This is a genomic window from Nocardia sienata NBRC 100364, from assembly GCF_001613205.1.
Classification (GTDB): domain Bacteria; phylum Actinomycetota; class Actinomycetes; order Mycobacteriales; family Mycobacteriaceae; genus Nocardia; species Nocardia sienata.
Window position 1 is genome coordinate 113,480 of sequence record NZ_BDBX01000024.1, and the last position, 55,054, is coordinate 168,533.

Genomic DNA, 55,054 nt, shown 5'->3' on the forward strand with positions numbered 1-55,054 from the left:
ATCAGGCGATTGATGGTGGAGGGCGGCGGCCGCATCCACACCGCGTTCCTGTCCGCCGGATTGGCCGACGAACTGCTGCTCGCGATCGGACCCACGCTGGTCGGTGACCCCGCCGCCCCGCGGTTCCTGCATCCCGCGCGGTTCCCCGGAGGCTCCACCCATCGGATGCGCTTGGTCGAGGTGGAGCGGCTCGGAGATGTGGCAGTGTTGCGATATCGACCTCAGGAGGCCCCGTGCCCGAACCCGACCACCACCACTGGATGAACCGGGCGATCGATCTCTCGCGGCGGAGCCCGCGGGCACCCGGTGCTTTCTCGGTGGGCGCCGTGATCGTCGCCGACGGCATCGAAATAGCCACCGGCTATTCCCGGGAAACCGATCCGAAGGTGCACGCCGAGGAGTCCGCCCTGGAAAAGTTGGATCCACACGATCCGCGGCTGGGGCGGTCCACCCTCTACAGCACTCTGGAGCCCTGTTCGGAGCGGGCGACCAAAACGCGGCTGCCCTGTACCGATCGCGTGCTCGCCGCCGGTATACCTGTCGTGGTGATCGCGTGGCGTGAACCGTCCACGTTCGTCGAGAACTGTGTGGGAGTGGAGAAGTTGCGCGAGCACGGGGTGCGGGTAGTCGAACTCCCGGAACTCGCCGAGGCCGCCATGGCGGTGAACCGCCATCTCGATCTGTCCTGATCGTCAGCGCAGGCAAGCCGGTCCGAACAGCGCTTTCAGCTCTCCCATCAGCGCGGACGAAGGGGTGATCCGGAAACGGGGGTCGAGGGCGAGCAGCCGGGGACCTCGCGCGCCGATCAGGTCGATTCGCAGGTCGGTGGGGCCGGGATGCCGCTGCAGGGTCTCGCGCAGGGCGCGGACGGTATGCGGGGTGCAGGCCGCCACGGGGAGGGTGAGGGTGACCGGCCGCCCGGCGGTATCGGCGGTGAGATCCGGTGCGGTCACCTGATCGCCCAGTAGCGACCGGCGTCCGTCGCGGACGCTGACCGTCGCCGTGATCACCACTACCGCGTCCTCGGTGAGGTATCCGGCGGCGGTGGCGTAGGCGGCGGGGAAGAACAGGATTTCGGCGCCGGCCTCCAGGTCCTCCAGACGCACGACCGCCCAGGGCTCGCCCTTGCGGGTGACGCGCCGATCGACGGCGGCGATGATGCCGGCCGCCCGCACCCGGCGCCCGTGCGGTACGCGACCGTCGTGCAGAGCGGCGAGCGGGGTGTCACCGGCGGCGCCGAGCGCGGCGGCGATATCGTCGAGCGGATGCCCGGAGACATAGAGCCCGAGCATCTCCCGCTCGTAGCTCAACCGCTCGCGGGTATCCCATTCCTCGTCGGGGACGGGCACTTCGAAAATGGAGGTGTGTGCCGCGGCGTCGGCGGTATCACCGGAGAAGAGGTCGAACTGTCCACGCGCCGCGGCTTTCTTGGTGACTGTCACCGCATCGATGGCTTCGCTGTGGATCGTGTGCAGACCTTTGCGGGGATGGCCGAGGGAATCGAAAGCGCCTGCTTTGACCAGTGATTCGACCACCTTCTTGGTACAGGCGACACCGTCGGTTTTCGTCAGATAGTCGGAGAAACCGGTGAACGCGCCGGCCGACTCCCGCGCCCGGATCACCGCCCGCACCACCGGCTCACCGACATTGCGGACTGCGCCCAGGCCGAAGCGGATATCGGGTCCGGCGCTGGTGAACGTGTCCGCCGACTGGTTCACATCCGGCGGCAGCACCCGGATACCCCGCTTGCGGCAGTCGGCCAGATAGATCGCCGATTTGTCCTTGTCATCACCGACGGAGGTGAGCAGGGCGGCCATGAACTCCGCCGGGTAGTTGGCCTTGAGGTAGGCGGTCCAGTACATCACCAGGCTGTAGCCGGCGGCGTGCGATTTGTTGTAGGCGTACCCGGCGAACGGCAGCACCGCCTCCCACAGCGCGGTCACCGCCGCGTCGCTGTAGCCGTTGCCGCGCATACCGCCCCGGAAGTTCTCGAACTCCATGGCCAGTACTTCCGGTTTTTTCTTACCCATCGCCCGGCGCAGCAGATCGGCCTGGCCCAGGGAATATCCGGCGACCTGTTGCGCGATCTGCATGATCTGCTCCTGGTAGACGATCAGCGCGTAGGTCTCGGCGAGAATCGCGCGCAGCGGTTCGTCGAGTTCGGGATGGATCGGGGTCACCGCTTCCCGCCCGTTCTTGCGATCGGCGTAGGACCAGTGCGCCCCCACGCCCATCGGCCCCGGCCGGTAGAGAGCGTTGGAGGCCACCAGATCGTTGAACTCGGTGGGGGCCATCCGCAGCAGCAGTTCGCGCATACCGGCCGAGTCCATCTGGAACACGCCGAGATTGTCACCGCCCGCCAGCATGGCGTAGGTGGGTGCGTCGTCGAGGGCGAGGGTGTCCAGGTCGATCTCGATACCGCTGTTGCCGCGGATATTGTCGAGGCAGTCACCGATCACGGTGAGGGTGCGCAGACCCAGGAAATCCATTTTCAGCAGACCGACGGCCTCACACGACGGGTAGTCCCAGCCGGTGATGATCGCCCCGTCCTGCGGACGCTTCCACAGCGGCACGATATCGAGCAGCGGTTCGCTGGACAGGATCACCGCGCAGGCGTGGACTCCGGCGCCGCGGACCATTCCCTCGAGTCCGACCGCGGTGTCGTAGATGCGGCGCATATCCGGTTCGGCTTCGATGAGTGCCCGTACCTCCGCGGCCTCGCCGTAGCGTTCGTGGCCGGGATCGGTGATCCCCGACACCGGGATGTCCTTGGCGCCCACCGCGGGCGGCAGCGCCTTGGTGATCCGGTCGGCGAGGGCGAAGCCGGGCTGACCGAACTGGACGCGGGCGGCGTCCTTGATGGCCGCCTTGGTCTTGATGGTGCCGAAGGTGATGACCTGGGCGACCTTGTCCGAGCCCCAGCGCTCGGTGGCGTAACGGATCATCTCGCCGCGACGGCGGTCGTCGAAATCGATATCGATATCGGGTGCCGACGGGCGCTCGGGATTGAGGAACCGTTCGAACAGCAGTCCGTGCTCGATGGGGTCGATATTGGTGATCGCCAGTGCGTAGGCCACCAGCGACCCCGCCGCCGAACCACGGCCGGGACCGACCCGGATACCGACCCGGCGGGCATGCGCCACCAGATCGCCGACCACCAGGAAGTAGGCGGGAAAGCCCTTGTCGCGGATGATGTCCAGCTCGAACTGCGCGCGATCGCGGTAACTGTCGGGTACCCCCGCGGGGAAACGCCAGCGCAGGCCCGCCTCCACCTCGCGGCGCAGCCAGCTGTCCTCGGTATGACCTTCCGGGACCGGGAACACCGGCATCCGGTCGCGGAATTCCCAGACCTCGTCGTAGGGTTCGATGCGTTCGGCCACCGCGAGGGTGGTATCGCAGGCCCCGGGCACTTCCTCGTCCCACAGGGTGCGCATCTCCGCCGCGGACCTGAGATAGAAACTGTCGCCGTCGAACCGGAACCGTGCCGGATCCGACAGCGTCTTTCCCGTCTGTACACACAGCATCGCCTCGTGCGCCGCGGCCTGCTGCCGCAGCACATAGTGGCAGTCGTTGGTGGCAAGTGCGGTGAGTCCGGCCTTGCGGCCGACCGCGATCAGGTCGTCGCGGACTCGGCGTTCGATCGCCAGGCCGTGGTCCATCACTTCGAGGAAGAAGTTGTCCGGGCCGAATATATCGCGCCAGCGGCCCGCAGCCGCGTAGGCGGCGTCGAACTGCCCCAGCCGCAGGCGGGTCTGGACCTCGCCGGACGGACAACCCGTGGTCGCGAGTACACCCTCGGCGTATTCGGCGACGAGTTCGGCGTCCATCCGCGGCCATTTCCCCAACTGCCCCTCGAAGGAGGCGCGGGAGGACAGCCGGAACAGATTGCGCAGACCCACCGCGTTCCGGGCGAACAGTGTCATGTGCAGATACGCGCCCGACCCCGACACATCGTCGGATTTCTGCCCGGGTTCGCCCCAGAACACCCGTTTGCCGGAGAACCTGGATTCCGGCGCGATATACGCCTCGATACCGATGATCGGTTTCACCGGTGAATCCCGGGACTGCCGGAAGAACTCCGCCGCCCCGTACATATTGCCGTGATCGGTCATCCCGACCGCCGGCATCCCCAGGCGCTCGGCTTCGGCGAACAGCGGGCCCACCTTGGCCATGCCGTCGAGCATCGAGTACTCGGTGTGGTTGTGCAGATGCACGAAAGACGCGCCCGTCATCGATCACCCCGTGCCGTAGAACCGGGCCCGTAGCCGGTTCGGTTGTCGGACCGGCGGGCCGATAAGGTTGTTTCGGCTACATATGACCAGCTCAAGAGTGATGAGTCGAACAATCGACACGACCACGGAGACAACTGATGGATGTATCAGGAGGTGGGGTGCCCGAGCTCGATCTGGCGACGGTGCGGGCCTTCGTCGCCGTCGCCGACGAAGGCCGATTCGGTGCGGCCGCGGCGCTGCTCGGGATCAGCCAGCAAGCGGTGTCCAAACGTATCGCCCGGCTGGAGAACCAACTCGGCCTCGACCTTTTCGACCGGGCACCCACCGGCGCGGCCCTCACCGCGTCCGCCGCCCGGTTCCTGCCGCACGCGCGCTCGCTGCTCGCCGTCGCCGACGAAGCCGTGGCCACGGTGATGCGCCGACCGCGGCCGCTGCGGGTGGCGGTGCTGGGCGAGCGGGCGACCGAAATGCGGGCCATGCGGTACTACCTCGGCCGTCACCCCGACCGCGATACCGAGATCGTGCTGACCAACGCCTTCGTCACCTCCCGCGACGCCCTGGTCGCGGGCCGGGTGGACGCGGCCGTCGCCCGCGCCGCGGGCGGGCCCCGGCCGCTGCCGGCGCGCATCGCGGCCATGCCGTTCCTGCTGGACCCGCTGCATCTGCTGGTCGGCAAGGACCATCCGCTCGCCGGACGTGCGGCGGTTTCGCTCGCCGAACTGGCCGGGGTGACGGTGTGGGTGCCGGGGACCTCGGTGGAATCGGAGTGGACCGACTACTACCGCGAGCTGAGCCGGTACAGCGGAGTCGTGATCGACAGCAGTCGCCGGTCCGAACTGTTCCCCGAGGTCGCCACCGGTCGCGGACCGGCGCCGATCGCGATGGTGATCGAGCACATCGCCGGCTCCGACACCCTCGCGACCTTCAGCGCGGAAGGTTTCGAATCCCCGTGGCATCCGCATATCCGCCGGGTGCCGATTGTCGACCCGACCCCCGCCTATCCACACGCGCTGTTGTGGGACAGGACCGACACGCATCCGGGTATCGCGGATCTGGCCGCGTATTTCCACGACAACTACAACCGCGATATCGCCCGCGACTGCTGGATCCCGGAGATCGATCGGCCCCTGTTCGTATCCGCGTAGCGGGGTGGGCGCACGTCCCGTCCTTCGCGCCGTCCGCAGCCCCGGGTGGGTCGGCGGCGGCGACCAGCGCGCTCGCATATCGGTGGTGAATCGGCGCCTCGAGTTGAGAGGAGCGCATTACCGGAGGATCGGCCGGGAGAGCGCATCGGAGGGGGCCGACGCTCCCCGGCGTATGGCGCGTCGTCGCCCGGCCGGCATCGGGCGCTCCCTGCGGCGATGCTCCTCAGCGGTGATGGACCAACAGAGCAGTCGGGTTGAGTATGACCCACTGTTTGTCCGAGAAGGCGCTGGATCCGTCGATGGCGTCCCAGCCGCACAGGGCACCGAATTGGCCGATATCGGCGAACGTCAGCTGCTTGTCCTGCAGCGCGATGCGGCGAGTCGTCTCCTCGTCCGTGGGGTCCGCTGTGGTGCGCAGGACCCGTAGTTCATCGTCGATTCGGGTCAGGGCGTGATCACGCTGGGTGATGAGTGCGTCGAGAGTGATCACCCGGGCCTCCGGGCGTAGTGCCATCAGCACCACGCGGGCCTGCCGGGCGGCGAGTTCCTGAGTGCGGGTGGGATCGGTGTAGTCGAAGGCGACGCTCTCCAGCGGCGTGACATACGTCCCGGATCCGGAGGGGCCGCCGCCCGGTCGTACGGGGCCTTCGATGAAGTCGTCGATATAGCGGTCCTCCTCGAACCCGCGGAACAGCGGTGGCCTGCCCGGCGTGATCACCGCATCGACCTCGGGTCTTGTCACGGTGGTGACGGGGCCGCAGAATCCCTGTAGCCGTTGGATCTCCTCGAAGGCCGAGGAGTTTCCCGAGGACCCGGGTCTTCTCGTCCACCGCAGTTCGCTGTAATCCACCTCGTCGACCAGGTCCCGGCCGCGTACGTAGGCGGAAGACCGTGCCATGGGGATGAGCCTGTCACCGGATGTGACGGTCTGATCCGGTGTTCCCGCGGCAGAGGCTTTCTCGAACCTTTCGGCGGCCTGGGTGACGTGACCGCTGGCTTGCTTCGGGAACGCGGCGATCGCAGGACCGCCGTCCTTGGCGGTCGCCCCGAGCATCTCGCGCACACTTCGCCACACCTCGTCGAGACCGCGGTCCACAATGTCACTGTGCCCTATCGCGCTCGCCGTGCTGAACCGAGCCGGCCGCCCACAGCTGCTTCTCGCCCGGCGGCATCCGGCACGGTCGCGCGACCGGCAGGGTGCAGGACGCGCCCGGGCGGTCAGCGACCGTCCACACCGGCGCCCGTCGGGCGGCGACGCGGGGACCCGAGCGGTCAGGCCGAACTGATCCGATAGATTCGCAGATCCTCCGGTACCCCGCTCAGGGGTGCGGCGAAGAAACTGCGGCGGTAGGGGCGGGCGGTCTGCCCCAGTTCGGCCAGAGTCTCCGGGTTCAGCGCGGTCAGCGTGGTGTGGGAGATCATCATCTTGCCATTGCCGCCGGCCTCCATCACCCGCGCGGCGATGGTGACGTCCACACCCAGCCAGTCGCCGCCGATCTCCCGCGGTGAGCCGGTGTGCAGGCCGATCCGCATCCGGGGCCGGTAGTCGCCCGCGGCGACCTCGGCCAGATTGCGTTTCGCGGCGATCGCGGCCTGGACGGCCCGATCCGCGGAGGGGAACACCGCCATGACGCCGTCGCCCATCCGTTTCACCACCTGGCCACCGCGTTCGGCGATCGGAGGTTCGATGGCCTTGGCCACCTTGCGCAGCAGATCCAGGGTGGCTTCGTCGCCCGCGGTGAGCGACCAGGAGGAGAAAGACACCAGATCGGTGAACATCACCGTCATCTCCTGGGTGCCCTTACCGCGTCCCAGGCGTTCGAGCATCGCCTGCCAGACCTGCAGCGCACCGAACCCGATCTCGCGGGCGGCGCTGGGATTGTCGCCGACCAGCCGGTCCGCGGCCCGCGCCACGGCCCGGGCGCCGCCGGGGCCGGTGACCGAGAGCGGGTCACCGAAGGCGGGGTCGCCGGGGAGTTGGTGACGGGCCCGCCGCAGGACCTCGATCACATCCGGTCGCTGGTTGGCCACGTTCATCAGGGCCGACAGCGGATGGACACGGCGCACCGCACCGGCGGCCGCGCCGTTCTCGGCGACGGCGGCCGATCCGACCGTCGGCTCGTCGGTGGTCGCGTGATCGGCGCCCGGCGCGGCGGCGCTGCGGACCTCCGGCTCCGGTACGGCACGGCCGGAGGGCTTCTCGTTCACGCCCCGAGGGTATCTCAGGGAATCGGACGTGAGGGGAACGCTGATGATAGTCACCTGTCGCCTCTCTATCGGAGGAGTGCGGCACGCCGTTGGGTCCGCCGATGGAAAACGTTCGGTGCCTGCCCCCGATGGTAGCGACGACCGGAGGGCGGCCGGTGAACGCTTGGTTACAGATATTTGGCAACTCACGAAGAGTTCGCCCGCCGCCAACGGTGACGGGGCGAACAACCACACTGTCGCCATTACGACCACCGGCCCGGTGCATAGCGCACCGGGCCGGTGGTAAGTGCACTCCGACGACCGGGCAGTGGCCGCCGGCGTGCGGGGCGCGCGATCCTCCCGACAAGGCCGCGCTACCCACTACCCGAGCGGCGAGGGAAGCGGCTCGGGCGATTCGGTCAGGCGTCGCGCTGGTTGACCACCACCAGAGCGACACCGGTGACGAGTGCGACGAAGGCGATGAAGTAGACGAGGCTGCCCCATACACCCCAGTGCCAGTTGCCCGACGCCATCGACTCGTCCATCAGCGCGAAGCGGCTCGCATTCTGGAACGGCAGGAACGCGCTGATCTCACGTCCCACTTTACCCAGTGCCCCGACCAGCGGTTCGATGATCAGCTGCCAGAGCACGATCAACGAGATCGCCGCCGCCGACTGCCGGACCAGCACACCGATGGCGATGGCCAGCACCACGTTGAGGAAGGCCAGGACCGGTATCGAGTACAGGGCGCGCCAGTTGCCCTCCAGGATCAGGGTGGACCCGGCGTCCCCGGCGACCGCCTTGGCCACCGCGTAGGCGGCGAAGGCCAGCACCGTGGTCAACGCGGCCGCGTAGAGCCCGACCAGGCCCGCCTTGGTGCCGATCACCAGGATGCGGTTGGGTACGGCCTGGAAGGTGGTCCGGATGATGCCGAACCGGTACTCGCTGGTCACGGTGAGCGTGGCCATGATGGCCAGGACCATCACCCCGAACCCGCTGATCCCGAGGAAGGCGGTGTCCACGGTCAGCGCGGGGGCGCCCGAGGCCTGCGGGTCGTCGGCGGCGATCCGCCCGATCAGCCCGAACAGTGCGGCGAAGCCGACCGCGAGGGCCACCACGATCAGCGAGCACCACCACGGGGAGCGGGTCGAGGTGAGTTTGATGCGTTCCGCGGCGATCACACCCATTATTTGGTACCTCCGAGAACCTCGGTCCGGTCCGGGACGGCTGCCGGCGGGGCCGCCGCGACATCGCCCTGCGGGCCGACCTCACCGTGATACTGGACATCCCCGCCGGTCATCCGCATGAACGCGTCCTCCAGCGAGCCCCGCTGCGGGGCGAGTTCGTAGAGGGTGATGTTGTGCTCACCGGCCAGTGCGCCGACCGCGTCGCTGGTGACCCCGTTGACCACGAGTGCCGCGCCGTCGGCGTTGCCCTCGTTCTGTTTCACGGTCATCCCGTTCGAGGTGAGCAGACTGCGCAGTTCGTCGAGCTGCGGACTACGCACCCGCACCGACGACTCCGACGCGCGTTCGATGAACTCCGCGGTGGTGGAGTCGGAGATGAGCCGGCCGCGGCCGATGACCACCAGATGATCGGCGGTCTGCGACATCTCCGAGAGCAGATGGCTCGACACCAGGACCGTGCGGCCCTCGGCGGCCAGTCGCTGCATGAACCGCCGGATCCAGAGGATGCCCTCCGGGTCCAGGCCGTTGACCGGCTCGTCGAAGAGCAGGACTTTCGGATCGCCCAGCAGAGCGCCAGCCAGGCCGAGTCGCTGCGACATACCCAGGGAGAACCCACCGGCCGATTTACCGGCGACCTCGGACAGGCCCACCAGCCGCAGTACCTCCTCCACCCGGGATTTCGGCAGCCCGTTGGAGGCCGCCATCCATTCCAGATGGGCTCGCGCCGACCGGTTGGGATGCACCCATTTCGCGTCCAGCAGCGCGCCGACCTCGCGTAACGGGTGTTTCAGCTGCCCGTACGGTCTACCGTTGATCAGCGCGCTGCCCGCGGTCGGGCGATCCAGGCCGAGGATCATGCGCATGGTGGTGGATTTACCGGCGCCGTTCGGTCCCAGGAACCCGGTGACCTGACCGGGTTGGACGGTGAAGGTCAGGTCCTGGACCGCGACGGTCTGCCCGTAGTGCTTGGTCAAGCCCCGGACTTCGATCATGCCGACCAGCATGCCCTATTCGTGGAGCGCTCGCGTCGCCCGATGGTCGGCCTCCGTACTCATCCTGGAGGATGACCCGGCCCTGGCCCGGCACCTACTCGCAGCCGGTCCGGCCTCGGGGATCTACCTCCCGGGCGAGGACGCCTGGGCCCAGAACCGCTTGGGGATCCGGCCCGCTTCCCGCGCCCGGTAACCGGCCCGTACCGCGTCGGCCATGGCGGCGGCCATCAGTGCCGGATGTTTGGCCCGGGTCACCGCGGTGGCGAGCAGTACCGCGGAGCAGCCGAGTTCCATGGCGAGCGCGGCGTCGCTGGCTGTCCCGATACCGGCGTCCAGGATCACCGGCACCTGGGCGCGGCTCACGATCATCTCGATATTGTGCGGATTACCGATACCCAGACCGGTGCCGATCGGGGCGCCCAGCGGCATCACCGCCGCGCATCCCGCGTCCTCGAGCCGCCGCGCCAGCGCCGGATCGTCGTTGGTGTAGGGCAGCACGGTGAAACCGGCGTCCACCAGCTGTTCGGCGGCGTCGATCAGTTCGATGGGGTCGGGCAGCAGGGTCCGGTCGTCGGCGATCACCTCGAGCTTGACCCAGTTCGTATCCAGCGCCTCGGCCGCCAATCGGGCGGTGAGTACCGCCTCGGCGGCCGTGCGGCAGCCCGCGGTATTGGGCAGCGGCGCGATATCGAGCCGTTTCAGTAGGTCGAGCACACCGGTACCGCCCGCGGCGTCGACCCGCCGCATGGCGACCGTGGTCAGTTCCGTACCCGAGGCCAGCAGGGCCTCCTCCAGCACGGTCAGGTTCTCCGCGCCGCCCGTGCCCATGATGAGCCGGGAGCCGAAGGTGCGGTCGGCGATGCGCAGTGCTTCGTCAGCCACCCTGAACCGCCGTGAGCACATCGATCTCCCAGCCGCGGCCCACCGGTTCGTCCCAGCGGGAGCGCGGGAACACGGCGCCGCCGACCGCCAGCGCCACGCCCTGGCAAGGCAGTTCGAGGCGTTCCAGCAGTTGGCGCACCGTGAGCTGTTCGGTGAACTCGTGCTCGATCCCGTTCACCGTGACCCCGATCGGCACGGACGATCCGTGCGCGGGTGAGCCCTGTGTGGACGACTGTGTCATCGACTACCTCCTGAGGATGTGGATGCCGTGAACCGGTTCGGATCGGCCGCCGCGACCTCGGCCAGCGGTTGCCCGTTCAGCTCGGCCACCACCGCCTCGGCGGTGAGCGCGCTGGTCAGCATGCCGTTGCGGCCGTGCCCGGTGGCCGCGATCACGCGGTCGGACAACCGCCCGACGAGGGGGAGATTGTCCGGGCTGCCGGGTCGCGACCCGGCGGCGGCTTCGAGCAGTTCGTATTCGCCGATCCCGGGCAACACGGTCTCGGCGTCACCGATGAGGTCGCGGACCCCGGCGACCGTGACCGCGGTATCGAAACCGGCCTCGTACTGCGTGGCGCCGAGCACCAGGCCGTCGGCGCGGGGCACGAAGTACACGGGCCGCCCGTGCACGCGCGCCCGCACGACCCGGGTGGGCGGTGGTTGGGCGCCGGGGCGGTGGCGTAGCCGCAGGATCTCGCCCTTCACCGGCCGGACCGGCAGGCCGGGCCACAATTCGGCCGAGGCGGCGCCCGCGGCCAGCACCACCTGCCGCTGGTCGAGATCGGTGAGGTCGCGGACGCGGTCCGCGTGCACGGTCACCCCCGCTTCGGCCACGGCCTTGCGCAGCGCGGTCAGCAGCCGGCGGTTGTCGAGGGCCGGTTCGGTGGGCGCCAGCAGCCCGGCCCGCACCGTGCGGGCCAGCGCCGGTTCCAGCTCCCGGACCCCGGCTCGTTCCAGTACCCGGAGCTCATGGCCGCGCTCGCCGACCCATTCGGCGACCGTGCGCAGGTCGGCGGCATCGGCGGCGTCCTGGGCGATCGTCAGGGTCTCGGTGGCGACGAAGACGTCCACACCGGTGACGGCCTCGAGTCGCGCCGCGAAATCCGGCCAGCGGGCCAGTGCCGCGGCCCCGAACTCCAGTACCGCGTCCTCACCGGGCCAGCCCTCCGACAGCGGCGCGAGCATCCCGCCGGCCACCCAGGAGGCACCGCTGCCCACCGCCGGATCGAACAGGGTGACCGTCCAGCCCGCCTCGGCGGCCCGCCAGGCCACGGCCAGCCCGATCACCCCGCCGCCGACGACGGCGAGGGTCGGATCGGTGGCCTGGCCGCTCACCTGCGCCACCTCCTCCGGAAAACACGGTGGCCGGCGTCGGCGGTACGGCCGGATCGATGGATCGGCGCCGGGCTACATCGCGCCGGTCGGGTCCGGCTCGCCGCCCGCGCCGCGCGCGCGGATGTTCGCACTACGTTCCACCTCCTGCAACTTCTCCACGTTAGCGCGGTTACGGTGGCAGCTGTGCAACCGTCCTCCGCTCGCCGACCGCTGCCCCCGCGAGACCGCCTCGCCACCGCCCGGCTCTACCTGTGCACCGACGCCCGCCGGGAGAAGGGGGACCTCGCCGAGTTCGCGGAAGCGGCCCTCGCCGGTGGAGTGGACATCATCCAGCTCCGGGACAAGGGTTCGCCCGGGGAGCGGCAGTTCGGTCCCCTCGAGGCCAAGGGCGAGCTCGCGGCGCTCGCCGAACTGAAGGCCGCGACCCGCCGCCACGGTGCGCTTCTCGCGGTCAACGACCGCGCCGATATCGCACTGGCTGCAGGCGCCGATGTGCTGCACCTGGGTCAGCAGGACCTGCCGCCCTGGTACGCCCGCAAGATCCTCGGCCCGGATGTGGTGATCGGGCGGTCCACCCACGACCGGGATCAGGCCCGGCTGGCCGCGGGCGACGAGAACCTCGACTATTTCTGCACGGGCCCGGTATGGGCGACCCCGACCAAACCTGGGCGCACACCGGCCGGGCCGGAGCTGGTACGCGAAACCGCCGAAGCGGCGCCGACCCGGCCGTGGTTCGCCATCGGCGGTATCGACGCCGCGACCCTTCCCGAAGTTCTGGCGGTGGGCGCCGAACGGGTGGTCGTGGTGCGCGCGATCACCGCGGCAGCGAACCCACAAGCTGCGGCGCGTGAGCTGAAGGCCGCCCTGCTGGAAGCCGACTGACAGAGAGGATGTAGGTGAGCGCCTCCGGCCCGGGTTTGCCCCACCGACTGACTGACTCAGGGTCCTCAACCGGATTTGTCGGCCCGGGCCGGAGGCGCTCACGTGCACTCCGCCAGGTGCGGCGTTGTGACTTCATAGGAGCCTGGCCAGAGGCCCCATCTCTGTCTTGTCCGCGTGCCCGGCTGGTGCGTGCCGCCCTGCCCACGGTCGCGAGCAACAGGACGACGATGCCCTCCATTACACACGAACATGCCATGTCCAGCGAGGTCGCCGGCGGCGTCGATACCCACCGGGACACCCACACCAGCTCATCACTACCGACAACCCCAAACCTGCTCCTTGACATCCATAGGAGCATCCAGCTCGTTCCTTCGGTCGAACAGCTGAGGGTGAGTGTTCAAGAGCGGCGCGCCGGTCCTACTACATGCTTTGCGCCTGCTCGGCGATTTTCCGCAGTTCTGCGAGATGTCCGTCGAGTGCGGCGCGGCCCGCCTTCGTCAGCCCGATCCAGGTCTGGGGCCGGGCGTTGCGAGTCTTCTTGTCGACCCGCACGTAGCCGGCCTCCTTCAAGATCTTGACCTGTTTGCTGAGCACCGAGTCGCTGATGCCGAGTACTTCTCGCGCGACGGCGAATTCGACGAGTTCGGCCGCGGCCAGCGCGGCACACAGGCGCAAGCGATTGGGCGGGTGGATGATTTCGTCGAAGGCGGGCTCAACGGAGGTCGTCGACACTGTTCCTCCCGGCGCGCAGATCCTCGAGCATCGCCGCGGTGACGCGTGGTGAGTAGACCAATGTGAGCCCGAAAACGGCCACCCCGGCCGCGGCCATGGCCCAAGGCAGATCGAAACCCCACTGCAGTACCGTGCCGACGATCACCGCCGGCACGAAGGCGCCTGCCCACTTCCATCCGGGAACGACCGCACTCGGGGTGGTGCGGTAGAGGTCGAGTCCGACGCCGGTCTTCCTGCCCACCAGCCAGCTCAGCGCGAACGGCACCACCAGGATTCCCCCCGGCACCAGCCAGGAAGGATAGCCGTCTCCCAGGCTGAACGACGAGATCGCGATGCCGAAGCTCAACGCCATGCCGACGTGGTACCACCACGGAATCGCTGCCCGCTCGACCAGTCGCGCCCGAGTCGCCGACACCGCATCCAAAGCCTGCCGCGCCTGTTCGGGTGTATACGTCGCAGGCTGCTCCATACTTTCCATAATGGAAAAAGTACCGGATACTTTCCATCATGGAAAGTGGGGAACTCGGTGCCTGGACGCTGTCCCCCCCGGGCATCATCCGGTTCGACCTGCGCTCGGCCGATATCGAAGCACTCGAAGACTTCCGGACCATCAACATGCCCGAGGCCACCCTGGAACAGACGCTCGCCGTACTCAACTTCGGCATGCAGCACGAGGACGGCGCTCTCACCCAGTTCGCCGACGCCCGGGTGGACGCCGGGACGTGGGGTCGGGTGCCCCGCAGCTACATCCGCCTGTCCCGGGACAACGTGCTTTCCCCTGCCCTGGTCACGAAGATGATCGAGGACGCCGACCGCCTCACTCCGGACAACCGATTCGATATCCACACGCTGGACGCCGGCCATGCCGGCGTCATTCTCAAAGTGCGCGAACTGGCCGCCATCCTCGATCGCCTCCCCTGAGCGCACACCCCACCCAAGACGAAGAAGCGCGAACCCGGTGGTGTTCAGCAAAGATGAATCTTCCGACACCTAGGTGTCGGAATTGATCGCTGACCCAGCGATGATTCAGCCTCATGTGGCCAAGATCCCATCGTTTTATGAACGCTGGTCCCACGGTTGCGGTGTCCATTCGGGGCAGCGACCTGGTGGCCGTCCGGTCAGGAACCGCCGGTCCGGGTAAGGGTGGAGTGGAGCAGGATCCAAGGTGGTGTGCGGTGTCAGTTCAGTCTTAGTAGGCCGGCGTCGGTGGTCCGGAATCCGCAGGTGTCGCGATAGAAGCTTTCGAGGTGTGGTTCGTAGTCGACGTGGAGCCATTCGATACCCAGTTCGCGTAGGTCGCTGCTGAGTGTCGTGACCAGGCCGGCTCCGATGCGCTGATGCCGGAAGTCGGGGGCGACCACGGTGTCGAGGAGGAACGCATGCCGACCTCCATCCCAGACCGCGTGCACGAACCCCACAAGCCGATCGCCGACGAACGCGCCGACCCACGATCTGCTGTGCCGCTCCAGGCGCGCCGTCCAAGAACTCGGCACGTGGTCACCGCCGAATGCGTCGGCGTGGAGCCGCGAGAGCATCTCGTCGTCGACAGCGAAACGTATACGAAGATCCGCGACCATGCGGTGTCCTCTCAGCGCAGTTGTCATGACGAATGAAGTCACGTCATCGTGGCATCACGTCGATGCCGGGGCCAGTGGTTATGCGGCATCTCCGCCGCCGTCGGCGTCATCGCCAACCTCGGCTTCTACTTCACCCTCCACACCCGAATGCGGACGCGGCCGGTCCGTTGATCCACCCACCGGTCCTACATCCGGGTTGTGACGCCCGAGCGCTCAGACCGCAACCGAGTCGTACGCGATGTGCGCACGCTGCGCCATCGCGACGCCGATTTTGTATCCCTGCGCGATCAGTCGCTCGTGGACTGCGGAGTCCTTGGACTCGGTGTCGTAGAGAAACTCGATGGATGAGTCGCCGATCTGCGAATAGTCGGCGATGCCGTGCATCGTCTGAGTCGTCAACGCCGTCTTGTATCCGTGCCGGGCAAACGTACCTTCTCCGAGACCAGCACTCGCGACGAGATGTAGTTGCTTCACCACGCTCGGTTCACCGTGCGAAACATCGTCGTAGGCCCCGAATACCCGGTCGAACCAGCCTTTGGCGAGTGCCGGCATGGACCACCAGTAGACCGGAAAGAGGACGACGGTCACATCGGCCGATTCGAGCAGTTCCTGCTCACGCCTGACGTCGGCAGGAAGTTCCGAAAGCCCTCGGTGGTGCGCCAGATCTGCCTTTCGGTAGACCGGATCGAAACCGGATGCCACCAAGTCATGGGTTATCGCGGTGGTATTTCCATCGGACTCGATGCCCTGCTCGATGGCCCGGGCAATGGCCCAGGTCGCCGAGTCGTGGTCCGGATGCGCGACTACGAGCATCACCTTCGGTCGACTGCTTTCGTTCATCATGCCGGCCAAGCTAAAGTATGACACTTACGTCAATGTCAAGGGGAGGACGGCTGGATGCGGATACGCGAATTGAGCCGGGCCACCGGGGCGAGCCCGCGAATGCTCCGGCACTACGAGGGTGCCGGGATTCTCTCGCCCGAACGCGACTCCAACGGTTACCGGAACTACCGCCCCGACGATGTTCAGATCGTGGACCACATACGCTGCTTGCTGGCCTCCGGCCTGTCGCTGTCGGAGGCATCCGCGATACTGCAGGTCGCATGCATCGATCCCGCCGGCGCCTCCGATGCCGACCGGAAAGCCGCGTTGACGCAACTCGACGAGCGGGCAGGCCGATTGGGCGCTGGGATCGCCCGCCTCAGGGCCCAGGAAGCCGAGCTTCTCCGACTCCGCGCGAGCATCGAGGCCGAGGCCGGTCCCGCATCGGATTGATTCGGTAGACGCACGGCCGGCCCCACACCGCGACCGGCCCCACCGGACTCCGGCACTGCAGGGGAATCCTGGTCGGTTCGTGCCTGGATAGTGTGCCCGGGTGGGTGTTTACCGTGAGTATCGGCCGCCGACCGGGTTGGAGGCGGTGGCGGCCTGTGTATGGGATAGTGACGCTCTGGTCGGCGGCACGCAGCGTGTGGTTCCGGATGGGTGCGTCGACCTGGTCTGGCTCGGCACCCGACTTCTTGTGGTCGGCGCCGATACGAAACCGCTGGTGTGGGCGGCGACCGGCGAGTCCGCGGGCGGTATCCGGCTCCGGCCGGGAATGGCCGGAGCCGTCCTGGGCATCCCGGCCGATGAAGTACGCGACCAGCAGATCCCGCTGTCTCTGCTGTGGCCGGCGGTCGCGGACTGGACCGATGACCTCGCGGCCGCGGACCCATCGACGCGTCTCCGGTTGCTGACCGAGGCCCTGCTGCACAGGAAGGCCGGACCGGACCCGCTCGTCGACGCCGCCATCTCCCGGTTGAGCAACAGTGGTGCGCGTGTCGCGGCTGTCGCCGATGACCTGGGTGTCAGCGAGCGTCATCTCCACCGCCGAGTCACCGCGGCGGTCGGTTACGGCCCCAAGTTCTTGGCTCGGGTGATCCGGTTGCGCAAACTCGTTGCCCTGCAGCAAGGTTCGCTGGCCGACCGCGCTCATGTGGCAGGTTATGCCGGCCAGGCGCATATGACGGCGGAAGTGCGGCGCCTCACCGGCCTCACGCCTGTCCGTTTCTTGAAAGACGCCACGCTCACCGCCGCCTAGCCTGCGGTGCATGAGTATCGACCTGGAAGCTGCCCGGCAGTTCATCGAATCCAACGCCCGTGTCCTGGAACGCCACCAGCTCGCCGTCCTCCTCGACAACGGACCGGTCGAGCCCGTACTTACCGCACTCGCGGCGTATCAGAACCATGACGGCGGATTCGGACATGCGTTGGAGCCCGACGTGCGGTGCCCCGACAGCCAGCCGGCCGCGGCACTGGCGGCCCTCGACGTCCTCACCGACATCAACGCCACCCGAGCCCCCATGGTCACCGAGGTCAGCGACTGGATCGCTACCATCGCCCATCCCGACGGCGGTATCCCCACCGTGCTTCCCTCGGCAGACGGCCACCCCCACGCACCCTGGATGACACCGAGCCCGGAAGCGGGCTTCCTCACCTACGCCCTCGCGGCCCGGCTGTGGCAACTCGGCGCCCGGCATTCGTGGCTCGACACCGCGACGACGTGGTGCTGGAACCAGATCGAGGCGATCGACAAACCGGTCGGCTACACCGTTGAATTCGCCCTACAGTTCCTCGACGCAGTCCCCGACCCTGCCCGCGCCGCCGCGGCCATCGAGTTGCTGCGTCCGGCGATCCGCACCGACGGCACGGTGCCCGTCGAGGGAGGAATCGAGAACGAACACATCAAACCCCTCGACCTTTCCCCGCGACCCACCGCACCGAGCCGGGCCCTGTTCGACGACTCCACGATCACCGCCGAACTGGAGCGACTCGAACACGAACAACTGGCCGACGGCGGCTGGGACTTCCACTTCCTGCACTACTCTCCCGGCCAGATCGTGGAATGGCGCGGCCTGACCACACTGGCCGCCCTCCGAACCCTGCGCGAACACCGACGGATCTGACCCGCACCGGTGTCCGTCGGCCGCACGGTCCAGGTCGATGTGCGCGGCTTCGTTGTTCGCGACGGTTCTCCATGCGCGGGAAGGCGCTAGAACTGAGGGCACCAATAGATTTCGCGGCGGGCAGGAGTTTCGAAGATGGTTCCGGCAGGAAAACTGGCGGTCGTAGTCGTGGCCACCGCCCTCTCCGTTTCAGCACCCGCCTGCGTCGCGCAGAATGAACCGGGATCGGCGGTGAACCGCCACGAGGGTGTGGCCGGCTGCATCCGGTGGTGGTGGACCGACAGCGAGGCCTCGGCAGCCACCACAACCATCCATTGGCACAATAATTGCCCCGGCGAGGTGAAGCTGGTGGTTTCGTGGCGGAACCATCGGACGAACATGAATCCGGATGACGTGCTCTACGGAATCCCGGGGGGTGGTGAAGGCTCCGACACCTGGGCGGGCATCCCCATTTCTTTCAGGCAATTGTGAGACACATCCAACGCCGCCCATTGTCCGGTCCGGCCGTCGTCGGCGGCCGCCACCGAAAGCTGTTCGTGGGCGCCGGCCGGCCGTAGCCGGTGCAGCGCGCGGTCGGTATCGGCCGACCCGAAACCACGCTCGTCGCCGGCTCCCGGAACGGCCCTCACTGCTACTGAGTGGACCTCCGGCGGCGTCCCGGTTCTGCGGCGCAGCCCGGTGCGCACCATCGGGCGCACCGTGGCCGGGGTTTCCCGAGAACGCTCAGCCCTCGCCGTCGGGTGTCAGCACGACCAGCGGCATGGGCCGGTCGATCTTGGACTGGAAGTCCGCCAGCAGGGGGTTGTTGGCCAGCACCCAGGCCGCGAACTCGTCGTAGTCCGCACCTTCGAGCACCTTGCCGGTCGCGGGGTAGGTTCTGTCCCGGAGCTCGATGGTGACCTGCGGATTCGCCTTGATGTTGTACCACCAGGCCGGGTACTTGTCCTCGATGAACGAGCTCACGTACATGGTGTCGTCCCGGTACAGGGGGCCCAGCGGAGTCGTGTGCCGCTTGCCGCTCTTGGCTCCCGTGGTGGTGAGCAGGATGAGGTCCCCGCCCGCGTAGGCACCGCCCACCTTGCCCGAGTTCTCCCGGAACTCCTTGATCACATCATCGTTCCAGTTGGCGATGCTGTCCTGCTCGTCCCAAGCCTGGTTCCACGGCGCGTTCGGATCGTTGTAGTCGGTGATATCGGTCTGTCCCGGTTGTCCCGCAGTCGATTGGGTTTCGCTCATGCTTGGAGTGTGTCGCGGATATAGGACAGTTACCGTCCTGATTCGACGATGAACCGTGCCGTTGCCGCACGCGGCGTGCCCGCCGGGTACGCCTCTGCCCGGGCGTGGTCGAGGGCTCCTCCGGGCACGAACTGCCTCGCCATCACGATGCGCGCAACCGCCGACCCGTGCGGTGATGTCGGCAAATGGACGGTTGATCGGCAAGTGCTCGGAAAAATTATGGTTGACCAGCGATGATCTGGCGCATCAGTGGGCAGGGACGCATTGATTGTCGAATACTCGGCACAGCAGTCGGAGCGGCGAGCCTACGGAAGCGTCCTGTGAGAAGGTGGGCTTTCGCTCGCGCATTCGGTGCCGGCGGTGTCGAAGGAATGTGGACGAAGGAGAGGCTTTGGTGGAAGCGGCGTTCGACGTGGCCGGGCTGGTAGGGCATCGTTACCGTGCGGAGGACTACTACGAGGTGGGGCGGGAGAAGATCCGCGAGTACGCGCGAGCGGTGCAGGACTTCCACCCGGCGCACTGGAGCGAAGACGCTGCCGGCGAGTTCGGATACGCCGGTCTGATCGCGCCGACCACGTTCATTTCCACCGTCGCGATGTTGGCCAATCGCAGACTGTCGGAGACCGTCATGACCCACTACGACGTGCTCGTGCAGACCGATCAGGTTTTCGAGATGTACAAGCCGGTGCTCACCGGCGACCGGCTGGTCAGCGATGTCGAGCTGTCCTCGGTACGTCGCATCGCGGGCAAGGACCTGCTCACCATCACCAACACATTCACCGACCGGACCGGCGATATCGTGCAGATCATGCACACCACCGTCGTCGGCCTCACCAGCGAGGATGTCGACACCGACCTCGGCGACACGCTCGAGCGCGTCGTCATGAGCGGGCTCCACACGACCTCCCGAACCGCAGCCGCATCCGCCGACGGGCCGTCGGCGCCGGACCCGGATACCGAGATCGTCGCACGTCTTTCGCCGATCTCCCGCACGCGTATCCCGTGCACCGTGCCGCGATTCGAGGACATCGCCGTCGGTGACGAGCTTCCCGCACGGTCTGTGAACCTGACACGCGGCGATCTGGTGAATTACGCCGGGGTCTCGGGAGACGTGAATCCCATCCATTGGCATGAGGGGGTCGCCGCGCTCGCGGGTCTTCCGAATGTGATCGCCCACGGCATGCTCACCATGGGTCTGGGAGCGGGATTCGTCACCGGATGGCTCGGTGACCCGGGTGCATTGATCAGATACGGGGTCCGGCTGTCGAATTACACGGTCATCGAAGCCTCCTCCGCCGGAACCGTGGAGTTCACCGGGCGCATCAAGGCGGTCGATCCCGAGACGAGGACAGCTGTGGTCGTCATCGCCGCGAAGTCGGCCGGCCGCAAGATCTTCGGCCTCGCCACCGCGGATGTCCGCCTCGCATAGCCTGCGCCGTGATAGGGGGGCCGTCGGTCGGGAAAGGCCTCACTGTTCGCACGCTGTATGAGGGGCCGCGTCATCGCTGAGGCGGGATGGTCGGTCGGATCGGATGTTCGCCCGCTCCCACGCCTCTGTAATCGCGGCGGGAATTCGTCCGCGGTCGGGTAAGTCGTAGTGGTTGGCGCGAGCCCACGCACGAATGACGTGGGAATCGACGGCTTGTGCTGCACCGGAACCGAGATCAGCGGAGCCCGAATCCGTCGGCTGATGCTCGGGATCACGGGAGAAGCCGACCCCGTCATCGAGAAGCCCATCGGGGAACAGCGGCACATCGATCCGACCGCTGAAGCTCGCGGCGAGGAACGCGGTCAAACAGCCATCGAAGGCGTACCAGCGCGGCCCGCGGGCTTCGTTGACAGCTACACGCCAGCCATCGGGGTCGTCCGCGGGTTCGGTGATCCAGAAGAGATGCTCGCCGTTGTCGGTCACCCCGCAGGCCAGCAGGCTGTCCGGGGCGTGCGGCACCGGAACTGAGCCGGTATCACGGTCGTCCCGGAGTTGCCGGCGCAGGGTGGCCGGCATCGGGCCGGCGAGATCGATCCACTCGGTCGGGCCGTGCGGGTGATAGACCCTCAGGTACGCACAGAAAATGCCGGGGCCGTACACCGTGGCGAGCTGCTTGTAGTCGGCCGGCAACGTGAGACCGACCGCGTTTTCGGCGGCTCCCCAGTCCACTGAGACCGGCTCGGGGGGTGGCGCGCAGACCCGCACGAGGTCCGTGATTCCGGTCGGCACGCTGCGACCTTACGGCAAGCCGACCACAGACATGAGGCTGCCGGCGGCATGTGCCGTGGACCCGATGGGCCTGCGGTAATGGGGGAGGGCCACGCAACGGCGGCGCCGGGGCACCGAGTCGCTGATTCCGGAGCGCGCCGGCGCGTGTTCCGGCGGTGCCGGGCGAGGTGTCCGGTGTGGCCCGCTCGCATCCCCGGGCCGGTTCACCGCGACTTCCCACCTGTCGCGCAACACGCCGTGCCCGCAGTGTTGACCGCGACGGCCCATCGGAAACCTGCCCGGGCGCCGGTTCCCGTCGCGGGTGGTTGCCGGTGGTGCGATCCGGCCGGTCGAGCGGCCGGTGCCGGCACCGTATCCGGCCTCAGAGCAGCCAGAGCACCGCGCCCAGCGCCGCGAGTGCGGCGCAGACCCCCAGCGCGACCGCGAGCGGCCGGGCGGTCTTCCAGGTGGTGTAGGCGCCGCCGATGAGAAATCCGGCGAGGGTGAACAGCAGAATTACGGCGACATCGGTGGACACAGCGCCCTATTGTGCCTGGTCTCGGCGCTGCTCCCCGCCGCGGCCCGGGCTCTGGGAATTAACAAGCACGCGTGCTTGATTTTTTACCGGCGGCCTGTGATGCTGGGGCGGTACGCGGACAGCCACGGGCGCATTTCGGCGACCCCGCCCGGCGCCGCGGTAGGAGGCGAAACCGCTGATGAGTGGTCTGGCGTCCGATCCCGACCTGATCCGGATCGGCAACTGTTCGGGGTTCTACGGCGACCGCTTCGGCGCGATGCGCGAAATGCTCGAGGGCGGGCAGCTCGATGTGCTGACCGGTGACTATCTCGCCGAACTCACCATGCTGATCCTGGGCCGTGATCGGATGAAGGATGCCGGCCTCGGCTATGCCAAAACCTTCCTGCGTCAGCTCGAGGAGTGCCTCGGCCTCGCGCTGGAACGAAATGTCCAGATCGTGACCAATGCCGGTGGCCTGAATCCGGCCGCGCTGGCGGAGAAGGTGGGGGAGCTGGCGGCCCGGCTCGGCCTGGAGGTCCGGGTCGGATACGTGGACGGCGACGACCTCACCGGCCGCGCCGCCGAACTCGGCCTGGGCTCCCCGCTCACCGCCAACGCCTATCTCGGGGCCTGGGGTATCGCCGAATGCCTGGCCGCGGGCTCGGATGTGGTGGTCACCGGCCGGGTCACCGACGCCTCGGTGGTGGTGGGCCCGGCCGCCGCCCATTTCGGCTGGAAACGTACCGATTACGACCGGCTGGCCGGTGCGGTGGTGGCCGGTCATGTGATCGAATGCGGCACCCAGGCCACCGGCGGCAACTTCGCGTTCTTCCGCGAGCTCCCCGACCTCGGCCGCCCCGGATTCCCCCTCGCGGAGATCCGCGCGGACGGTAGCAGCGTCATCACCAAACACGCGGGCACCGGCGGCGCGGTCACCGTGGACACCGTCGCGGCCCAGCTCATGTACGAGATCCAGGGCGCGCGCTACGCCGGCCCTGATGTCACCGCCCGGCTCGATACGGTCGAACTCGCCGCCGACGGCCCGGACCGGGTATCGATCCGCGGCGTCGTGGGGGAACCGCCGCCGCCGACGGTGAAGGTTTCGCTGAACACTCTCGGCGGGTTCCGCAACGAGATGGAGTTCATCCTCACCGGCCTCGATATCGAAGCGAAAGCCGATCTGGCGCGGCGGCAGCTGGAGGCCTGGTTGCCCGAACGTCCGGCCGAACTCGACTGGACCCTGGCCCGGCTGGACCGTCCCGACGCCGACACCGAGGAACAGGCCAGCGCCCTGCTGCGCTGTGTGGTCCGCGACCCCGATCCGAACAAGGTGGGTCGCGCGTTCTCCGGTGTCGCCGTCGAACTCGCGCTGGCCAGCTATCCGGGCTGCAGTTTTACCGCCCCGCCCGGTAACGGTTCGCCCTACGGCGTCTACCGACCGGGATTCGTCGACGCCGCCGAGGTCGCACATACCGCCCACCGGCCGGCCGGGTGCAAGGTCGTGGTGGGGGCCCCGTCGGAGACCCGCGAACTGACCGAGGTCCCGGAACCCGAACTTCCCGCACCGCTTGCGCCCACACCCACGAAACGGGCACCGCTGGGCGAGATCGCGCTGGCCCGCAGTGGCGACAAGGGTGGTGACGCGAATATCGGCGTCTGGGTGCGCACCGAGGACCAGTGGCGCTGGCTGGTGCACACCCTCACCGTCGAGCGGCTGCGCGAACTACTGCCCGAAACCGCCCCCCTGGAGATCACCCGGCATGTGCTGCCGAATCTGCGGGCGCTCAACTTCCTCATCTCCGGTCTGCTCGGCGAAGGCGTGGCCTACCAGGCCCGGTTCGACCCGCAGGCCAAGGGACTCGGCGAATGGCTGCGGTCCCGTCATCTCGACATACCGTTGGAGCTGCTGCCTTGACTGTCTGGAACACCGCCGAGCGCCGCGAACTGCGCGCCACCGTGCGCGCTTTCGCCGAGCGCGAGATCCTGCCCTACCAGGACGACTGGGAACGCGACGGGGAGATTCCGCGGGAACTGCACAAGAAGGCAGGGGAACTCGGCCTGCTCGGGATCCAGTTCCCGGAGGCCGCGGGCGGGGCGGGCGGAAACGGTATCGACGGCGCCGTCGTCTGCGAGGAACTGCACTACGCCGGGGTCTCGGGTGGAGTGTTCGCCTCCCTGTTCACCTGCGGTATCGCGGTACCGCACCTCATCGCCGCGGGCGATCCGGCGCAGCTCGACCGCTGGGTACGGCCCACGCTGACCGGTGACAAGATCGGTTCGCTGGCGATCACCGAACCCGGCGGCGGCTCCGATGTGGGACATCTGACCACCTCGGCCCGCCGCGACGGCGATCACTACATCGTCAACGGCGCCAAGACCTACATCACCTCCGGCTGCCGCGCCGATTTCGTCGTGACCGCCGTCCGCACCGGCGGTCCGGGCGCGTCCGGGGTTTCGCTGCTGGTGGTCGAGAAGGGCACCCCCGGGTTCACGGTGGGCCGCAAACTGGACAAGATGGGCTGGCGCGCTTCCGATACCGCGGAACTGTCCTACCAGGATGTCCGGGTTCCGGTGTCGAATCTGGTAGGGCCGGAGAATTCCGGCTTCCTGCAGATCGCCGCGGCATTCGTCAGCGAACGGGTCGGACTCGCCGTGCAGGCGTATTCGAGCGCCCAGCGCTGCCTGGACCTCGCCCTGGACTGGGTGCGCAACCGGGAAACCTTCGGCCGCCCGCTCATCAGCAGGCAGGCCGTGCAGAACACCGTCACCGAGATGGCCCGCCGGGTCGATATCGCCCGCGTCTACACCCGGGACGTGGCCGCCCGCGCCGCGGCCGGGGAGACCGATCTGATCGCCGAGGTCTGCTTCGCCAAGAACACCGCCGTCGAATCCGGCGAATGGGTGGCGAATCAGGCGGTGCAACTCTTCGGCGGACTCGGCTATATGCGCGAATCCGAGGTGGAACGCCAGTACCGCGATATGCGGATCCTGAGTATCGGCGGCGGAACCACCGAAATCCTCACCGGCTTGGCCGCGAAACGATTGGGTTACCAGTCATGACGACACTGCGCAGCACCCTCGACACCACGAGCGGTGATTACACCGCGGCGGCCGCGGCCATGACAGCCAAACTCGCCGAGGTCGAGGCGGAGTTCGAGAAGGTCATCGCGGGCGGCGGCCCCGAGAAACTCGCCCGCCACCGCAAACGCGGCAAACTGACCGCTCGCGAACGTATCGAACTGCTCATCGACGAGGACTCGCCGTTCCTCGAACTGTGCCCGCTCGCCGCCTGGGGCAGTGAATTCCAGGTGGGCGCCAGCACCGTCGCCGGTATCGGCGTGGTGGAGGGGGTGGAATGCATGATCGTCGCGCCCGACCCCACCGTGCGCGGCGGCACCTCCAACCCGTGGACGCTGCGCAAGACATTGCGGGTCAACGACATCATCCGGGAGAATCGGCTCCCGGTGATCTCGCTGGTGGAATCCGGCGGCGCCGATCTGCCCACGCAGAAAGAGGTCTTCGTCCCCGGCGGCCGGATGTTCCGCGACCTCACCCAGGCGTCGGCGGCGGGTATTCCCACCATCGCCCTGGTCTTCGGCAACTCCACCGCGGGCGGCGCCTACATCCCCGGGATGTCCGATCACGTGGTGATGATCAAGGAACGCTCCAAGGTGTTCCTGGGCGGACCGCCGCTGGTGAAGATGGCCACCGGTGAGGAATCCGACGACGAATCCCTGGGTGGCGCGGATATGCACGCCCGGGTCTCCGGCCTGGCCGATTACTACGCGCTCGACGAACAGGACGCGATCCGCATCGGCCGGCGCATCGTCAAACGGCTGAACTGGAAGAAGCAGGGACCGGCAGCGCGCACCTCGGTGCTCGAACCGCTGTACGACCCGGACGAACTACTCGGGATCGTCCCGCCCGACCTGAAGATACCCTTCGATCCGCGCGAGGTGATCGCCCGGATCGTCGACGGCTCCGATTTCGACGAGTTCAAGCCGCGCTACGGGTCCAGCCTGGTCACCGGCTGGGCCGAACTGCACGGGTATCCGGTCGGCATCCTCGCCAACGCCCGCGGGGTGCTGTTCTCCGAGGAATCGCAGAAGGCCACCCAGTTCATCCAGCTGGCGAACAAGACCAACACTCCGCTGCTGTTCCTGCACAACACCACCGGCTACATGGTCGGCAAGGAGTACGAGCAGAAGGGCATCATCAAACACGGCGCCCAGATGATCAACGCGGTCTCCAATTCCAAGGTCCCGCATATCTCCGTACTCATGGGCGCCTCCTACGGCGCCGGGCACTACGGTATGTGCGGCCGCGCCTACGACCCCCGTTTCGTCTTCGCCTGGCCCAGTGCCAAATCCGCGGTCATGGGCGGTGCGCAACTGGCCGGGGTGATATCCATCGTCGGCCGCGCCGCCGCCGAGGCCCGCGGGCAGGCGTTCGACGAAGAAGCCGATGCCGGGATGCGTGCCATGGTGGAAGCGCAGATCGAGGCCGAATCGCTGGCCATGTTCATGTCCGGGCGGCTCTACGACGACGGGGTCATCGACCCGCGCGATACCCGCACAGTGCTGGGTATGGCCCTCTCGGCCATCCACACTGCACCTGTCCAGGGCGCCGAATCCTTCGGCGTCTTCCGAATGTGAGGCCGGTCGTGACGAATTCACAGCAGCCCATCACCAGCGTTCTGGTCGCCAACCGCGGTGAGATCGCCCGCCGGATCTTCGCCTCCTGCCGTCGGATGGGCGTGGGCACGGTGGCGGTCTATTCCGACGCCGACGCCGAATCCCCGCATATCGCGGAGGCCGACGCCGCGGTCCGTCTGCCCGGGAATACACCCGCGCAGACCTATCTGCGCGGCGATCTCATCATCGCGGCCGCCCGGGCCACGGGTGCCGATGCCATCCACCCCGGCTACGGGTTCCTTTCCGAGAACGCTGAGTTCGCGCGGGCGGTGGAGGCGGCCGGACTGATCTGGATCGGGCCGCCCGCAGCCGCCATCGAGGAGATGGGTTCCAAGGTCGCGTCCAAGAAGATGATGGACGCCGCCGGGGTGCCGGTGCTGGCCGAACTCGATCCGGCGGAGGTCACCGAAGCCCAGCTCCCGGTCTTGATCAAGGCTTCCGCCGGGGGCGGCGGCCGCGGTATGCGGGTGGTACGCGACCTGGCCGAACTGCCCGGGCAGTTGGAAGGCGCCCGCCGGGAGGCCGAATCGGCGTTCGGCGACCCCACCGTCTTCTGCGAGCGCTATCTGGAGACCGGCCACCATATCGAAGTCCAGGTGATGGCCGATACGCACGGCACCATCTGGGCCGTCGGCGAACGGGAGTGCTCGATCCAGCGCCGGCACCAGAAGGTCGTCGAGGAGGCGCCGTCCCCGCTGGTGGAACGTATCGATGCCGGCCGGGGACCGGATTCGGGACCAGGTATGCGGGGCCGGTTGTTCGAGGCGGCCCGCCAGGCCGCCGCCGCCATCGGCTACACCGGCGCCGGTACGGTCGAATTCCTGGCCGACGAGTCGGGCGAGTTCTTCTTCCTGGAGATGAACACCCGCCTTCAGGTGGAGCATCCGGTCACCGAATGCACCACCGGCCTCGACCTGGTCCAGTTGCAGCTCGAGGTGGCCCAGGGCGCTCGGCTCGCTCCCCAACCGCCTGCTCCGCACGGTCATTCGATCGAGGTGCGGCTCTACGCCGAGGACCCCGCGCAGGATTGGCAGCCGCAGAGCGGAACCGTTCACCGCATAGAGGTTCCCGGGGTCGCGGCGGAATTCGACCTGCTCGACCGCCCCGGTGTCCGCCTGGATTCCGGTGTGGTCGACGGTTCGGCGGTCGGGGTGCACTACGACCCCATGCTCGCCAAGGTCATCTCCTACGGTCGCACCCGGGAGGAGGCGGCCCGGCTGCTGGCCGGTGCCCTGCACCGGGCCCGGATCCACGGCTTGGTCACCAACCGTGACCTGCTCGTCCGGGTATTGCGCCATCCCGCCTTCCTGGCCGGCGATACCGATACCGCCTTCTTCACCACGCACGGTCTGGACACCTTGGCCGCGCCCCTGGCCGGTCCGGACGAGGAGGGACTGTCGATCGTCGCGGCCGCGCTCGCCGAAGCGGCCGCCAACCGGGCCCGGGCCGGTGTGGTCGCGGGTGTGCCGAGCGGCTGGCGCAATCTGCCGTCGCAGGCGCAACGCAAGTCCTACGAAAGCCGCGCCACCGGTTCGCACGATATCGACTACCGGTTCACCCGCAGCGGGGTGGAGGTCGCCGGGTGCGCCGGTCTGGAATTGATCTCCGTCGCTCCCGATCAGGTGGTGCTGGCGGTGCCCGGGGCGCACGGCCTGGTCCGGCGGCAGTTCGCCGTCGCCCGCTACGACGATCTCGTGTGCGTGGATTCCGCGCTCGGGCCGGTGTCGGTGCGCCGCCTGCCGCGGTTCACCGACCCCGCCGACCAGGTGGCCACCGGGTCGCTGCTGGCACCCATGCCGGGCAATGTGATCCGGCTGGGCGCCGAGGTCGGCAGTTCGGTGACCGCCGGCCAGCCGATCCTGTGGCTGGAGGCCATGAAGATGGAGCACACCATAGCCGCGCCCGTCGACGGTGTGCTCAGTGCCGTGAATGTCGAAGTCGGCCGGCAGGTCGACGTGGGTGCCGTTCTCGCCGTGGTGGATCCCGCCACCGAAAACCAGGAGTAGGCAATGAGCTTCATCGAATCCGACGAACGCAAAGAACTGCGCGCTGCCGTGGCCGCGCTGGCCGCCAAGTACAACTACCGCGATTACGTGCTGCCGCGGGCGCGGAAGAGCGAACCGCTGGACGAACTGTGGGCCGAGGCCGGGAAGCTGGGCTTCCTCGGGGTGAACCTGCCCGAGGAGTACGGGGGCGGCGGCGCCGGAATGTACGAACTGGCGCTGGTGATGGAGGAGCTGTCCGCGCAGGGTGCCGGTCTGCTGCTCATGGTGGTCTCGCCCGCCATCTGCGGCACCATCATCACCAAGTACGGCACCGACGAGCAGAAGGCCGAATGGCTGCCCAAGCTCTCCGACGGTTCGGCCAAGATGGTCTTCGGTATCACCGAACCCGATGCCGGTTCCAATTCACATCAGATCACCACCACCGCCCGCCGCGACGGTGACGACTGGCTGCTCACCGGCCGCAAGATCTTCATCTCCGGCGTCGACCAGGCCGAGGCGGTGCTGATCGTGGCGCGCACCGAGGACCATAAGACGGGCAAACTCAAGCCCGCCCTGTTCATCGTGCCCACCGACGCGCCCGGGTTCGAGAAGACCCCGCAGGAAATGGACATAATCGAGCCGGACCATCAGTTCACCCTGTTCCTCGACGACGTCCGGTTGCCCTCCACCGCCCTGGTCGGTAAAGAGGACGCCGCCCTCATGCAGCTGTTCGCGGGCCTGAACCCGGAGCGGATCATGGGCGCCGCCATGGCGGTCGGCGTCGGCCGCTACGCCATCGACCGGGCGGTCGAATACGCCAAGGAGCGCACGGTCTGGAAGACCCCCATCGGCGCGCACCAGGGCATCGCGCATCCGCTGGCGCAGGTGAAGATCGAACTGGAACTGGCCCGGTTGATGATGCTCAAGGCCGCCACCCTCTACGACGCCGGTGACGAGATGGGCGCCGCGGAGGCCGCCAACATGGCCAAATACGCGGCTGCCGAGGCCAGTATCAAAGCCCTCGACCAGGCTATCCAGACCCACGGCGGTTCCGGTCTGACCTCGGAATACGGTCTGGCCGCCATGCTCGGCGCGGCCCGGATCGCGCGGGTGGCCCCGGTGAGCCGGGAAATGATCCTCAATTTCGTCGCCCAGCATTCGCTGGGCCTGCCGAAGTCCTACTGAGCACCCGAGGGCCGGGGCGTATGCGCTCCGGCCCTCAGAAAGGCAGGGCCGCCGTGACCGATACCGAGACCCGGGTCGTCGACTATGCCGTCGAGGACGGGTTCGCCACCCTCACCCTCGACTCCCCGCACAACCGCAACGCCATCTCCGCGCGTCTGGTCACCGAACTCCTGGCGGGTCTCGACCGCGCGGCCGCCGACCCGGACGTGCGCGGCGTCGTCCTGACCCATACCGGCGCGACCTTCTGTGCCGGAGCCGACCTCAAGGAGGCCGTGGACGCCGACCCCGCCGCCGCCTCCGATATCCGCACCCAATGGATGGTGCGGCTGTTGCGTACCATCCTGGAACTCCCGAAACCGGTGATCGCACGGGTGGACGGGAATGTGCGCGCCGGTGGTATGGGACTGCTCGCGGCCTGCGATATCGCCGTCGCCGGCCTGTCCAGCAGTTTCGCGCTCACCGAGGCACGGCTGGGCCTGGCGCCCTTCGTCATCTCGCTCACCCTGCTGCCCCGGATGAATCCCCGCGCCGCCGACCGGTATTTCCTGACCGGTGAGACGTTCGACGCCGATACCGCCGAGCGGATCGGCCTGATCACCCTGGCGACGAACGACCCGGCCGCCCGGACCGTCGAACTACTGGACGAACTGCGCAAAGCCTCCCCACAGGGCCTCGCGGAGAGCAAACGCCTCACCACCGCGCCGATCCTGGCCGAATTCGATCGCTGTGCCGACGAATTGGCGGCCCGCTCGGGCAGTTTCTTCGGCACCGAGGAAGTGATCGAGGGGATGACCGCGTTCCTGCAACGGCGCCCGCCCCGCTGGGCCGTCCCGGCCGCCGAAACGCCCTCGGCAGAATAGGCCGCTATGGCGACACCCCACGAACCCAAACAGGACCGCAGCCGGGCCACCCGGCAGCGGCTCCTCGAGGCCACCATCGACTGCCTGGCGGAAAAGGGCTGGGCAGCGGCGACGGTGGCGGTGGTCGCCGAACGGGCCGGCGTCTCCCGGGGGGCGGCCCAGCATCATTTCCCCACCCGGGAAGACCTCATCACCGCCGCCCTCACCTACATGTTCGACACCCGCAACGCCGGGGCGGTGACGACGGCGACCACCGAACCCGGTTTCGCTCGAACCGAGGCCGTGGTCGCCGGCCTGGTCGAGTCCTACACCAGCCGGCTTTTCAAAGCGGCCCTGCAAGTGTGGACACACGCCGCCGCCGATCCCGCCCTGCGCGAACGTATTGTTCCGCTCGAGGCCCGTTTCGGGCGCGGCGCACACCATCGCGCCGTCCAAGAGCTGGGGGTCGACGACTCCGACCCCGTCACCCACCATCTGGTCCAGGCCACCCTCGACCTCGCTCGCGGCCTGGGGCTGGCCGATGTACTGACCGATGATTCGGCCCGTCGCAAACAGATCGTGCACCAGTGGGCGGTCACCCTGCACGAAGCCCTGGAAGCCAGGCAGATCTGACGTCCGGCCCGGTTACCTGCTTGTGGCCGCCCGGGCCGCAACACTTCGATCCGCTGCCCGGTACTCGGTGACACCGACATATCACTACTCGGCGAGGCCGACCGGCGATATTCGCGGCCGAGTGACCGCCCGGACCGTGACCAGCCCGTCGAGACCTTCGAAGTCGTCCGGATTGGTCGTGTACAGCGGCAGGTCTTCGGCCAGGGCGATCGAGGCGATCATCAGGTCGGCGATACGGCGCCGCGGTTTGCGACCGGCAGCGATGACGGCTGCGCATATCCGGCCGTAGGCACGAGCGGCCTCCGCGTCGAAAGGCACGGGATCGAATTCGTGTTCGGCTCGCTGTAGCGCGTCGAGACGTCGCGCTCGTTCGGCGTACTCGTCGTAGCTGCTCTGCTCGGCATTGCCACGGACCTCGTGCGGTCCGGCCGATAATTCGGCCAGTGTGACAGCCGTGATCGCCATCTCGTCCGGAAGCTCTGCGGGATCCACCCAGCGACGGAGAATCACGATGTTGGTGTCGATCAGCCCACGTGTACGGGCCGGACGGTCAACGATCATAGGGGTCGTCCAGGTACTGCTCGGCTGTGGCGTCCTGGTCGGCGCGGAAGGTGCCGGGGTCGAGACCGGGTGCGGTCTGTGACATGGCCGCGAATTCTGTCCGCGGAACGAACCTGCGGCGGCGCCGCAGGGGCACCAGTTGGCCGATCTGGTGGCCGTCGCGCGTAACTGTGAACGTCTGCCCGTCCTGGACGGCGTCCATTATCTCCTTCGATCTGTTGCGTAGGTCCCGCTGCGTGATTTCGGGCTGAGCGCTCATAGGACCAGGATAGAAGGGTGTGCTACGTGACGCCACTGGGTGCCACACCGCAACGGTGAAGTTGTAACCGCTGTTCGAGCACGGTGCGCCGTGGGGACTGACCACCGAAAGACCCACCTTCGCCCCGCCCCGGCAACGGCTGTTGCAACGGCAGATGTCGGACACGGGGTAGCGGCGCTCGCCGCAGTGATCGGTTCGGGCGCGCTGGGCGGTACACCGATCGCCGAGGCCGCCGACGGGGCGCTCGCGGCCGACGCCACCTTCGTCGCTCCCGGCGGGACAGCCTTCGTCATCTGGTCGGTGCTGTACATCGGTTTCCTCGCGCTAGCGGTCTGGCAACTCCTACCTGTGCAGCGGGGGAACCCGCGGGTACGGGATGTGTGGTGGGCGATCGCCCTGTCGCTGCTGCTCAACGCGCTGTGGATCGCCACAGTGCAGCTCGGCTGGGTCTACGTCAGCGCCGTGGTGATACTCGCACTAGCGGTCGCTGCCGCCGTGGTGGTAGCTCTGTCGGCGATCCCGCCCGACGATATGACTCGCTCAACCGTCCGACTGCGCACGTAGGTGTTCCAGTATCGCCAGCACCCTGCGGTTGTGCGCTTCACCGGCCGGCAGGTCGAGTTTGACGAATATCGCGTTGATGTGTTTTTCGACAGCGCTGCGAGTGATGAAGAGGCGTTCGCCGACCGCCGCGTTGCTCAGACCCTGGGCTATCAGTTCGAGCACTTCGCGTTCGCGGGCGGTGAGCCGTTCGATCGGAGACCCGGCGCGACTGTGCTGCAGGAGTTGCCGGACCACTTCCGGGTCGAACGCGGTGCCGCCCGCACCGACCCGCTCCACGGCGTCGAGGAAGGAATCGATGGCGGCTATCCGGTCCTTGAGCAGATAGCCCACTCCGCCGGTGCCGGTGAGGAATTCGGCCGCGTGCCGGCGTTCGACGTACTGGGAGAGAACCAGCACCGGGATTCCGGGTTGTTCGCGGCGGATCTCCAGGGCGGCGCGGATTCCCTCATCGATGTGATCGGGTGGCATCCGCACATCGGCCACCACCAGGTCCGGCGGACGCCGCCGAACGGCGTGCAGCAGTTCGACCGCGGTGCCGACCGAGTCGACGATCTCATGGCCTTCGGCCGTGAGCAGCTGGGCCAGGCTTTCCCGCAGCAGTGCCGAATCTTCGGCAAGCGTTATCCGCACGGTACCTCCGCGGTGATGGTTGTCGGCCCGCCGGCCGGGGAATCGACGGTGAACGTACCGTCGAGCGCGTGGATCCTGGCCGCGATACCGGACAGTCCGTGCCCGGCCGGGTCGGCGCCGCCGCAACCGTCGTCGTGGACGCGCAGCCATACGGTATCGCCGGTCCGACCGACCGCGATCTCGAGCGTAGCGGCGCCGGAGTGTTTGATGGCGTTGGTGATGGCTTCGCTGGCAGTGAAGTAGCAGGCCGATTCGACCGGTCGAGGCGGCCGGGCGGGTAGGTCGATATCGAGACGCGTCGGCAGCGGGGTGCGGTCGGCCAGCGCCTCCAGCGTGGCGTGCAGCCCGTCGCGAGCCAGCATCGCCGGATAGATCCGCCACGAGACGTCGCGTAGGTCGTCGAGCAGCTGACCGGTTTCGGCCTGTGCGCGCCGGTGCAGATCCGCGCGTACGCCGGTGTCGGTTTCGCGGTTCACCCGCGCCAGGATGATCGACAGGGCGACCACTCGCTGCTGGACGCCGTCGTGTAGATCGCGTTCGATACGGCGTCGTTCCTCGTCGATGACCTCGGTCACCTCGGCGCGGGTGGTGGTCAGCCGGGCGACCCGCTCGGCCAGCTCGCCCGCCCCGGGCAGGGCGAAAACCTGCCACGCCCACAGCTCGGCCCGAATGACCCCCAGTAGCCCTTGTACGGTGAGGAAAGCGAAGATCAGCCCCGGTACCAGGGCCACGACCACGGCTTTCCAGCTGATCTGGCCGGGTTCGGTGGCGTCGACCACCGGCACCGCCGCACCTGTCGAGGCGCCGTAGACCAGTGCCGCGCCGACCACCACCCCCGCCCCGAGCAGCGTCAACATCACACCGCCCAGTAGTCCGAGTGCGATCCGCAGGCTCAGATAACCCACCGCGCGCCGCCCGGTGGGTTCCCCGGCCGGAGTCTCACCGAGCAGCAGGCTCAGCCTGCGCCGTTCCAGAGCGATAACTCGCCGCGGGTGGCGTGGACCGAACAGCCCGGCCACCGCGGCGGCGAGATCCAGCACAACGGTGCCGACACCGAGCGCAGTGCCGATGAGTACGGCAGCGCAGCGGCGCGCGCCGCGCTGTGGCAACGTCCTCATCGTCACATTCTCACTTGCCGCGTCCGCCGGTAGCGGGCCCACCCTCGGACGCAATACACCGCCACCGCTACCAGTACGACCAGGATCACGAGTTTCTGCAGGATCCCCGCGTAGGTCTCCACCACCGGCCAGTTCTCACCGAGGAAGTACCCCGACAGCACGAACACCGTATTCCAGATCAGACTGCCCGCGGTGGTGAGCAGGGTGAATCGTCCGATCGGCATCCGCTCCACACCGGCGGGGATGGAGATCAGACTGCGGAAGATCGGGATCATCCGTCCGAAGAACACGGCTTTACCGCCGTGCCGGGCGAACCATTCCTCGGTGCGGTCGAAATCCGACAACTGCACCAGCGGCATCCGATCGATAATCGCCCGTAGCCGGTCCCGGCCGAGCAGCACGCCCAGGCCGTACAGTGCCAACGCGCCGACCACCGAGCCGAGCGTGGTCCCTACGAGCGCCTCCGCCAACCCGAATCGACCTTGGCTCGCGGCAAAACCGGCCAGCGGCAGAATGATCTCGCTGGGCAGCGGGGGAAAGAGGTTCTCCAGGGCGATGGCGGTGCCCGCTCCCAGCCCGCCGAGCCGTTCCATGAGGTCGACCGCCCAGGCGGCTACCCCGGTCAACTCGTCGGTGGATTCCATTGCAATAGGCATATTCCGAAGCTAGGAATCGGCGGCGCCACGCACAGTGGTGTCGTCCACCCGGTTCAGTGGGCCCGACCGCAGTGCCGCGAGTGTGGTTTTCCGCACCTCGGGCGGCGGGCCTGCACCCTCGCCGCTACCTCGCCCGATCTCTAGCTTCGAGATTCATGAGGCAGAAGTTGCTCCGTTTCGGAATGGTTGTCACCGCCACCGCCGTCGTCGCGCTCGTTGTGGCGGTCCTCGTCCTGGTCACCGCCCGTGCTCAGGTGACAGCGAATATCGTCGCCGTGACGGCGCGACTGACCGACGCCGATGTGGTACTGCGGGTTTCCGACCGCGACGGCCACCACGACATCGCCGCGGCGGGCAGCGGCATCGATCAGAATGCCGACTCGGGGCCGGCGACTCGGTTCCGGATCGGAAGTATCACCAAGACCTTCGTCGCGACGGTCGTACTCCAGCTGGTGGACGAGGGCCGGATCGACCTGGATGCGCCGATCGCCCGGCAGTTACCCGACCCGATCCCCGGTGGTGAGCAGATCACCGTACGCCAGCTGCTCAACCACACCAGCGGTTTGTACGACTACATGAAAGAGAAAGGGATGTCGACGAACCGATGGCGCGGGGACGACCGCTTCGCTTCCTACCAACCCAGGGAACTGCTGGCCACCGCACTGCGCCACGAACCGTACTTCGCTCCCGGCACCAGGTTCCGCTATTCCAACACCAACTACATCGTGGCCGGTCTGCTGATCGAGCACGTCACCGGCCGTCCGTACGGCACCGAGATCGCCGACCGTATCCTCACCCCACTGGGGCTGACCTCCACCACCGTCCCCGGCAATGATCCAGGCGTCGCGCAGCCCGCGCTCGCCGCGTCCCGCACCATCGACGGTGAACGGACCTCGGTCACCGATATGAACCCGTCGCTGGACTGGGCGGCCGGTGAGATGGTCTCCACGACCGCCGATCTCGAGAAGTTCTTCGCCGCCCTGCTGTCGGGCGAGCTGACCAGCCCGTACGCACTGGCGCAGATGCGGCGGACCGTTTCGATGGGCGGTATGGGTTTCCACTACGGCTTGGGCCTGCAACGCTTCGATCCGCCGTGCGGGGACTCGGTGTGGGGTCATGGCGGTGAGCTACTCGGCTGTGTTTCCTACGCCTTCCGGTCGGACCGCGGCCGTGCGATGACCATGGTCACCGCCTCCGCCGACAGTTCGAACGAGCTGTCGATGTTCGCGGTGGTCACCTCGGTGTACTGCCTGGAGTGACCGCTCCGCCACGGCGACCTGGGGCCGCCCGGCGGCGCGGCAGTCGGTCCTTGCAGAGATCGATCTCGCGACGGCGCTGTGGCGCGGAGCCGCTCGGCGGTAGGATGCCGGAAGTCGCCGGGGCGGTGCTGGCAGGGAGCCCGGTTCGGTCGATACTCGGGTGCTCGAAGCGATTGTCGGGGCAGCCGCGGTTCGATCATCGAGGGGGACGTTGTGGCCGATCCGGCCGATTCGGCGCCGGCGATTCAGGTCGTACCGGACCATGTGCTGGACGCCGGCAAGTACGTCCAGCTGACCGCCGACAACCTGGTGAACGCCCTGCGGGATCTCGATACCGATATCGATGCCGTACTCGAAGTGTGGAAGGGCAACTCCGCCACCGCGTATCGCGCGGGCTGGGACGAGACCAAACAGGGGGCCGTCCGAGTCCTCGAGGCGTTGGCGACCATCGCCGAACTGCTGGGCGTCACCACGCAGACATTCGTCGAGCAGGACGACAGCAATTCGCGGAGCTACCCGTCGCTCAATCTCTGAAAATAAAGGGGGAACCGTCATGCCCGAGCCGTCCGAGGCCTTCCAGGTCGATCTCGACGAACTCGACAACCTCACCGCCCGTGCCGCGAACTTCATCGGTTTCCTCAACGACAGCCTCACCGGCCTCGAGCAACGGATGGCTTCCCTGCACCAGGCCTGGTCCGGTGACGCGGCGATCGCGCAGGCCGACGCGTTCCGGCAGTGGTCCGCCGGGGCCACCGACGTTCGTGAAGGTGTCGACGCCATGCGTCAGGCCGCAGTCGACGCCCACACCCGGTACACGACGGCCATCCAGACCGTGCAGCGCATGTTCGGCCCGCGCTGACCCGAGCCCGGTACATGAACTTCATCAACGTGGACCCGGTCGTCTACTACGAGGCGGCCACCATCGTGAACAGGCGGCGGCCAGCGCCTTCTTCACCGCCTATGACCAGCACCTGCAGGCATTGAAAGGCACCGCTGCGATGGTAGGCAGCGCCGGGCCGGGCAAGGAATGGGCGACCTCCTACGACAGCCAGGTCCGCGAGACCAACAACCTGGTCACCACCCTGATGCCGGCGCTCGACAAGTACCCCCGGGTCTTGAACCAGGCGGGGTATGTCTACGCGAGTAGCGACCACGACCCCAAGTCCGGAACCCCCGCGCCACAGAAACCGACCGACCCACCGCTCGCCTATGTCACCTGCGCCCAGCCACCGCCGTCAGCGGGAGGTCCGGGTAGCGGCTTGATCGACGACGGTCTGGAACTGGCGAAGAAGATCGGTGTCGACCTGCCGGTTCCCGACGGTGACACCGACAAACTCAACACCGCCGCCACCGTCTGGAACAGCTTGGCCCACGCACCGGGCACCACCAACCTGCCCGTGGAGCTGGAACGCGCGGCGGCGATGTTCCAGCAGGTCACAGCCCCCGAAGTGGCGTCGATCGACGAGGATCTCCGGGAGATCAAAACCGCTGCCGAAGACCTGCTGGCCGTCTTCGCCGATATCGCCGCCTCGTGTGCCGCCCAGAAAACCGCGCACGACAACATGAAGGCGCGGCTGCACGACCTGCTCGCCCAGTTCGCCGACGAACTGAAGAAGCAGATCGCCATCACACTCGCACTTTCCGTCGCTGCCTCCGTGGTCAGCTTCGGAATAGGTGGCGGTGCTGTGGCGGCCATCCGTGCGGGCAAAGCCGTCGATCTGGTCAACGATCTGGTCAAAGCGCTGCGCAGTATCGTCGCCGCGGCCGGGCTGCGGACAGTGGTCGCCGTGACCCGTTCCACCGGCGACACCCGCGCCAAACTCGAACGCATCCACGACCTCATCGAAACCATCGAGGATGTCATCGATGCCAGTGGGTCCCAACCGACACTTGCTCAGAAACTATCGACAGCACAGGTGTGGACGAATGGGAACCTTCCGGTCATCAATGGGCCGCGAAACGGCTATATCGTGAAGAAGGATGCCAGCGGGAACATCACGAACTACTCATATTATGACGAGGACGGTGTGGCAACCAGTCGAGTTGATCTCACCGGAAAGCCCCACCTCGACAAGAAGACAGGCCAATATATTCCGGTGCCCCATGTTGTAGAGGTGCAGAAAAATGTGAATCCCAAGACCGGCGAAATATTTGCCAAGACGCTCAGTGATACCGTGCGCCCCGCTCTGCCCGAGGAGATCCCGTGACCGATCCCGACAAGACCCCCGTCAGCCTGGAGATCGCATTGTCGAACTCCAGGAGTCCGGATGGCCTCACCAGGGACTCCGCCATCTACGAACTCGCGAACTTCATCCACGAAGACAGCGCGGTGAGACGTCTGCACGAGATGCTGGACGACGAGATCGTCACGATGCAGGTCGATTCGGCCGATGTACTGGCGAGACTGGGTGGATTGGAGGGCCTTTTTCTGGTCTTGGACGAGATCGGGCGACGGCGCGACGACCCTGATGCGGATTACATCGCGAATAGACTTTACGAGTTGGATGCTGGTGGGGAGGTGGAAATACTGGAAATGATCGAGCCGGTCGTCGGGCAACTGTCCGATAATGGCTTGGTCGGGTTTCAGCAACTGAAGAGGCTCCGAGGCCGGGAGTAGGTCTCGCTCTGGAAAGTGACAGCTGTCTATCGGGGGCTACGACGCGACTCGATGTTGTCCGCAGCCCGCGCATATTCAGGGTCTAGTCGCGGAGGGCAGCGGCGCAGATCGACTGCCCGGCGTGGGCGAAGTGCGCCATATGGGTGACCCCGTCGAGTCCGGTTGTTGCGCCGAAGGCTGCGGTGTCATTGGAGTACAGGTGAAACGCGGATCGTTTACCAGATCGGTGATAATCGCGGCACGTCCGGTGCCGAAGTTGTCGACAGCGGTGACACTCCCGCCGCGGGCGAGCAGGCGCCGGCAAAGATGTGAGCCGAGGGACCGGCTTCTCCGCGACGATCAGATGTTCGCAACAGTGCTTTTCGTCGGTACCGCCGGCGGGTGGGGTCGGGTGTGATACAGCCGTGTACGACCAGAGTCGCGAACGCGGCGCGTTTGCGGGGGCAGTCGTGTTCACGGTGGTGACGCATGGCGTTGTGGGCGTCGTCGACGCTCAGCGGTCTGCCGGGCAGGGCGCACGTCCACGCCACCGTCGCCGGGGTGATCGAGGTCCGGTGCCGCGCTCGTCGCGTGCGACGGTCGGCGGGGGGCGGTGGTTCGGCGGGCCATACGCAACCCAGCGCGGAGGACACGGCAAAGCACACGACCGCCACGGATGCGCTGGTGATCAGAACGTTCCACGCGTTCATACCCGCCCGCCTTCCGCTTTCGCGACCGATGTACTGGCTGTCCACACGGTGGGTGGGCATACGGTTTCCAGCCGGTATCCGAGATCGCAGAACAGGTTGGGACGGTCGTCCACCTGGCCGAGGTCGAACGCGATGATCACCTCGGCCCCGAGTTCGGTGGCCAGTGCGCGCACATAGGTGAGCGGGTTCGGTTCGTCGACGGGTGGGCGCACGGTGTACAGGTACCGATAGCCGGATTTTCTGGCGTGACATTGGATCTCGTGCGCGTGACGCGGGGCATGGTGGGCAGAGATATCGACGCGGACGAAACCGATCGCGGTGGCGCGGCGCTGAGCTGGACGTTCTGGGACATACGGATACGGCACGGGTCCTCCCGAAAGTAAGAATCGAATGCGTTACATGTCCGCACGAGACCGACCGGACGGAGCGCGCAGAGCGCGGAGGTGGTCGCGCGGAACTCGATAGAGCTCACGAGGGTCGGGGTGACGATGGTTCCGCCCGCGGTGTCACCCGTTCTCCTGACCCAGCACACCACGGGATATACGCTGGTCCAAGCCGAATCGGCAGGTGCGGACGAAAGTGATGCATAGTCCCAGAACGTGATTCGATTTCGATTCCGGCGATGATTCGATTTCGGGGTGCCCGATGATTCGTTTTTCCGAACGGAGGTAGCGGTATGACCAGTGACGAGGGGGCGGAACCGTCGACCCTGCCGCGTCGGCAGTTGGGCCGGTTCCTACGGGAACACCGGGAGGCCGTCGGATTGAGCCTGGCGAAGGCCGCCGCTCTGGTGGAGTTGAGTCAGGCGGCGCTACAGCGCATCGAGGCCGCCAAGACGAGGAAGGTGCGCGCGGTCGACGTGCGTGCGCTGTGCGAGCTGTACGAGGTGCCGCGCGATGAGGTGGTTCGGGCGCTGGACCTGGCGGAACAGGCGAAGGTGACGTCGTGGTACACGGCGTTCGCGGGTCTCTACAGTGATCCGACGTTCAATATGTACGTGGGGCTTGAAGCCTCTGCGCGGAAGCTGACCGTCTACAACGAAATTGTTCCTGGTCTTCTGCAGATACCCGACTATGCACGTGAGCTGATCGGTGGTTTCTATTCGAGCAGCGGTCCGGAAGATCTCGACCGTCGTGTAGAACTGCGCATGCGACGGCAGGCCATTGCTACGCGACGAGCAGCTCCGATTCAACTGGATGTGCTGCTTCACGAGTCGGCGCTCCGGCGTGTAGTGGGTACACCACAGATCATGGGGGCCCAACTACGTCACCTGGCCGAGGTTGGTAAGCGGCCGAACATCACTATCCGCATCCACCCGTTTACGAGCGGATGTGCCAGTGGTCTGTTGCACGGTCCGTTCATGCTGCTCGATTTCGGGGTGGACGAGAAGGGGAGGACAGTAGAGCCGCCCCTGGTGTACTTCGAGGGAGTCGGTAAGCCCGATCTCTACCTCGAGAACGCAGACGACGTACGGCGCTACGATGAGCTTGCTTCGGTTATCCGAGGCGCAGCGCACGACGAAGAGCGCTCGCGAGAACTGCTGAGGCACATTGCAAGGGAGTACGAAGCGTGAAGTCGGAGCTATCCGCAGCGAAGTGGTTCAAGAGCAGTTACAGCAGTGGCCAGACAGAGTGTGTCGAGGTGGCTTGGCTGCTGACCGGGGCGGCGGGCGTGCGGGATTCGAAGAACACATCCGGCCCTACTCTGCGGTTTGAGCCGGAAGCGTGGGACGACTTCACGAAGGGAATCCGAGCGGGCGGTTTCGAATCTCGGCCGTGATACACCATTACGGAATGCCCCGGTAGTCCAGGCAGTCCGCTCGGTGGCTCCCGGAGCAGTCCTGGCGGTCCCGCCGCACCGATGTCGGGGCGTACGGTCGACGGTCCCGGAACGACACAGCCCGCTGCGGCGGTACGAGTACCGGTACCAGCACAGCAACTGAGGCGCGTGCCGAGATTCCCGGGCGTTCCCGTCCCGTATCGCCGCGCGCCGACGCCGACTCTGCCGAGCTGATACGCATGACGCGGCTGCCGCCGATCGAGGTGTTTCAGTGCTGCTCACCGAAGACTCGACCCGCCGACTGCGACGGGCTGTAGAGTCCGGGCCGGCTGCCGCCCTCATTTGCTTCAGGAAACTCCCGCTATGAGGCATCATCGAAGCATGGGTCCACCGGCGGGCTGGGCCCATCGGGGGATCCAGGCTCAGGATCGGGATGGTCTACCCGGGCCGAGGCACAACTGTGGGCGCCCGTGGTCCGGCCCGTCGTGGCAGCGAGGTCGATTTGAACAATGGAATTCTCGGGGCCGCCTCGCGGGTCACCGAAAGCCTGGTCGGCAACCTGAGAGAGGCGTCCGATCATATTGCGAACCGCATGTACAGAGATACTTTTGTCGACGGTATCTCAAAAGGATCAGGTCATGAGTCCGAGGCCGACATCCACGGCAGTAATCAGTTCGACAAAAAAGGTTACGATGATACCGATGCTTCCGCTGCCGGGTTGAATCGGGCAGGGGGTTCGGCCGAAGAATACCTGAAGAGAATTTACGGCGATCGGTATCATGGGGACGGCTCGGACAAGGCTCGCGAGTATGCTGATTCGTTGGCATCATTACCGGACCGATTCCATCGCATCGTGGCGGACCATATGAAGGAATATTCCGAAGGGGGGATCTGGCTCGGCGCCGGCCGATTGCACGACCTCGGCCATGCGGCTTGGTCGGCAACGAAACGCCGGGACCAGAAGCCCGGGGGTTGGCCCGACGGTACGACCTGGGACGATGTCGGCGGCGTGTACAGCGAGAGGTTCCGGGCGCTGCTCGTCGGTCACACGCAACACTCCAGAATAGATACCGCGCCGCACGAATTCGGCCACGCGCTCGATGACGCTCTCGGCAGACCGAGCAAGGAACCGGTGTTTTCTCAGTTTCACACCATCGTTCTCCGCCACATCCAGCAGACGAGCCCGAACATTGCGGAATATTTTGCCCGGCCCGGCGAGGCCGGGAAGCGCGAGCTGTTCGCCGAAGGCATCGCGTGGCATAACAAAACCGTGCAAAATCCGCCCGGCGGCGTCAACAGCACCGCGCAACCAGAGTTCTACGGTTCGGTCGCCGCAGGTCGTCATCTGATTGCCTTTTATCAGGCTCTGGACAGAGAATTGGGGATTACGCGATGAGTGAAGAACACCCTTTGGCCCGGCGTCTCGACGACGGACGTATCCTGCTGCGCTACTTCGGGCATGAACTCGACGGCGATATCGTCGACGGCTCGATCATCCTCGGCCCCGAGGACCCGACGTACCCTGACTGGGACGCCGAGATCGTCCGCTGGGAGCAAAGTCCGAAACCGCTCGACGACACGCTCGACTACGTACCCATCGATTACGAAGACCTGTCCATACTTCCGAAACCACGTCCGGACGACGGAGACCGCCCCGGGTGATCGCGGAGCCCGCCGTGATCCTTGCCGGTCACCACCCGGCTGCCCACCGGACTCCGCGCGCACCCAGTTCAGGTAGAGCGGTTCACGAGCCGCGACGCCGGCGTCCTCGGCTGCCGCCGTGCCGAGCACCCCACGCGCCGCGCCGCACTGCGTCCGGACCGCCGCCCACAACGGTCACGGCACCTACGCCCCACCCGTGGTGGTCTCTAGCGGTGCTCACCGCTGATCACCCACAAATGCCCGAATGGGTCCTCGACCCTGCCTTGCCGCTTGCCGTATGGGCGGTTTTCGACCGGGATCACCAGCTCGGCCCCCAGTCGCACCATGCGGTCGGCTGTGGCATCCGGGTCGGGCACGTTGGCTGTGATGAGGACCGGCGAGCCGCCGACCGAGCGCGGGTCGTGCCACCCCCACTCCGCGACGCTCTGAGCCAACGCGAGAGTGGACGAACCGACCATGATTTCGACGTGGTTGACCACACCGTCATCGCCTGCCACTCGGAGGGTCAGGGTCGCGTCCAGGGCCTTGGTGTAGAAGTCTATCGCCGCGTCGGCGTCGGATACGAGCAGCTTGGGAAGGAGTTCACCGGTCATGCTTCGAGGATCTCCGGGAACAGCCGCCCCGGGCTTGTAGATTTCGGCCCTCCTCTGCCAGCCATGCCGAAGGCGTTGTGTCCATGAGGGTGTTGAAATCACGCACCAGGTGACTCTGGTCGTGGTAGCCGCTCGCGGCGGCGACCTGAGCCCAGGAGCTCGCCCCGTCGCGGGCCCGCTCGGCTGCCGCGGCCAGGCGTGCGACACGTGCCGCGAATTTCGGGCCGACCCCGAGCTCACGCTGCATGACATGGCGCAAGCGACGCGTGCTCAGGTGGGCATTTCGAGCCACATCTTCGACAGACACTCGCCCGCCGGTGGTCCCGATGAGCTTCAGCGACTCGAGGACGTCATGGGATACCTCCGGTTCGCCGGCTCGGTCCAGGTGTTCGAGGAGGCGAGTCCGCATCAGCCGCTCGAGTCGCTCCGGCGGGTGGTCCGCCAACTCCTCGCTCAGCCGGCTCATCCACGGCAGCACAGCGATGGCGTCGAGCCCGCCGGCATCCAACTCCCTGAGTGGTACCCCGGCGAGACGGCGCATGGCTGCGGGGGACAGTTCCACATACACCGTCGGCTGGTGTGACCGGAGAATCAGGGACGGAGAGGGCACCCCGGGCCGCATCAGCCCGGTAACGACCGCCTGGGGGTGCCGCACGCGCCCGTTGTACCGAACCTCCATGGGCCCGCTCAGGCTGACGACCAGTCGCGCAGACAAGGCCGGTAGAGCTCTGTGTACGCGAGGGCGGCCTGTGTGTTCGCTCGCGGCAACCACACCGATACCGGCCCGGCGAGCTGCCTGATGGAGTTCCACCAGCGCATTCTCCCACTGCGGGCGGCGTCTCCTCGGGAGCGCCCGGTTGTGGGTCAGAGCAGGTGCTGGTGGGTCAGCGATCTGGTCCAGAAGGCGATGACGGCTTCCAGGCACTCGTCTGTGGTCCTGCCTTCCGGCGGGTCGAGTACTGCTCCGTGGACCTGTGCTTCGACGGCTTGGACGAACAGCAGGGCGTGTAGGCCGGGGTCGGCGCCGCCGACCCCGAGGCGGCGCAGGTGGCCGGCGACTTCGGCGGCGAGGCGCCGTTCGAGTTCGCGTAGTCGGGCGAGGGTTTCGGGGGTGCGCGGCGATTGTTCGAACAGCAACCGGTGCGTCTGTGGCTGGGCACGGTGTAGGTCGGCGACCGCGGTGATCAGCCGGTGCACGGTTTCGTCCAATGGTGGCTCGTCGACGCGTAAGGATGCGGCTTCGGTGAGTAGGGCGGCGGTGGCCTCGCGCAGGTGTCGGTCGGCGAGAGCGTAGAGAAGGGCGTCTTTGTTGGGGACATAGTGGTAGAGCGTGCCGATCGAGACACCGGCGAGCGCAGCGACCTTATTCGTGGTGGTGGCCGCGTAGCCGTGTTGTTGGAAAAGTCGAGCAGCCGCGTCCAGGATCGCGTCGAAGGTGAACTCCGATCGCTGCTGGCGCGGGGTTTTCCGAGGTGTGGACATTGGGCCCCGAAGTCGAGTTGTCAAAACCGAGTATTGCTCGAATTATTGTGGCATGCACGCCTCCTATCTCGCTTTCCTGCCCACCGACCTGCGACCCGAACCCGCGCTGCGACCGGAGCGGACATGGTGGGATTGGCGCGGCCACGGCGTGCATGTCGAGCGTGTGGTCCGACCCGAAGCGCCGGTCCGTATGTTGCTCGTGCACGGCGCGGGCGGGCACGCCGGGGCGGTGTGGCCGTTTGCGGCGTTGGCGGCCGGACAGGGCTTCGAGGTGGTGGTACCCGACCTACCGGGCTACGGGCACACTCGGGTTCCCGCGAGCCGGAGTATCCGTTACCCGGATTGGGTGGACTGCATCGCCGACCTCGTCCGGACCGAGCACGCCGCCGATCCCCGGCCGCTGGTGCTCCTGGGGGCCAGCATGGGCGGCATGCTGGCCTACGAAGCCGCCGCCCGTACCGATTTGGCCGCCGCGGTCATGGCGACCTGCCTGATCGATCCGCGACTGCCGCAGGTGCGTAGCGCGATCGCCCGGCACCCATGGCTCGGCCGCTACGGCACGCGGATGCTCGTCCCCGCCGCCGACAACATCCGGGTCCCGATCCGGTGGATGGCGAATATGCCCGCCATGTCCGGCAATTCGGCGCTGAGCGATCTGATCTCCACCGATCCGCTCGGCGGCGGAGTTCGTATGCCGTTGGGGTTCTTGCGTACCTACCTCGGCTCGGCGCCGTACGTCGAACCGGAGAACTTCACCGCCTGCCCGGTGTGGCTGGTTCATCCCGGGGCCGACACCTGGACGCCACTGTCGTTGAGTGAGCGGTTCTTCGAACGTATCGCCGCTCCGAAGAAGCTGACCGTGCTCGCCGACGCCGGTCATTACCCGATCGAAACCCCCGGCATCCATCAACTGACCCGCACCCTGGCCGAACTCCGTGCCGAAATCGCTCCCTGAGACGTAGCGATACCGCGCTCGCGGCCGAGGTATCGCGCACCGGTTGCGGAACGGCAATTGAGGACATAATCCGACCGCTGTCACCGCTACCGTCACGGTCGTACCGCAACCAGCGAGAGGATCGAGATGCCGGAACACACCCAGCCCGCGGGCTACACCACCGTCGCGCCGTGGGTCGTCACCGACGACACGGGGGCATTCCTCGATTACGTCGCCCAGGTGTTCGGCGGCGTGGAACTGGGCCGGGTGCGGACCGCGGACGGGAAGATCGGGCACGGCGAGATCCGTCTCGGCGATACCGTCGTTCTCGCCTTCGACCGGCACGAGGACTGGCCTTTGCTGCCGAGTCTGCTGCGAGTGTTCGTGCCCGACGCGGACCAGGCGATCGCGAAGGCCACGGCGGCCGGCGGACGGATCGTCACCCCGCCCGCGAACGACGCCTTCGGGCAACGCGGCGGCCGGGTCGCGGATCCTTTCGGCAATATCTGGTGGGTGATCGCTCCCGTCGAGGAGGTCGCCGAGGACGAGATGTGGCGGCGGTTGCAGGAACCGGTGTATGCCGAGGTCATGCGGGTGGCGCAGGAGACCCTCGATGCGGAACTCAGCGATCGGGGGTACGGGCGCAGCAGCGCGCCGATCGGTCCCGCGGCCGGCTGACCGGGGTCGGCCGCGTTGCCCCGCGCAGCCGATCGGTCTCGCGGCCGGCCGACCGGGGTCGGCCGCGCTGCCCGGTGCAGCCGATCGGTCCCGCGGTGACCGGTGGGGTCGCGCGGCCCGGTGCAGTCGGCCTTTCCGGCGTGTCGGCCCGCCGTTCTCGCTTCGACGGCTCGTGGCGACGAGGATCGGGGTATGAGCGAATCGCCGGACGGTCCCGCTTTCACCTACTCCGAGATCGGCGCGACTCGTGGTGAGTTGCCGCCGGGATATCAGCACCTGCGGGTGCGTCGCCCGTTGGCTTCCGGCGAGGCGGAATTCCGGCGGCTCGGCGCGGCGCTGATGCGCTATCGGATACAGCGCGGGCTGGGAATCCTCCAGGAAGCCGACACGCCGGTCGCCGAGCCGGGCACGGCGGTTACCGTCCGGCTCGGGATCGGCCGGTTCGGCCTGCGCGCGCCGTGCCGGGTGGTGTACGTACTGGACGAACCGGACCGGATCGGGTTCGCCTACGGCACCCTGCCGGGACACCCGGTGAGCGGGGAAGAACTGTTCTCCGTCGAGTACGACCGAGAAACCGATATTGTGTACGGCCTGGTCACCGCGTTCTCCCGCCCCCCGAACCGGTATCTGCGCGTGGGCGGGGCACTGGGCGCACCGGCGCAGCGGGCGGCCGCCAGGGTCTACCTCGCGGTGCTGCGCCGGACACCACGGGAGTGACGCACCGCGATCCGCGCCGCCCGGCCGAAGGACGGCCGCGTCCGGCGAGGGCGTCGAGAACGCGAGTCGGCCCGCATCGACGGCGATCCGCCGGCGGGCACGGTGAACGGATATCTCCCCAGGATCCGGCGGGGCCGGTCAGGCCGGCGTGTGGACGGTGCGCCGCACCTGTACATCGCCGGGTGAGAACGCGCGGCCGGCCAGATTGAAACTCCAGGACACGGTGGGTGTGATCCGCATATAGGGGGCGGTCCCGAACCGGCCGGCCCGCTCCACGAGTTCGGCGACCCCGTAGACACGCAGGTATCGCGGGATCCAGGGGTCTGTGGAGACGAGATCGTCGATCACGACGGCGACCTTCGTGTGGCCCCGTTCGACATTGCGATACTTCCTGGTCCGTGCCGGATCGTGACCACCGATGTAGATATGGGTGCCGTCGAACTCGTAGCCCACCGGCGCCACGTCGGGCTGCCCGTCCGGGCCCACGGTGGCCACCCGCGCGAGGGGCTGGGAGCGCAGATAGGCGACCTCTTCCTCGGTGAACGACATCGGGAACCTCCCTGTGCGAGTACGGAGATCCCGTGCTGATCGATCCCGCACGGCGATCGTCGAGGCCATGATTATTTCGCGGGTGACCGCCACGGCCCGGCCGCAACGCACCGGGCATCGTGAAAAGTCGCGACCCGATCAGGACAGACCGAACCGGACGCCGGTGAGTTCCTCGGAGACCTCCCAGAGCCGCTGTGCCGTGTGCACATCGCAGGCCTGCGCCGAACGGCCGACGAGGGTCGGGTACCCGTGCATCTCCCCGCGACCGTCCGGCCCGACATAACTCGCACCCGGCAGGTCCTGTGTCGCGGCGAAGAGCGTGGGCAAGGCTGCTTTCTCCGGCGTCTGGGCGAGAAAGCGGCCGGCCAGGTGCACGATGCCGACCAAGAACTTGTTGCGGTTCGCGGTACCGAGTTCGGTGGCCGCGTATCCGGGATGCGACGCCATCGCGCGGACCGTGGACCCGGCCTGCCGGAGCCGGCGTTCGAGTTCGAGGGTGAACAGCAGATTGGCGAGTTTGGAACGGCCGTAGGCCTTCACCGGGCCGTAGCCGCTCGCGGCGAAATCCAGGTCGTCGAAATCGAGGGTCCCCACCCGGTGCGCGCCCGAGGCCAGGTTGACCACACGGTCGGTGATGTGGGGCAGGAGCCGATTGGTGAGCGCGAAATGGCCGAGATGGTTGGTGCCGAATTGCATTTCGAAGCCGTCCTTGGTGCGGCCCTGCGGGACCATCGCCACCCCGGCGTTGTTCACCAGAATCGAGATCTCGCCCGTCCACGCGTCCGCGAATTCGCGGACCGAGGACAGGTCGGCGAGATCGAGCCGCCGCACCTCGTTGCTGCCGCCGATCCGGCGTGCGGCCTCGTTCCCGCGGCCGATATCGCGGACCGCGAGCACCACATGCGCCCCGGCCCGGGCCAGGAGGGTGGCGGTGCCGAATCCGACGCCGCTGTTGGCGCCGGTGACCACTACGGTGCGACCGTCGAAGGCGGGCAGATCGGCCGCGGTCCAGTGCGGAGAACTCATGTCCAGACGGTAGCGCGGGCGCACACGTATATGGCGCGGTCACGGGAAAATAGTGCGTCGCCTGCGGTTACGCGCACGACACCTGCCACTGCGGCCGCGGCGAAATGGCCGGAAGCGGCGAATGCCGCGGGGTCGGGCGGGTAGCGTGTGGGTCGCGATCCCGGGATAGCGCGCGGCACATCCGGGCTCGGTATTCCCCTTGCTTTCCGGTCGAGCTTTTCGACCTGGTGGTATCAGCAGTTCGTTCGATCCGTCGGCAATGGAAAGGGTTGTTGATGCATCGCTTTCGCAGGACTGTGACAATCGTGGCGTCGACCGTGGCCGCGCTGGGCGTGGCGTTTGTGGTCACTGCCCCCGCGGCGCCCGCCGCGATCACCGAATTCGCATTGGCGCCGGGCGGCGGCACGGGCAGCTCGCCGGCGCCCTACGGCACCCACTGCACCTACATCGCGACGGCTACCGCGGGACCCGGGGAGTTCGTCAGTTTCTACGACAGTCAGAAGGGTTCGTTCGATCCGCCCGGGGTGATTCTCGTCGGTGCATCCGGCACCGTCACCGCGGAATGGACTCCGGAGGTTCCCGGCACGCACGAACTGCACGCCGTGAACATCGGTAGCGAACAGTCGCTCGAAGTGGAGGTCGGCTCCGGCCTGGACCTCGGCTCGGCCTGCCCGGTGTGGTGACCGGCGGCGTGAACGCCGTGTCCGGCGGGCACGGGATCTTTTCGGAATCCGGCAGGAGAGACGGACACAGACCTGTCGCGTGAAGCGCGGCAGCCGGCGGAAGGGGTAACGCATGGGGGATACACGTCGCGCTCGTCGTTCGGGCGGCGTGGGCGCCGCGATCGAGCGGGCCGTCGCACTGCTCGACGAGGGATTGCTGCGCAATGAACTGATGGTCGCGGCTCTCGTGCTGTCCTCGGTCAACGCCGTGATGGGTCTGAGCTCGGACGGGCTCGGCTGGAAACTGGGGTACTGTGCCGCCGGGTTCCTCGGCGTGACGGCGTCGTTGCTCGTGATGCGCAACGACCGGCTCCGGCAGTGGCCGGCCCTGCTCGCTATCTCCGTTCTCGATGTCGTACTGCTGATCGTGTACGGGCGGATGTCCGGGAGTCTTTGATCGGCAAAGGCATTCGAGTGCGATCAGCCGGGCGTAGCGCCGAACGCTGCGTCGCCGGTTTCACGCAGTTGCTGCCGCACGGCGTCGTCGCACAGCGATCCGTCGACGCCGGCCCGGTAGGCGGAGGCCGGGCTGATACCGAGTCGCTCGGCCAGCTCGTATTCCTGACCGAGCGTGGTATCGAACAGCGCGGGGTCGTCGGTACCGATACTGCAGCGGACCCCGGCCTCGCGCAGTCGTGGTAGCGGGTGTTCGGCGATATCGGCCACGACACGGGTGGCGACGTTCGAAGTCGGGGTCACGCGAAGTATCGTTCCCCGATCCACCAGCTCGGCCATGAGAGCGGGATCGCCTGCCGCGGCGATGCCGTGCTGTAACCCGTCCGGATTCCAGCGCAGGACATCCCGGATGGCCTGCACGCCCCCGGCCTCCCCCGCGTGCGGCACGATTCCCAGCCCGCCGTCGCGGGCTATGGCCACCGCTCGATCGAACTCCGAGACGTCACCGCGCGCCGATTCGTTGCCGCCCGCGTCCAAGCCGACAATGCCCCGGTCCCGGTAGCGCACTGCCCATTGCGCGCACTCTTCGGCCAGGTCGCGGTCGACTCCCCAGATCAGGCTGGGCATAGCGCGCACGGTGACGCCGTAGTGTTCGGCCGCCGCGGCGATGCCGTCGGTGACACCGTCGAACATCGCCGGATAGGGGATACCGTCCCATTTATTGCGATTGATGGGTGAAAAGGTGGCTTCGATGTACTGCACGCCGTGCGATTTCGCCTCGAGAGCGTAATCGAGAACAGCCCGGCGGAAGTCGTCCTCGGTGCGCATCGTCCCGGTAGTGGTCCGCCACATCTCCAGGAAGTGGCCGAAGTCTCGGTACCGATACAGCGCCGACAACGCCTCCACATTGTCCGCGGGCAGCGCCACACCGTTGCGGCGGGCCATGTCCAGCAGCCTTTCCGGCCGGATCGTGCCCTCGAGATGGACATGTAGTTCGATCTTCGGATACGGGTCGGCGGATCCGCCGGGCGGTAGCGGCGCACTGCCGGGACCGCCGCCGGAGTCGTCCTCCCCGGGCCGCCGGCCCGAATGTGCCGACGACGAGCGTGAGGAGTCACCGAGGCCGGAGGGATGATGAAAACCTCTGTCGGCGCCGGAAAGTTTTTCGGCCGCACCCTCGAATCGCCGGGCGAAGGGCCTGATGCCTCGGGTGGCTTCAGGCCCTTCCATTCTCATGAAGCAACTGCTCAGGTCTCGGGCGGCTCGGAGAACTATCTGCGCGAGGTCGTCCGACCGGATCAGCACAACAAAACCCTCTGTACTTCCGCTGCGGCCTGCTGGGCCCGTTCGGGACTTTAGCCGAATTGCGCGCCTGGGGCGCGCCGGTTGCCCACGTCGCGTCGCCGACCGAGATGCTCGGTGAGAAAAGCGATCTGGTCTGCGACGATCTGCTCGACCACCGGTGGGTGATAGACGGTGAAATGGTCGGCATCGTAGTGCTTCACCACAGCGCGAGGTGCACGGGCGGCCACCCGGGCCGCGATGGCCGGATCGATGAGGTTCTCGCGGTCGCAGGCGCAGACCAACAGCGGGCACCGCAGCCGCGGTGCCGACGATGCCGCGTTGTAGAACAGCATGCCGAGGCCGGAGGCCGCTGTGATCCGGTTGTCGAAGCGATATCCCGGCGGTGTCACCGATTGCCAGCCCGCGAGCGCTCCCGGCTGGGTGACGAAGGCACGCTCGCCGGGTTCGCCCACCAGGGGAACATAGCGCCGGGAAAGACCCAGTGTGGCGCGGACGAGATCGGAGACTATCGGCAGCGTGAACCGCAGCAGGTGGCCCACCCCGGCCCGGGCGACGACGGCACGTCCGCTGAAAACCGGGCATTGTACGACCGCCGCGCGCAGATCGTGGTGACGGGCAGCGGCGGCCAGGACATGGCTGGCGCCGAAGGAGGTGCCCCACAGCGCGATCCGGTCGGCATCCAGTTCGGGGCGGGAGCGGGCGAAGGCCAGCGCCGCGTCGACATCCTCGGCGTAGCGGCGCTGATCGACCAGCTGCCGCGGTTCGCCGCCGGATTCGCCGAGGTGGCGGAAGTCGAAGGCCACCACGGCCAGTCCCGCCTGTGCGAACCATCGTTCGTATTGCCCGAGCATCATCTCGTGGGTGGCGCCGCCGCCGTGGACCAGGACGACGGCGGGGTGCGGGCCCGGATCGTCGGGCAGTGTCAGCCAAGCCGCGCAGCGGTCGTGGCCGGACGGGAAATCAGTGCGGATCGTCATGGGACCTCGATTTAGGTACGTTGTACGTGAACGGGACCAAGTTAATCACGTACGTTGTACTTAAACAAGGGAGGGTTATGCCCGCGCCCAGGAAATTCACTCGGGAACAACTGCAGGCGGCCGCGCTCGAACTGGTCGACGAGCAGGGGCTCACCGGCCTGACCATGCGTAATCTCGCCGCCGGACTCGGTACCGGCGCGATGACGATCTACAACTATGTCGACGGCCGGGAAGGGCTCGAAGAACTGGTGACCGAAGCTGTCATGGGCGAGACGCGCTGGGCCGAGACGCCTGGTGACTGGCCTGCACAGGTGGTCTCGGTCGCCGAGGGGATGTGGCGGGCCGTCCGCGCGCATCCGCACGCCATCCCGCTGATCCTGACCCGGCGCAGTTCCGATATCGCCACTCTCGCGCCCGCCGAGGCTCTGCTGCGGGCGCTGGCCCGCTCCGGCAGGTCGGGGGTGGATCTGCTCGTGGCCTTCCGGGTGGTCTCCGGATATGTCACCGGATTCGCGCAGGCCGAACTCACGAGCCCGTTCGCGGCCCGTACGGGCGAGGACCGGGCGGCGGTCGCCGGGCGGGTCGCGGCGCTGCCCGTCGATCGGTTCCCGAAGCTGATCGAGATCGCGGAAGCCGCCGTCGCGGGCGATCCGGGCACCGAATTCCGGAGCGGGCTGGAAATAGTCCTGGCCGGTCTGCGGGCCTGAGTGCTCATGGTCCGGGCTACGGCGTTACCTGGGCCCGCCAGCGTTGGTACGGCCCGCCGCGCGGAGTCATCTTCAATGTCCCGGTGTCGGGCAGGTAGGTGAGCACGGATTTCGGGTAGCCCTGTTCGAAGAGGTAACCGTCCTTCATCTCCCATTTCACCGCGAGAGTCGAATCGGTGCCGACCAACCGCGCGTCGGTGCCTCCCCGGGAGGGGGCGCTGCCGTAGGAGAGGGCGAAGTATCCGCGCGAATCCTCGGCGACGAAATTGACGAGTTGATTGTGCGCGCCGGAATAAGTGCTCGCGCCACTGGAGTCGAAGAACCAGCCCTGCCGCGCCGAACCGTCACAGCCGAGCATGTCGAGGCCGGGGTCGGTGGTGACGCTCGCCCGGTTGCTGCGCCGGGTGTACTCCCGCAGCTGCCAGGTGCCGTCGAATTCGTAGTACCGTCCGGGCTCGCTGGCCAGGCACAGGCGGGCTTCTTCGTTGCGCAGGGCGAACCTGCCGCCGGGGAATCCGTGGATGGTCGAAAACGCTGGGCTGCGTTTCGGCGGCCCACCGCCGGTCAACTCGATATCCGGCGCCGACGCCGGTTGTGTCCCGACGAGCAGGCCGGCGATCACGGCGACGAGTGACAGCCCGCCGCCATACGCTCTCATCGATGTCATGCGCGAAAGCTATCAACGCTTCATCGGTGGGCATCGATGGCGCGCGGAACCATTTCGGGGAGTCGGGGTGGCGGTTCGGGTGGTGCGGCCGCCGCGCGGCAGTCGCCGCCTACGGTCGGGTGGCGGCGTCGGCTCGTGACCGGGCGTGGCGGCGCTGGGCATCGAGAATTTCGGGCATGCGCGCCTCGATGAAACCGATGAGTTCCAGGAGTCGTGGCGCGGTATCGGCGCCCAGGTCGGTGAGGCTGTACTCCACATGGGGCGGGATGGCGCGGCGGACTTCGCGGTGGACGAAACCGTCGCGTTCCAGCTGCTGCAGAGTCTGGGCGAGCATCTTCTCGCTCACCCCGTCGATGCGTCGGCGCAGGTCACCGAATCGGAGTGGGCCGGCCGCCAGGCCGGCCAGTACGAGAGTGCCCCATCGTCCCGTGAGATGTTCGAGCACCGGGCGCGAGGGGCAGGCCCGAGCGAATACATCGAAGGGCAACGCCGCGGTCGTGCTGTCCGGTGAGGGTTCCGCTACGTCCATACCGTCATGGTAACCACTGGAGAGCACTTTCTAATAGTTTGCGCTAACTATTTCACCGTGTACCTTGGTGCTGGGTCCACGCACTCGAAGCCCGACCGATAAGGAGTTCGTCATGTTCGTCGTCACCGGTGCCACCGGACAGTTCGGCCGCCTCGCGGTGGAGGCCTTGCTGCAGCGGGGGGTACCGGCCGCGCAGCTCGCGGTGGCCGTCCGCGATACGGCCAAGGCCGCGGGCCTGGCCGCCCGGGGTGTCACGGTGCGCATCGCCGACTACGACCGGCCGGAAACTCTTGTGCCCGCGTTCACCGGTGCCGACAAGCTACTGTTCGTCTCCGCCAACGGCCCCGACGACCTCCGGCGGGCCCAGCACGCCGCCGTGGTCGAGGCCGCGGCCCGGACCGGTGTCGGGCTCGTGGCCTACACCTCGATCGTCGCCGCCGATATCAACCCGCTGGCCCTGGCCAGGGTGCACCGCGACACCGAAGCCCGGCTCAGCGCTGCCGGCCTGCCCACCGTGCTGTTGCGCAACGGCTGGTACACCGAGAATTACACCGCCGGCCTCGCCGACGCCGTGCGGCGCGGCACCCTCGTCG

General features: G+C 67.3%; 64 protein-coding genes (2 of these 64 cut by a window edge). 34 read left to right on the plus strand and 30 right to left on the minus strand.

Annotation, left to right across the window (positions count from 1 at the left end):
• Positions 1-264, plus strand: the 3' portion of a protein-coding gene (locus tag NS4_RS14975) for a RibD family protein (RefSeq protein ID WP_369690213.1). It extends 480 nt beyond the left edge of the window; 264 of the gene's 744 nt are visible here — the last part of the coding sequence; its start codon lies off the left edge, out of view; its stop codon occupies positions 262-264.
• A complete protein-coding gene (locus tag NS4_RS14980; protein WP_063060139.1) occupies positions 234-689 on the plus strand; it encodes a deaminase in 456 nt (151 codons plus the stop codon). Before NS4_RS14975 ends, NS4_RS14980 begins: the two co-directional genes overlap by 31 nt.
• A gap of 3 nt (positions 690-692) precedes the next feature.
• Here the strand turns inward: NS4_RS14980 and dnaE are convergent, their stop codons facing one another.
• Complete coding sequence (gene dnaE, locus NS4_RS14985; protein ID WP_063060140.1) at positions 693-4,232, minus strand: DNA polymerase III subunit alpha; 3,540 nt, start codon at positions 4,230-4,232, stop codon at positions 693-695.
• A 158-nt stretch (positions 4,233-4,390) separates the two neighbouring features.
• On the opposite strand from dnaE, the gene NS4_RS14990 reads away from it, so the two are divergent.
• Complete coding sequence (locus tag NS4_RS14990; protein ID WP_169811765.1) at positions 4,391-5,377, plus strand: LysR family transcriptional regulator; 987 nt, start codon at positions 4,391-4,393, stop codon at positions 5,375-5,377.
• A 223-nt stretch (positions 5,378-5,600) separates the two neighbouring features.
• On the opposite strand, the gene NS4_RS14995 is transcribed toward NS4_RS14990, so the two are convergent.
• From NS4_RS14995 to thiO, 7 genes are all read right to left on the minus strand, one after another.
• A complete protein-coding gene (locus NS4_RS14995; protein ID WP_063060142.1) occupies positions 5,601-6,473 on the minus strand; it encodes a hypothetical protein in 873 nt (290 codons plus the stop codon).
• 176 nt (positions 6,474-6,649) lie between these two features.
• Entirely contained in the window at positions 6,650-7,414 is a 765-nt protein-coding gene (locus tag NS4_RS15000) for an adenylate/guanylate cyclase domain-containing protein (protein ID WP_063060271.1), read from the minus strand.
• Between the two features lie 569 nt (positions 7,415-7,983).
• Complete coding sequence (locus NS4_RS15005; protein WP_030524754.1) at positions 7,984-8,751, minus strand: ABC transporter permease; 768 nt, start codon at positions 8,749-8,751, stop codon at positions 7,984-7,986.
• A complete protein-coding gene (locus tag NS4_RS15010; protein ID WP_084487332.1) occupies positions 8,751-9,743 on the minus strand; it encodes an ABC transporter ATP-binding protein in 993 nt (330 codons plus the stop codon). The genes NS4_RS15005 and NS4_RS15010 overlap by 1 nt, the downstream gene beginning before the upstream one ends.
• Before the next feature lie 123 nt (positions 9,744-9,866).
• The gene (locus NS4_RS15015; protein ID WP_063060143.1) at positions 9,867-10,625 is read right to left on the minus strand and encodes a thiazole synthase; all 759 of its coding nucleotides are present in this window, start codon (positions 10,623-10,625) and stop codon (positions 9,867-9,869) included.
• On the minus strand, positions 10,618-10,866 hold the full coding sequence (gene thiS / locus NS4_RS15020) for a sulfur carrier protein ThiS (protein WP_063060144.1): 249 nt from the start codon (positions 10,864-10,866) through the stop codon (positions 10,618-10,620). Before thiS ends, NS4_RS15015 begins: the two co-directional genes overlap by 8 nt.
• Positions 10,863-11,960 (minus strand): glycine oxidase ThiO, encoded by a 1,098-nt coding sequence (thiO, locus tag NS4_RS15025; protein WP_063060272.1) that lies wholly within the window; start codon positions 11,958-11,960, stop codon positions 10,863-10,865. Before thiO ends, thiS begins: the two co-directional genes overlap by 4 nt.
• Positions 11,961-12,143: 183 nt before the next feature.
• On the opposite strand from thiO, the gene thiE reads away from it, so the two are divergent.
• A complete protein-coding gene (thiE, locus tag NS4_RS15030) occupies positions 12,144-12,842 on the plus strand; it encodes a thiamine phosphate synthase (protein WP_063060145.1) in 699 nt (232 codons plus the stop codon).
• Positions 12,843-13,262: 420 nt separating this feature from the next.
• Here the strand turns inward: thiE and NS4_RS15035 are convergent, their stop codons facing one another.
• Positions 13,263-13,574 carry a transcriptional regulator gene (locus NS4_RS15035; RefSeq protein ID WP_063060146.1) on the minus strand — a complete coding sequence of 104 codons (312 nt, stop codon included), beginning with the start codon at positions 13,572-13,574 and terminating at the stop codon, positions 13,263-13,265.
• A complete protein-coding gene (locus tag NS4_RS15040; protein WP_157106062.1) occupies positions 13,555-14,043 on the minus strand; it encodes a hypothetical protein in 489 nt (162 codons plus the stop codon). Before NS4_RS15040 ends, NS4_RS15035 begins: the two co-directional genes overlap by 20 nt.
• Positions 14,044-14,081: 38 nt before the next feature.
• Between NS4_RS15040 and NS4_RS15045 the strand changes: the two genes are divergently transcribed.
• Positions 14,082-14,495 (plus strand): hypothetical protein, encoded by a 414-nt coding sequence (locus NS4_RS15045; protein WP_063060148.1) that lies wholly within the window; start codon positions 14,082-14,084, stop codon positions 14,493-14,495.
• 257 nt (positions 14,496-14,752) lie between these two features.
• Here NS4_RS15045 and NS4_RS15050 read toward each other — a convergent pair whose 3' ends face one another.
• Together NS4_RS15050 and NS4_RS15055 are read right to left on the minus strand one after the other, a co-directional pair.
• Positions 14,753-15,151, minus strand: a complete 399-nt coding sequence (locus tag NS4_RS15050) for a GNAT family N-acetyltransferase (protein WP_063060149.1) — start codon at positions 15,149-15,151, stop codon at positions 14,753-14,755.
• A gap of 213 nt (positions 15,152-15,364) precedes the next feature.
• Complete coding sequence (locus NS4_RS15055; RefSeq protein ID WP_084487286.1) at positions 15,365-15,994, minus strand: NAD(P)H-dependent oxidoreductase; 630 nt, start codon at positions 15,992-15,994, stop codon at positions 15,365-15,367.
• A 54-nt stretch (positions 15,995-16,048) separates the two neighbouring features.
• On the opposite strand from NS4_RS15055, the gene NS4_RS15060 reads away from it, so the two are divergent.
• From NS4_RS15060 to NS4_RS15075, 4 genes are all read left to right on the plus strand, one after another.
• Positions 16,049-16,426 (plus strand): MerR family transcriptional regulator, encoded by a 378-nt coding sequence (locus NS4_RS15060; RefSeq protein WP_084487288.1) that lies wholly within the window; start codon positions 16,049-16,051, stop codon positions 16,424-16,426.
• Between the two features lie 100 nt (positions 16,427-16,526).
• On the plus strand, positions 16,527-17,234 hold the full coding sequence (locus NS4_RS15065; RefSeq protein ID WP_063060152.1) for a DUF6597 domain-containing transcriptional factor: 708 nt from the start codon (positions 16,527-16,529) through the stop codon (positions 17,232-17,234).
• Between the two features lie 10 nt (positions 17,235-17,244).
• Positions 17,245-18,099 (plus strand): hypothetical protein, encoded by an 855-nt coding sequence (locus NS4_RS15070; protein ID WP_063060153.1) that lies wholly within the window; start codon positions 17,245-17,247, stop codon positions 18,097-18,099.
• 135 nt (positions 18,100-18,234) lie between these two features.
• A complete protein-coding gene (locus NS4_RS15075) occupies positions 18,235-18,570 on the plus strand; it encodes a hypothetical protein (RefSeq protein ID WP_063060154.1) in 336 nt (111 codons plus the stop codon).
• Positions 18,571-18,822: 252 nt separating this feature from the next.
• On the opposite strand, the gene NS4_RS15080 is transcribed toward NS4_RS15075, so the two are convergent.
• A complete protein-coding gene (locus NS4_RS15080; protein WP_063060155.1) occupies positions 18,823-19,335 on the minus strand; it encodes a nitroreductase/quinone reductase family protein in 513 nt (170 codons plus the stop codon).
• Positions 19,336-19,726: 391 nt separating this feature from the next.
• Between NS4_RS15080 and NS4_RS15085 the strand changes: the two genes are divergently transcribed.
• The gene (locus NS4_RS15085) at positions 19,727-20,764 is read left to right on the plus strand and encodes a fused (3R)-hydroxyacyl-ACP dehydratase subunits HadA/HadB (protein WP_063060273.1); all 1,038 of its coding nucleotides are present in this window, start codon (positions 19,727-19,729) and stop codon (positions 20,762-20,764) included.
• Positions 20,765-20,803: 39 nt separating this feature from the next.
• On the opposite strand, the gene NS4_RS15090 is transcribed toward NS4_RS15085, so the two are convergent.
• Positions 20,804-21,553 (minus strand): Lsr2 family DNA-binding protein, encoded by a 750-nt coding sequence (locus tag NS4_RS15090; RefSeq protein ID WP_174552096.1) that lies wholly within the window; start codon positions 21,551-21,553, stop codon positions 20,804-20,806.
• A gap of 361 nt (positions 21,554-21,914) precedes the next feature.
• Positions 21,915-22,070 (minus strand): CG2302 family histidine operon protein, encoded by a 156-nt coding sequence (locus NS4_RS32655; protein WP_169811766.1) that lies wholly within the window; start codon positions 22,068-22,070, stop codon positions 21,915-21,917.
• Between the two features lie 178 nt (positions 22,071-22,248).
• Between NS4_RS32655 and NS4_RS15095 the strand changes: the two genes are divergently transcribed.
• From NS4_RS15095 to NS4_RS15125, 7 genes are read left to right on the plus strand one after another with little or no spacing between them, the layout of a single operon-like run.
• Positions 22,249-23,964, plus strand: coding sequence for an acyclic terpene utilization AtuA family protein (locus NS4_RS15095; protein WP_063060156.1), 1,716 nt, complete (start codon positions 22,249-22,251; stop codon positions 23,962-23,964).
• Positions 23,961-25,109, plus strand: a complete 1,149-nt coding sequence (locus NS4_RS15100) for an acyl-CoA dehydrogenase family protein (protein WP_063060157.1) — start codon at positions 23,961-23,963, stop codon at positions 25,107-25,109. Before NS4_RS15095 ends, NS4_RS15100 begins: the two co-directional genes overlap by 4 nt.
• On the plus strand, positions 25,106-26,704 hold the full coding sequence (locus NS4_RS15105) for an acyl-CoA carboxylase subunit beta (RefSeq protein WP_063060158.1): 1,599 nt from the start codon (positions 25,106-25,108) through the stop codon (positions 26,702-26,704). Before NS4_RS15100 ends, NS4_RS15105 begins: the two co-directional genes overlap by 4 nt.
• Before the next feature lie 8 nt (positions 26,705-26,712).
• Positions 26,713-28,749 (plus strand): acetyl/propionyl/methylcrotonyl-CoA carboxylase subunit alpha, encoded by a 2,037-nt coding sequence (locus NS4_RS15110; RefSeq protein ID WP_063060159.1) that lies wholly within the window; start codon positions 26,713-26,715, stop codon positions 28,747-28,749.
• A gap of 3 nt (positions 28,750-28,752) precedes the next feature.
• The gene (locus NS4_RS15115; protein WP_063060160.1) at positions 28,753-29,913 is read left to right on the plus strand and encodes an acyl-CoA dehydrogenase family protein; all 1,161 of its coding nucleotides are present in this window, start codon (positions 28,753-28,755) and stop codon (positions 29,911-29,913) included.
• 53 nt (positions 29,914-29,966) lie between these two features.
• Entirely contained in the window at positions 29,967-30,773 is an 807-nt protein-coding gene (locus NS4_RS15120; protein WP_439955789.1) for an enoyl-CoA hydratase family protein, read from the plus strand.
• 6 nt (positions 30,774-30,779) lie between these two features.
• Complete coding sequence (locus NS4_RS15125; protein WP_063060162.1) at positions 30,780-31,385, plus strand: TetR/AcrR family transcriptional regulator; 606 nt, start codon at positions 30,780-30,782, stop codon at positions 31,383-31,385.
• 84 nt (positions 31,386-31,469) lie between these two features.
• Here NS4_RS15125 and NS4_RS15130 read toward each other — a convergent pair whose 3' ends face one another.
• Entirely contained in the window at positions 31,470-31,946 is a 477-nt protein-coding gene (locus NS4_RS15130) for a type II toxin-antitoxin system VapC family toxin (RefSeq protein ID WP_063060163.1), read from the minus strand.
• Positions 31,936-32,205, minus strand: coding sequence for a type II toxin-antitoxin system Phd/YefM family antitoxin (locus NS4_RS15135; RefSeq protein WP_063060164.1), 270 nt, complete (start codon positions 32,203-32,205; stop codon positions 31,936-31,938). Before NS4_RS15135 ends, NS4_RS15130 begins: the two co-directional genes overlap by 11 nt.
• A 186-nt stretch (positions 32,206-32,391) precedes the next feature.
• Between NS4_RS15135 and NS4_RS15140 the strand changes: the two genes are divergently transcribed.
• A complete protein-coding gene (locus NS4_RS15140) occupies positions 32,392-32,769 on the plus strand; it encodes a TspO-related membrane protein (RefSeq protein ID WP_063060165.1) in 378 nt (125 codons plus the stop codon).
• On the opposite strand, the gene NS4_RS15145 is transcribed toward NS4_RS15140, so the two are convergent.
• From NS4_RS15145 to NS4_RS15155, 3 genes are read right to left on the minus strand one after another with little or no spacing between them, the layout of a single operon-like run.
• Positions 32,746-33,399, minus strand: a complete 654-nt coding sequence (locus tag NS4_RS15145; RefSeq protein WP_063060166.1) for a response regulator transcription factor — start codon at positions 33,397-33,399, stop codon at positions 32,746-32,748. The genes NS4_RS15140 and NS4_RS15145 overlap by 24 nt on opposite strands.
• Positions 33,390-34,517: a sensor histidine kinase gene (locus NS4_RS33400; protein ID WP_063060167.1), complete on the minus strand. Its 1,128-nt coding sequence runs from the start codon at positions 34,515-34,517 to the stop codon at positions 33,390-33,392. The genes NS4_RS15145 and NS4_RS33400 overlap by 10 nt, the downstream gene beginning before the upstream one ends.
• Positions 34,518-34,519: 2 nt before the next feature.
• Positions 34,520-35,173: a DedA family protein gene (locus NS4_RS15155; RefSeq protein ID WP_063060168.1), complete on the minus strand. Its 654-nt coding sequence runs from the start codon at positions 35,171-35,173 to the stop codon at positions 34,520-34,522.
• A gap of 155 nt (positions 35,174-35,328) precedes the next feature.
• On the opposite strand from NS4_RS15155, the gene NS4_RS15160 reads away from it, so the two are divergent.
• From NS4_RS15160 to NS4_RS15180, 5 genes are all read left to right on the plus strand, one after another.
• Positions 35,329-36,432 carry a serine hydrolase domain-containing protein gene (locus NS4_RS15160; protein WP_063060169.1) on the plus strand — a complete coding sequence of 368 codons (1,104 nt, stop codon included), beginning with the start codon at positions 35,329-35,331 and terminating at the stop codon, positions 36,430-36,432.
• 213 nt (positions 36,433-36,645) lie between these two features.
• Complete coding sequence (locus NS4_RS32660; RefSeq protein WP_063060170.1) at positions 36,646-36,966, plus strand: WXG100 family type VII secretion target; 321 nt, start codon at positions 36,646-36,648, stop codon at positions 36,964-36,966.
• Between the two features lie 19 nt (positions 36,967-36,985).
• Entirely contained in the window at positions 36,986-37,291 is a 306-nt protein-coding gene (locus NS4_RS15170) for a WXG100 family type VII secretion target (RefSeq protein WP_063060171.1), read from the plus strand.
• A 139-nt stretch (positions 37,292-37,430) separates the two neighbouring features.
• The gene (locus NS4_RS15175) at positions 37,431-38,639 is read left to right on the plus strand and encodes a polymorphic toxin type 24 domain-containing protein (protein ID WP_063060172.1); all 1,209 of its coding nucleotides are present in this window, start codon (positions 37,431-37,433) and stop codon (positions 38,637-38,639) included.
• Positions 38,636-39,049 carry a hypothetical protein gene (locus NS4_RS15180; protein WP_063060173.1) on the plus strand — a complete coding sequence of 138 codons (414 nt, stop codon included), beginning with the start codon at positions 38,636-38,638 and terminating at the stop codon, positions 39,047-39,049. The genes NS4_RS15175 and NS4_RS15180 overlap by 4 nt, the downstream gene beginning before the upstream one ends.
• A 685-nt stretch (positions 39,050-39,734) precedes the next feature.
• Here NS4_RS15180 and NS4_RS15185 read toward each other — a convergent pair.
• Positions 39,735-40,103 carry a hypothetical protein gene (locus NS4_RS15185; RefSeq protein WP_063060174.1) on the minus strand — a complete coding sequence of 123 codons (369 nt, stop codon included), beginning with the start codon at positions 40,101-40,103 and terminating at the stop codon, positions 39,735-39,737.
• 311 nt (positions 40,104-40,414) lie between these two features.
• On the opposite strand from NS4_RS15185, the gene NS4_RS15190 reads away from it, so the two are divergent.
• The 4 genes from NS4_RS15190 to NS4_RS15200 all read left to right on the plus strand — a co-directional run bounded on the left by NS4_RS15190 (position 40,415) and on the right by NS4_RS15200 (position 43,179).
• Positions 40,415-41,311: a helix-turn-helix domain-containing protein gene (locus tag NS4_RS15190; RefSeq protein WP_063060175.1), complete on the plus strand. Its 897-nt coding sequence runs from the start codon at positions 40,415-40,417 to the stop codon at positions 41,309-41,311.
• Complete coding sequence (locus tag NS4_RS31530) at positions 41,308-41,517, plus strand: DUF397 domain-containing protein (RefSeq protein ID WP_084487296.1); 210 nt, start codon at positions 41,308-41,310, stop codon at positions 41,515-41,517. The genes NS4_RS15190 and NS4_RS31530 overlap by 4 nt, the downstream gene beginning before the upstream one ends.
• Positions 41,518-41,950: 433 nt before the next feature.
• On the plus strand, positions 41,951-42,913 hold the full coding sequence (locus NS4_RS32230; RefSeq protein WP_157106064.1) for a hypothetical protein: 963 nt from the start codon (positions 41,951-41,953) through the stop codon (positions 42,911-42,913).
• Positions 42,910-43,179 (plus strand): hypothetical protein, encoded by a 270-nt coding sequence (locus NS4_RS15200; protein WP_063060177.1) that lies wholly within the window; start codon positions 42,910-42,912, stop codon positions 43,177-43,179. The genes NS4_RS32230 and NS4_RS15200 overlap by 4 nt, the downstream gene beginning before the upstream one ends.
• 206 nt (positions 43,180-43,385) lie before the next feature.
• Here the strand turns inward: NS4_RS15200 and NS4_RS15205 are convergent, their stop codons facing one another.
• The 3 genes from NS4_RS15205 to NS4_RS15215 all read right to left on the minus strand — a co-directional run bounded on the left by NS4_RS15205 (position 43,386) and on the right by NS4_RS15215 (position 45,254).
• On the minus strand, positions 43,386-43,772 hold the full coding sequence (locus NS4_RS15205) for a VOC family protein (protein ID WP_063060178.1): 387 nt from the start codon (positions 43,770-43,772) through the stop codon (positions 43,386-43,388).
• Complete coding sequence (locus NS4_RS15210; protein ID WP_245665420.1) at positions 43,762-44,427, minus strand: helix-turn-helix domain-containing protein; 666 nt, start codon at positions 44,425-44,427, stop codon at positions 43,762-43,764. Before NS4_RS15210 ends, NS4_RS15205 begins: the two co-directional genes overlap by 11 nt.
• 209 nt (positions 44,428-44,636) lie before the next feature.
• A complete protein-coding gene (locus tag NS4_RS15215; protein WP_063060180.1) occupies positions 44,637-45,254 on the minus strand; it encodes a TetR/AcrR family transcriptional regulator in 618 nt (205 codons plus the stop codon).
• A gap of 52 nt (positions 45,255-45,306) precedes the next feature.
• On the opposite strand from NS4_RS15215, the gene NS4_RS15220 reads away from it, so the two are divergent.
• The 3 genes from NS4_RS15220 to NS4_RS15230 all read left to right on the plus strand — a co-directional run bounded on the left by NS4_RS15220 (position 45,307) and on the right by NS4_RS15230 (position 47,583).
• On the plus strand, positions 45,307-46,209 hold the full coding sequence (locus NS4_RS15220; protein WP_063060181.1) for an alpha/beta hydrolase: 903 nt from the start codon (positions 45,307-45,309) through the stop codon (positions 46,207-46,209).
• A gap of 126 nt (positions 46,210-46,335) precedes the next feature.
• The gene (locus NS4_RS15225; RefSeq protein WP_063060182.1) at positions 46,336-46,866 is read left to right on the plus strand and encodes a VOC family protein; all 531 of its coding nucleotides are present in this window, start codon (positions 46,336-46,338) and stop codon (positions 46,864-46,866) included.
• A 192-nt stretch (positions 46,867-47,058) separates the two neighbouring features.
• Positions 47,059-47,583, plus strand: a complete 525-nt coding sequence (locus NS4_RS15230) for a DUF1990 domain-containing protein (protein ID WP_063060183.1) — start codon at positions 47,059-47,061, stop codon at positions 47,581-47,583.
• A 138-nt stretch (positions 47,584-47,721) separates the two neighbouring features.
• Here the strand turns inward: NS4_RS15230 and NS4_RS15235 are convergent, their stop codons facing one another.
• Complete coding sequence (locus NS4_RS15235) at positions 47,722-48,132, minus strand: PPOX class F420-dependent oxidoreductase (RefSeq protein ID WP_063060184.1); 411 nt, start codon at positions 48,130-48,132, stop codon at positions 47,722-47,724.
• Positions 48,133-48,270: 138 nt separating this feature from the next.
• Complete coding sequence (locus tag NS4_RS15240; RefSeq protein WP_218020353.1) at positions 48,271-49,164, minus strand: oxidoreductase; 894 nt, start codon at positions 49,162-49,164, stop codon at positions 48,271-48,273.
• Positions 49,165-49,463: 299 nt separating this feature from the next.
• On the opposite strand from NS4_RS15240, the gene NS4_RS15245 reads away from it, so the two are divergent.
• Both NS4_RS15245 and NS4_RS15250 read left to right on the plus strand, forming a co-directional pair.
• Entirely contained in the window at positions 49,464-49,841 is a 378-nt protein-coding gene (locus NS4_RS15245; RefSeq protein ID WP_063060186.1) for a hypothetical protein, read from the plus strand.
• A gap of 112 nt (positions 49,842-49,953) precedes the next feature.
• Positions 49,954-50,277, plus strand: coding sequence for a hypothetical protein (locus NS4_RS15250; protein ID WP_157106065.1), 324 nt, complete (start codon positions 49,954-49,956; stop codon positions 50,275-50,277).
• Between the two features lie 23 nt (positions 50,278-50,300).
• Here the strand turns inward: NS4_RS15250 and add are convergent, their stop codons facing one another.
• Together add and NS4_RS15260 are read right to left on the minus strand one after the other, a co-directional pair.
• Positions 50,301-51,512: an adenosine deaminase gene (gene add / locus NS4_RS15255; protein WP_218020352.1), complete on the minus strand. Its 1,212-nt coding sequence runs from the start codon at positions 51,510-51,512 to the stop codon at positions 50,301-50,303.
• Positions 51,513-51,631: 119 nt separating this feature from the next.
• Positions 51,632-52,558: an alpha/beta hydrolase gene (locus tag NS4_RS15260; protein ID WP_063060188.1), complete on the minus strand. Its 927-nt coding sequence runs from the start codon at positions 52,556-52,558 to the stop codon at positions 51,632-51,634.
• Positions 52,559-52,635: 77 nt separating this feature from the next.
• On the opposite strand from NS4_RS15260, the gene NS4_RS15265 reads away from it, so the two are divergent.
• Positions 52,636-53,265 (plus strand): TetR/AcrR family transcriptional regulator, encoded by a 630-nt coding sequence (locus NS4_RS15265; protein WP_063060189.1) that lies wholly within the window; start codon positions 52,636-52,638, stop codon positions 53,263-53,265.
• Between the two features lie 16 nt (positions 53,266-53,281).
• Here the strand turns inward: NS4_RS15265 and NS4_RS15270 are convergent, their stop codons facing one another.
• Positions 53,282-53,932, minus strand: coding sequence for a hypothetical protein (locus tag NS4_RS15270; protein ID WP_063060190.1), 651 nt, complete (start codon positions 53,930-53,932; stop codon positions 53,282-53,284).
• Between the two features lie 109 nt (positions 53,933-54,041).
• The gene (locus NS4_RS15275) at positions 54,042-54,461 is read right to left on the minus strand and encodes a winged helix-turn-helix transcriptional regulator (RefSeq protein ID WP_063060191.1); all 420 of its coding nucleotides are present in this window, start codon (positions 54,459-54,461) and stop codon (positions 54,042-54,044) included.
• Between the two features lie 112 nt (positions 54,462-54,573).
• Between NS4_RS15275 and NS4_RS15280 the strand changes: the two genes are divergently transcribed.
• On the plus strand, positions 54,574-55,054 hold the 5' portion of the coding sequence (locus NS4_RS15280) for an SDR family oxidoreductase (RefSeq protein WP_063060192.1). 377 nt of this gene lie beyond the right edge of the window; only the first 481 of its 858 coding nucleotides appear in the window; it begins with the start codon at positions 54,574-54,576; its stop codon lies beyond the right edge, outside the window.

Bases quoted from the DNA above. Each gene is read 5' to 3' on its own strand.
- dnaE (WP_063060140.1), bottom strand. From the start codon at position 4,232: ATGACGGGCGCGTCTTTCGTGCATCTGCACAACCACACCGAGTACTCG.
- NS4_RS15000 (WP_063060271.1), bottom strand. From the start codon at position 7,414: ATGAACGTGGCCAACCAGCGACCGGATGTGATCGAGGTCCTGCGGCGG.
- NS4_RS15005 (WP_030524754.1), bottom strand. From the start codon at position 8,751: ATGGGTGTGATCGCCGCGGAACGCATCAAACTCACCTCGACCCGCTCC.
- NS4_RS15010 (WP_084487332.1), bottom strand. From the start codon at position 9,743: ATGATCGAAGTCCGGGGCTTGACCAAGCACTACGGGCAGACCGTCGCG.
- thiS (WP_063060144.1), bottom strand. From the start codon at position 10,866: ATGACACAGTCGTCCACACAGGGCTCACCCGCGCACGGATCGTCCGTG.
- NS4_RS15040 (WP_157106062.1), bottom strand. From the start codon at position 14,043: ATGGAGCAGCCTGCGACGTATACACCCGAACAGGCGCGGCAGGCTTTG.
- NS4_RS15045 (WP_063060148.1), top strand. From the start codon at position 14,082: ATGGAAAGTGGGGAACTCGGTGCCTGGACGCTGTCCCCCCCGGGCATC.
- NS4_RS15050 (WP_063060149.1), bottom strand. From the start codon at position 15,151: ATGGTCGCGGATCTTCGTATACGTTTCGCTGTCGACGACGAGATGCTC.
- NS4_RS15055 (WP_084487286.1), bottom strand. From the start codon at position 15,994: ATGATGAACGAAAGCAGTCGACCGAAGGTGATGCTCGTAGTCGCGCAT.
- NS4_RS15060 (WP_084487288.1), top strand. From the start codon at position 16,049: ATGCGGATACGCGAATTGAGCCGGGCCACCGGGGCGAGCCCGCGAATG.
- NS4_RS15070 (WP_063060153.1), top strand. From the start codon at position 17,245: ATGAGTATCGACCTGGAAGCTGCCCGGCAGTTCATCGAATCCAACGCC.
- NS4_RS15075 (WP_063060154.1), top strand. From the start codon at position 18,235: ATGGTTCCGGCAGGAAAACTGGCGGTCGTAGTCGTGGCCACCGCCCTC.
- NS4_RS15080 (WP_063060155.1), bottom strand. From the start codon at position 19,335: ATGAGCGAAACCCAATCGACTGCGGGACAACCGGGACAGACCGATATC.
- NS4_RS15095 (WP_063060156.1), top strand. From the start codon at position 22,249: ATGAGTGGTCTGGCGTCCGATCCCGACCTGATCCGGATCGGCAACTGT.
- NS4_RS15105 (WP_063060158.1), top strand. From the start codon at position 25,106: ATGACGACACTGCGCAGCACCCTCGACACCACGAGCGGTGATTACACC.
- NS4_RS15115 (WP_063060160.1), top strand. From the start codon at position 28,753: ATGAGCTTCATCGAATCCGACGAACGCAAAGAACTGCGCGCTGCCGTG.
- NS4_RS15125 (WP_063060162.1), top strand. From the start codon at position 30,780: ATGGCGACACCCCACGAACCCAAACAGGACCGCAGCCGGGCCACCCGG.
- NS4_RS15130 (WP_063060163.1), bottom strand. From the start codon at position 31,946: ATGATCGTTGACCGTCCGGCCCGTACACGTGGGCTGATCGACACCAAC.
- NS4_RS15135 (WP_063060164.1), bottom strand. From the start codon at position 32,205: ATGAGCGCTCAGCCCGAAATCACGCAGCGGGACCTACGCAACAGATCG.
- NS4_RS33400 (WP_063060167.1), bottom strand. From the start codon at position 34,517: ATGAGGACGTTGCCACAGCGCGGCGCGCGCCGCTGCGCTGCCGTACTC.
- NS4_RS15155 (WP_063060168.1), bottom strand. From the start codon at position 35,173: ATGCCTATTGCAATGGAATCCACCGACGAGTTGACCGGGGTAGCCGCC.
- NS4_RS15160 (WP_063060169.1), top strand. From the start codon at position 35,329: ATGAGGCAGAAGTTGCTCCGTTTCGGAATGGTTGTCACCGCCACCGCC.
- NS4_RS15170 (WP_063060171.1), top strand. From the start codon at position 36,986: ATGCCCGAGCCGTCCGAGGCCTTCCAGGTCGATCTCGACGAACTCGAC.
- NS4_RS15175 (WP_063060172.1), top strand. From the start codon at position 37,431: ATGGTAGGCAGCGCCGGGCCGGGCAAGGAATGGGCGACCTCCTACGAC.
- NS4_RS15190 (WP_063060175.1), top strand. From the start codon at position 40,415: ATGACCAGTGACGAGGGGGCGGAACCGTCGACCCTGCCGCGTCGGCAG.
- NS4_RS32230 (WP_157106064.1), top strand. From the start codon at position 41,951: ATGGTCTACCCGGGCCGAGGCACAACTGTGGGCGCCCGTGGTCCGGCC.
- NS4_RS15200 (WP_063060177.1), top strand. From the start codon at position 42,910: ATGAGTGAAGAACACCCTTTGGCCCGGCGTCTCGACGACGGACGTATC.
- NS4_RS15205 (WP_063060178.1), bottom strand. From the start codon at position 43,772: ATGACCGGTGAACTCCTTCCCAAGCTGCTCGTATCCGACGCCGACGCG.
- NS4_RS15215 (WP_063060180.1), bottom strand. From the start codon at position 45,254: ATGTCCACACCTCGGAAAACCCCGCGCCAGCAGCGATCGGAGTTCACC.
- NS4_RS15220 (WP_063060181.1), top strand. From the start codon at position 45,307: ATGCACGCCTCCTATCTCGCTTTCCTGCCCACCGACCTGCGACCCGAA.
- NS4_RS15225 (WP_063060182.1), top strand. From the start codon at position 46,336: ATGCCGGAACACACCCAGCCCGCGGGCTACACCACCGTCGCGCCGTGG.
- NS4_RS15230 (WP_063060183.1), top strand. From the start codon at position 47,059: ATGAGCGAATCGCCGGACGGTCCCGCTTTCACCTACTCCGAGATCGGC.
- NS4_RS15235 (WP_063060184.1), bottom strand. From the start codon at position 48,132: ATGTCGTTCACCGAGGAAGAGGTCGCCTATCTGCGCTCCCAGCCCCTC.
- NS4_RS15250 (WP_157106065.1), top strand. From the start codon at position 49,954: ATGGGGGATACACGTCGCGCTCGTCGTTCGGGCGGCGTGGGCGCCGCG.
- add (WP_218020352.1), bottom strand. From the start codon at position 51,512: ATGAGAATGGAAGGGCCTGAAGCCACCCGAGGCATCAGGCCCTTCGCC.
- NS4_RS15260 (WP_063060188.1), bottom strand. From the start codon at position 52,558: ATGACGATCCGCACTGATTTCCCGTCCGGCCACGACCGCTGCGCGGCT.
- NS4_RS15265 (WP_063060189.1), top strand. From the start codon at position 52,636: ATGCCCGCGCCCAGGAAATTCACTCGGGAACAACTGCAGGCGGCCGCG.
- NS4_RS15270 (WP_063060190.1), bottom strand. From the start codon at position 53,932: ATGACATCGATGAGAGCGTATGGCGGCGGGCTGTCACTCGTCGCCGTG.
- NS4_RS15275 (WP_063060191.1), bottom strand. From the start codon at position 54,461: ATGGACGTAGCGGAACCCTCACCGGACAGCACGACCGCGGCGTTGCCC.